The following is a 57,671-nucleotide window of genomic DNA, read 5'->3' as shown; positions in this document are numbered from 1 at the left end:
GAAAATACTATTCCAACAGCAGCTGTAGATTGAGTATTGATTTTACTTACAAAAAAAGTATCTGCCATATTATAAAATGATGTTGTAAGCATACTAATAATGGTAGGAATAGCCATTTTTATAATTAATGGTTCTATATTAGATTGAGTTAAGTATTTATATTTTTTCTCTTGCTTAATTGTTTTATCTGTCATATATAATTTACCAATATTTAAATGTAATATATTTTACTATAAATTAACAAATAGACAATAAATAAAAAAATACGATTATTGCATAGTTATTAATTTAATTATAGAAAATTTTATTTATAAATCCACGATTTTATCTGAATATTTGTAATAAAAAATAGAATTGTATATTTGATAAATAATATGCAACTAAGTAACAATTAAGTTTGACTTTTTTCTATTATATAATATCATATATTAAATGAATAATTATGTAGAAAATTTTATAAAAAAATTAGAAAATAACAATGAGTATACTTTTACTCTCGAAATATCTCCTCAAGCAAAATATGATTTAAGCTATATAGAAGAGAAAATAAATAATTCTAATATACAAAATTATGTAGATGCCTTTGTTGTAACCGATTCTCCATTTGCAAACATAAAAATATCTCCAATATTAGCATCAATACAGCTTCAACAAAAATTAAATAATAACAAACCATTCATTGCAACACAAACAATGCGTGATAAAAACTCTATAGCTTTACAAAATGATTTAATAGGTGCTAATTATTTTGATATAAGAATGATACTTGCTGTTACAGGCGATGCTATAGCTAATGGAAATCAAAAACAAGCTAAAGGTGTATTTGAAGGCAACTCCAATTTATTAATAGACATAATAAAAAATTTAAATAAATCAAAAAGTTTAGGAGAGTTTTCTTTTAAAGAGCCATTAAAACCAATATATCCTTTTTGTGTAATAAATAGTTATGCTAAAAATGATGACAGCTTAAAAGTAAGACTCGCTAAAAAAGCTAATTCTGGAGTTAAGGCAATATTTACTCAGCCAATATACGAAGTTGAAAGATTAGAGTTCTTATTAAACTGTATTGATGAATTGCCATTAAAAGAAAAACCTATATTAGTGCCTGGATTTTTCCCTGTATTAACTTATAAAACTGCCTATTTTATATATTATAAATTATCAGGTTCATACATACCAGAGAAATGGCTAAATAAACTAAAAAAAGCAAGCGACAAATCAGAAGAAGAAGAGAGGAAAACAGCAACAGAGTTATCATCTAAACTTTTTGAAGACATGCTAAAGATACATAAAAAAATTCATATAATGAGCCTAAACAACTACGAGTTTGTGGTGGATTTACTTAAAAATATATAATTTTAATTAGCAAAATAGTAAGACTCTTCGCAAAATGATACTATTGCACAAGTGCCAAGTTCAGGCTCCATCATATAGCTTTCTGTAAGTGTTACATTAAACTCTTCTGGTTTTAATTGATTAAATATTATTTTGTTGCCGTACATATTACTAAGTGCCTTATAACCAAAAGAATATCTGCATCCTACATGCTTTCTTTTGCCGTTGTTTTTTAAGTTAAGTAAATTGTCCATATAGTTTTGAAGTATATCAACATAATTCTCTATGATATTTGTACCCAATGCATTATAAAAATAATACTCTTTATATTCATCACTATCATATAATCCTTTTAAATATTGATGGAATTTTGTTCCAAGACTTACAAGAGTAAAACCAATAGTATCTTCATCTTTGTCAAAAAAATCAACTATAGAATTGTAAGGCTCTTTCTCCATTCGTTCTAAAGGAATTTCTATTTTTTCATTTTTTAATTCGCTTGTATTATAATCAACATCATATATATAAAGTTTGTCATTCTCTGTAACAGTTTTATAAAATCCATAAATCATTACAGGCTCAAGCAAATTATTTTCTATAATATTATTTTTCATCTCCTCATATTTTGGCTCTACTTTTGTTTTAATCATCTCATTATATTTTTCCATATCCTGATTTTTTGCAGAATATCCAAACCCCACTCTAAAAAGCCTAATTTTATTAATCATATCAAAGGCTTCTTTTTCTATTTGTTTATTAAACTCAAAAACTTTTCTTCCGTAGAAAGGAGGTTTATTTATATGATGTTCATGATTTTTGTGATTTATTTCAGGCATTGATAGACTTATATCCTTTAATTATTATTTTCTTTATCTCTGTCGGCTATTATCTCTTTTATCGCTACAATATCATCAAAACCATCTTTACAATAAAATATTTTGCCGCTATCTCCATAAACTTTTTTGCAAGCGTTTTCAACAAAGTCTTTAGTTAAAGCAGCGCCCCCTAAAAGTATAGGTATTTTTAAGCCCTTATCTCTAATATACGCTAAATTATCTTTCATCACTTCTGTAGATTTTACCAAAAGCCCAGACATTCCTATACAATCAGCATTATGCTCATGATACGCCTCTATAAATTTCTCTATAGGCACTTTCGTTCCAAGATTCACAGTTTCAAATCCATTATTTTTTATTATTATTTCAACTAAATTCTTACCCACATCATGCACATCTCCTGCCACTGTACCAAGTATTATTTTAGCAGTTTTTTCTTGTTTCTTTTTCTCTAAAAATTCAGAAAGAAAATCAACACTCTTTTTCATCACCTCAGCAGCCCCCAAAACAAAAGGAAGCTGTATACTTCCCTCCCCAAACTTAACACCAATATCTGCCATAGTAGGAAGAAGTATCTCATCAATTATAGCCTGTGCAAACTTTTTTTCCCCTCCAAACTCTTCACTATTTTCTTTAGCCTCTTTTAGTAAGTTTTGCATATCTTTCCACTCACCGTCAAGCATAGCATCTCTTATAGCCTCTCTCAAAGGCTTTTTGATATCATTCTTTTCTTTTGCAATATCTTCTTTTTTATCAGAAAAATGATTTATATAATTTATTAAAGGTTCTTTAGTATTACTTTTATTGTATATTAAATCCTTTGCCAATTCTACTTCTTTTTCATCTATTTTTGAAAGCGGAAATATTTGTGCTACATTGACTATAGCCATAGTAAGCCCGCAATTAACAGCTTCATACAAAAATACTGAATTCATAACCTTTCTTGCCTCTTCTTTAAGACCAAAAGAAATATTTGATACCCCTAAACTTATAGAACATTCAGGATATTTTTTAGATAATTCTTTAATGGCATTAAGTGTTTGAATACCTGATAAAAAACTTTTTTCATCACCGCTTGCAAGCGTAAATGTAAGAGGGTCAAATATTATATCATGAGGAAGTATTTTATGAACATTAACTGCACGCTCATACATTCTCTCAGCCATTCTCAATTTATCTTCGCAAGTAAAAGCCATTGATTTTTCGTCTATAGTAAGAAGCATAATAGAAGCTCCGTATCTTTTTGCTAAAGAGCATATAGCATCAAATTTCTCTTCTCCTTGCTCCATGTTAGCAGAATTTATTATAGGTTTTCCTCCATATACTTTTAAAGCTGCCTCTATTACATTTGGCTTTATAGCATCAATAACTAAAGGCAAAGAAATCTGTTTAACATAAGCAGAAATAATTTTTGTAATATCTTCTATTTCATCACGTCCAGCCCAAGCAGCATTAACATCTATAGCATGACTTCCAGACTTAACCTGCTTTATACCAACATCAAGCATACCGTCCATATCCCCTGCTATCATAAGTTCTCTAAATATTTTACTTCCGCTTGCATTACTTCTTTCCCCTATCATTAAAGGAGCAGGCTTTTGTTTAATACTAACAGAATTAAATAAGCTTGCTATATAAGGTCGTTGTTTTTCTAATGCTGCTTTTTTAGGTCTTACTCCTTTAACTTTTTTTGCTAATGATTCTATGTGTTTAGGAGTAGTTCCGCAGCAGCCTCCTATAAAAGCAAGACCATTAAAACCAAAAAACTTACTGTTAATATCAGCAAATTCTTCTGGTGTCATACTATAATATGCTTTTCCGTCTCTGTTTTCTGGAAGACCTGCATTGCTGTGTATTGATATTGGCATACAAGATATTTCTGAAAGTTTTTTTATATGCTGCATTGCCATATCTGGACCTGTGCCGCAGTTCATGCCTATAGAAAATATATTCAAATTTGAAAGTATTGTATATGCTGTTTCTATATCTGTACCCAAAAGCATTGTGCCTTCTTTTTCTATTGTTACAGAAACCATTATTGGAACATCTTTATTTAATTTTGTAGCCGTATCATTAACTGCTAATATTGCCGCCTTTAATTGCAAAACATCTTGGGCCGTTTCAAGAAGTATTATGTCAACTCCTCCATCTATTAAGCCTCTTGCAGCTAAAGTATAACCGCTATACATCTCATCAAAACCAATCTGCCCCAAACTTGGAAGCTTTACACCAGGACCTAAACTTCCTGCAATAAAAATATCTCTATCTAAATCGCCTTTAGAATTAGGATTTTTTAAATACTCCGCTCTTGCTTCATTTGCTATCAATGCTGCACTTTTCGCTAATTCATAAGCTTTATCAGAAATATCATATTCGCTTAACACCCAAGGTATAGCCCCAAAACTATTAGTCTTAATTATATTAGCATTGGCATTCAAATAATCTATGTGTATTTCTTTCATTATATGAGGAGCTGTTATATTTAATACCTCATTACAGCCTTCTATACTATTGCCGTTTATAATCCAAGATTCTTTTTTTATTTCTTTCTTTTGAAGTTCTGTACCAGTAGCTCCATCTATTATTAAAAACTGTTCTTTTATTAATTCTCTTAATCTATCTTTAACATTATTAAACATATACGAAAACTCCAATATTATTATTAATAGCATTTTAATATAAAAGCACAAATAAGCAAGTGTATACGTATAAATAATATTTTCTTGTATTATAGAACAAATTATACTTGAACTTTAATATTATTGATATATAATTGTAGACAATATGAGTATAGATGATAAAACTAAAAGCGCCTTAATTAGAAAAGGTAATGAACTTTTTAATGAAAGAAAAATAGAAGAAGCGTATAGATGTTATCTTACAGCTTCATATTTTGGCGGAATAGAAAAAATTGCTGACTATTATAACTTTGAAAGTAAAAATTTTATAAAAGCTATTCAATTATATAAGTTTATACTCAAAGAAGATTCAAATCTTGGCGGAAATATAAGAGCAAAACAAAAATTAGATACTCTCTCGCAATCTGTAGCAAAAGTATTGCAAAAATGGTTAAACGATGATGAAACATTTAATAATGCTAAAACAAATAAATTATCCTTAGATTCTAAAAACACATATCTTCCTAATAATTATAAAAGAAATAGCTTAGAAGACATTTTAAATGCAAAAGAAAAATTAGATAAAGAAAAACTAAATAATAATAAAGAAAAATTATCTAATATACAAAATTATAATAATAAAACTATAAAAAAGGCCGTATTTGAGAAAATAGATAAAAAGTAAAAATAAATAAACTATAAAAAATAGGAGTTAGTTTATGATAAAAAAAGAAGAAGAGAATAATATAAAAAATATAGAAGAAAGCTTAGAGCAATTATCATCTAAATTCTCTAAAAACGATAGTTTAGTAATAATATTAGCAGCAGGGCATGGTAAAAGAATAAGGAGCTCAACATCAAAAATGCTTCATACTATTTGGGGAGTTCCAAGCATAGAGAGAGTAAGACTTGCTGTAAAAAATGGTATAAACAAAAGCAATATTACTATAGTTGTTGGAATAAAAGCTTTGGAAGTAGCTAATGCTGTTGGAAAACAGGCTAATACTAATTTTGCTTATCAAGAAAAACAATTAGGTACTGGACATGCGGTAAAGGTAGGTCTTGAAAAGAGCGATTTAAAAAATATTAAATATTGTTATGTTATATATGCTGATATGGGACTAATAGACTCTAATACTATGAAAGAGTTTCATGATGAGTTTATGAAAGCTAAAACAGACATGATATTAATGACTGCTATGTACGATGGTCCTAAGGGCGGAAACTATTATGGAAGAGTATTAAGAACAAGAGGATTAACTAAAGACCATAAAAAAAGCCAATACAGAGAAGGAAGCAAGGGTCAGGTAATGGGTGTAATAGAATATAAAGATATACTTGCTCTTAAAGATGATGAAGATTTAGTAAAGGCTTATAAAGATGAAAAATTCGAGTACGGAAAAGATGAGCTTTTAGACAATATGCATGAATATGTTGCTGGTATATATGGTTTTAAAATTGAGCCTCTTTTAAATTTGATAAAAGAATTAAAAGCAAATAATGCTCAAAATGAACTTTATCTAACAGACTTAATAGAGATGTTTGTTAATAATAATTTATCAATATCAACATATATGCCAAAAGACAACAGAGTTGTTTTAGGCTTTAATGATAAAACTGTGCTTAAAGAAATGGAATCCATTGCAAGAAATAATGTTTACAATAAATTAAAAAACATTATTACAATATATGACGGAGAAGATTTCTTTATTGATGACAGTGTAGTTGAGCAGATATTAGAAATTGATAAAGATGAAAAGCCTCTTGATATATATGTAGGAAAAGGGGCTTATATTGGTAAGGGTGTAAAAATTAATTATGGCGTTTATATAGACCATGGCGCAAAACTTGAAGGTAATATTGAGCTTGGAGAGCATACTTATATAGGAGATAATGCATTAATATCTTGTTTGGATAATCAAAAAATGACTCTTTCAAATAATGTGCATATATATGCAGGCAATCAAATAAGAGGAAATGTATATATTGGCGAAAACACTATATTAGAGAGAGGTGTTAATGTTACTGGAAGCGATAAACATCCGCTTAGCATAGGTAAAAATGTACTTATTAAAGGAGTAAGTTACATATACGGCTCTGTTGTAGATGATAATGCTTATATAGAACATTGTATATTCTACTACTCTCATATAAAAGCTGTTCTTGATGAAAATGGAAAAATTATTAAGTGCAGATTTATAAGACCAAAAGAGGAAGGTATAGAATCTGTTATAAAATTAAAAGATGAGAATACTAAAAAAACTAAAAAGAAATAAAATCTTTTTAATATTAATAGCTATTATTATTTTCTGTTCGAATATAAACGCTCAATATGAAAAAGATATTAATAAAGATGCTCCGCCATTATCAAAACATTATTATAGAATAAGCAGTTTTGAATCCATTTCAACTTGGTCGGTAGCATCTTTAAATAATACACCTTATATCAGCGAATTATTAATAGACCCAAACAATAATTTGCATATAGCTTATTATGACAATACAATTAACTCTCCTGTTTATGTGTTTGGAAAAGATGGAAATTTCAAAAGAGAAATACTGGATAAAAACAGAGAATTAGGAAGCTTAATAAGCATAGCAAGCAATTCTGATAATATGCATATATCATATTTAAAAAGTAATAGAATATGGTATGCAAATAATAATTCTGGTACATTTAATAATTATGCTATGGATTTAAGAAATAACAGAAAAATTATAGATTTGAAATTAGTAGTTTCTACATTTAATTCCCCTATATTATTTTTCATAGACAGTAAAGGTATATTATCTATATCAAGATTTTATAGAGATAATTTCTTTTCAGATTTAGTATATACAAACAAAATAATAGAACAAATATACCCAGTAGCAGAAAATGACGGATATGCTGTATATATGAAAGAATATTCTACAGGAAATATATTTTATGCTTCAAGAAAAACTAATACCTCTTTTACTTTTTTTGATAATAACCCCATATTAAATAATGTAAATCAATATACTGTAGAGCATGAGTCACATAACAGATTTAATATTATATATAATACTAAAGATAATATAAAAGAAATAAAATATAAGAAGTTCTATGATGGAGTTTTCACAGATGGAATAATAGCAACAGAAGACCAAAATATTATATCATTTGACTCTGCTTTAGATTATGCATCGCAGCCTGTGGTATTATATACAAAAGAAGATGGAAACAAATACATATATATAGATAATCAGATTATAGATTTATCAATTCTTGGTAAAAGTGTTGGGGAAGTTAGAATTAATGCGGCAAGATATCCTGAGTTTTATATAGCATATTACAACACTCTATTTAAAGAGCTTAGGATAAGTAAACTTAATATAAGTGATATTGAAAAATAAAAATAAACCGATAATTAATTTAACATTTGAAGTGTTTATAAAGTTATATAAATAGGAATTTTTATGTCTGAAGAATTAAAAATATCATACTTTGAAAAAAATCCAAGAACTTGCCCTGTATGCAATAAAGAGTTCTATCATGAGATGCTTCTCACTGGAGGCGGAAGGTTAATTGCAGGAAATTTAAGAGATGATTTAAGAAGAACTTATGAAAAAAGCAAGAAATATGGAGCTGTGTACCCTCTTATATATGTTGTAGCTGTTTGTCCGCATTGTTTATATGCTGCTTTTCAAGATGAATTTAGTTTGATTGATAATAAAAAAATTAATGAGGCTCTTGATAGTTATGAACAAAGGTCAAAATATGTACGAGAGTTTTTTGGCATAGATTTAGATTTTAAAAAAAATAGAGATTTAATTTCTGGGGCTGCTAGTTATTTTTTAGCATTAGATGGATATCGTTATCATACAAAAGATTCTGCCCCTACTCTTAAAAAAGCTTTATGTTCTTTAAGACTAAGCTGGACTTTAGAAGATTTGGCTAATATTTATCCGAATGATAATTATGATAAATTAATACCATTCTTTCAATATAAAGCAAGTGAATTTTATACTGAAGCTATAGAATATATGCAAAATGGTAAAGAAAGTTTTGATAAATTAAAAAGTTTTGGTCCTGATATAGATAATAATTTTGGATATGAGGGAATGCTTTATATGGGGGCTTTACTTGGTACAGATGCAGCTAAATTCATTCCAGACCCTAATGTCAAAGCAAGAACATTAGTTCAAGCTAAAAGAAAAATCAGTAAAATCTTCGGTTCTGGTAAAAGCAGCAAATCAAAACCTTCTGCATTGCTTGAAAAATTAAAAGAATTACATACCCGTATAAGCGAAGAATTAACTTATTTAAATGAAAACTATGGAATAAATGCGGATTAATTTACTCAAATGAAGAAACTTAACTCATACTTATTAAAAGAATTTTTATCTATGTTTATAGGCTCTCTAATACTATTTGTCATATTAGTAACTATAGCAGATTTAAGCAGTAAATTATCTTACTACACAGAACACCCAGAAAATATGAAATACTTCATTATATACCATTTAGCAAGGACCCCGCATAATTTATATTATTTATTTCCAATAGCTTTAATGTTTTCATCTACTTATGTTCTTGGTACTTTTGTAAAAAACAAAGAGATGTTAGCTGTACAAAACTCTGGTATAAGTTTATTTAAGTTTTCTTCACCAATATTTATTATAGTAATAGCATTATGCTTAGGACTTATTGGTTTTTGGCAATTTGTAGCTGCTCCTATGAATAAAATATCTTTTGAGGCTAATGATTTGGGACGAGGAAATAAAAAGGGAGAATATACAGGAGCATTAAATATATTTGGAGCTAATAATTATATATATTTTATAGAAAACTTTAATTTTAATGACAATTATCTTACAAATACTATTATTGTAAAATTAAAAGAAGACGGTGCTATAGCTATGAGAATATCATCACCAAGCGTGAGATGGAATGATAAAGAAAGAAAATGGTATGCCGAAACAGGTATATTAGCTGAGTTTAGTGATGAAAAAAACATATCTGTAAGAGAAATAACTAATTACCAGCTTGATGTACTTGAAAGACCTGAACATTTCATGAATAGACCTTTATTAGATTCTATGAGTTTAACTGAAGAGATGCATTGGATTAAATTAAGAAAAGAAGTAAATTTAAATACTAACACTCTTGAAACAGATTTTCATTATAGAATATCATATTGTTTCTCTGGATTTATTATTGTTTTACTTGCTTCATTATTTTCAAAATTTTCTACTCAAAGTGTATTGGTTGTAAGTTTAGTAATGGTTATAATGGTTGCTTTATTATATTATTCTATACTTATGATGTTTCGTTCTTTGGGAGACGGCGGAAATATGAATCCATTTATAGCTGCTTGGATGCCCAATATTATATTTGCTGGACTTTGTTTCTTAGCATTTAAAAAATTCTATTAATTTGCTTATTATAATGTTTTCTCCATAATTAAAGCGTTATATGCATTATTATAGTATTTTTTTCTAATGCCTATACATTTAAAACCATTTTTTATATAAAATTCTTTTGCATCTATGTTATTCTCATGCAAATCTAATTTTATACTATCTGCATTATTTTTTTTAGCATCATCAAATAAATATGATAATAATTTATTGCCATACCCTTTATTATTAGGATATGTTGCTATAAATAAGATATCTATTTCTGGGGAAAGCAAAAAATATATGATAAACCCTACTATTTTTTCATTATCTCTTATTATAACTACTTTATGATTTTTATCTTCTATATATTCTTTTATATAATTTTTAGATAAAGTAATATATTCGCTTTTTGATGATATAAAAAAAATATTTTCAATTACATCATCATCAATATTATCTATAAGCTCTATCATACTAAAAAATGCTTATTATAATTTAGAGTTTATCTCATCAAATAATTCTTTCTTTTTTGTTTTTACATATTCAACTATCTCTTCAACTTTAACTTCAACACTCTCAGAATCTCTTCTTAACTTAAACTCAACAACACCACGCTCAAGAGATTTTTTACCTACTATTATTCTCATAGGCACACCAATCAAATCACAATCATTAAGTTTAACACCAAGTCTCTCTTTTCTATCATCGAACATAGTTTCAATACCAACAGAACTTAAAGCATTATATATCTCTTCTGCTTTTTTGAATGAGTTTTCAGTTTCTTTGTCTATTGCAACAACTATAGCCTCGTAAGGAGCAACACTTATAGGAAATATTATACCCTTATCATCATAATTCTGTTCTATTACAGAAGCTAAAGCCCTATTAACCCCAATACCATAGCAACCCATTATAGGTGTAATTGCTTTATTGTTTTCATCTAATACAGTAAAATTAAATGCCTGAGTATATTTATCTCCAAGCTTAAATATATGTCCAAGCTCTAAACCTTTCTTCTGATACAACTTCTCACCGCATTCTGGACATCTATCGCCCTCTTTTGCAACCCTAAAATCTCCCCATACATCTACATTAAAATCTCTGTTTATATTAACATTTTTTATATGAGTGTCATCTTTGTTTCCGCCTACTATTGCATCAGCTACTGTTTTTATAGACTTATCTGCAAATATTCTTATCTTTTTCTTTAATCCAACAGGAGAAGCAAAACCAACCCTCGCCCCTGTAACTTCTTTTATAATATCCTCAGAAGCAAGTTCTATATCAAGTCCACCCAAAGCATTTGAAAGTTTTGTTTCGTTTATCTCTAAATCACCTCTAATTGCAACCAATATTACTTCATCTTCTTCTGTTTTGTATATTATACTTTTAATGAAATTCTTTGAAGAAGTATTAAAGAACTTTTCTAAATCTTCAATAGTTTTTATATCTGGAGTATATACTTCTTCTAATGCTTTATCAGTATAAGATTTAGCCTCTTCATCTTCCATTACATTAGCCTTTTCAACATTAGCCCTATAATCACACTTTGAGCAGAAAATAATAGTCTCTTCCCCTACTTCACTTAACACCATAAACTCTTCGCTTCCTTCTCCACCCATTGCACCGCTATCTGCTTTTACGCTTACTGTATCAAGCCCCATTCTCTTAAATATTTTTGTATAAGCACCGCTCATATCATTATAAGTTTTATCAAGACATTCTTTAGTAATATGAAATGAATAAGCATCTTTCATTGTAAACTCTTTAGAGCGAATCACCCCAAATCTTGGACGAATCTCATCTCTAAATTTTGTATGTATTTGATATAATGTAACAGGCAAATCTTTATAAGACTGTATTTCATTTTGAGCTGTAATAGTAAATGCCTCTTCATGAGTAGGCCCCATTGCCATATCAACATCATTTCTATCTTTTAATCTAAATAATTCTTTTTTAAATCTCTCCCATCTTCCAGAAGGAGTTAATAATTCTTTTGAAACAAGTATAGGCATTATGCATTCATTAGAACCTATTGCATCCATCTCTTCGCGTATTATGTTGGATATTTTATTTAATACCCTCACTCCCAAAGGCAAATAAGAATAAAGCCCATTAGATATTTTTCTTGCAAGTGCTGCTCTTATCATTAATTTATTAGAAGCTATTATAGCATCACTTGGAGCTTCTTTTAGTGTTGGCATAAATAATTTCGATAAACGCATAATATGTTTTCCTTAAAAAAATTGTATTAATGATATATTGAAAAATTTCTTTTTTATTATTCGCGGGGACTAGCCACCCTGCGAAGCGTGCCCTTAGGGTACGCACCCCCAGTTCTTTTTCCAGCCGCAAAAAGAACCAAAAAGTGCAAATATCTTAGCTTTAAATAAATATAGGTATACATATAAAATAATACCCTATTTTTTAGTAAAAAATTACGCTTTCAGTATATACTAAAAATATAAATTATCAACCATTATTAAAAGACTCTAAAATTATTTTTAATATTTTTTCTCTTAGTATATCTATATTTATATTGTTTTTGGCACTGATAAAAATTGCATCATCATACATAGTAAGTATCTTGTTTTTTTGATTTTCTTCTAAGCTATCAACTTTGTTAAATACCATTATACGTTTTATATTTGAAGCTTCTATCTCTTTTATTGTAGCTTCAACATTAATAAGTTTCTCTTCAATATATTCATCTGTAGAATCAACCAAATGCAAAAGCAAATCAGCCTCTACCACTTCAGACAATGTAGACTTAAAAGAAGCTATTAAAGTATGCGGAAGCCTATCTATAAAACCAACAGTGTCGCTAATAATAACTTCAAGAGGTGCATCATCTGATAAATAAAGCTTTCTTGTATGAGTGTCTAACGTAGCAAAAAGTTTATCTTCTACATAAGTGTCTTCTTTACATAAAAGATTAAACAAAGTGCTTTTTCCAGCATTTGTATAACCTACAATAGCTATTCTAAAAGTAGAGCCTCTTCCTTTTCTTCCAGTGCTTGCAGATTTTTCTACTTTGCTTAATTGAGTTTTTAGTTTATGTATTCTCTCTCTTGCTCTTCTTCTGTCGTACTCGAGTTGCTTTTCTCCAGCTCCGCCTCTCAAACCTATTACACCTCTCACTTGGCTTAAATTGCTTCTCTTACCCTTTAATCTTGGATATTCAAACTCCAAAAATGCTAACTCTACTTGCATCCTTGCAGTAAGTGTTTTGGCACGCATTGCAAATATCTCTAATATAATCTCTGTTCTAGTTAATGCTTTTATATTAGAGCCTTCTTCTATAGCATTAACCTGCGAACCGCTAAGCTCATTGTCAAAAACAAAATATTCTACATTGTCAGCTATAGCACTCTCTTTTAAAGATTCAAGCTTACCCGTGCCTATATAAGTGCCTGCTACTATTTTCTGCTGTATAAAAGAAAACCTATCAGCTACATCATAACCTGCAGTATCGCATAGCATTGATAGTTCTGTTAAAATATTGTCTATATTGATTTTTTTAGTTCTATATTCTTTTGAATCTGCTACAAATATTATATACGCTCTTTTCATAAATACCTTTATTACTTAATAACTAATGAATTATACAGCTCTATAGTTTTATCAGATAAATACTGTTTTTTTGAAAGTACAAAATATATTGACTCTAATACCACTTTCAAAAATGCTTCATCAAAATTAATAAAAATCTCTTCTCTTAATTTATCAGCCGTTTCTAATTTACGAGTAGGTTCAAGATAGTCAGATGCATATATAATTTTTTCAAGCATACTCATGTTAGCATGTCCCACAGTATGACTTTCTATAGCAGATATTATATCATCATCTTTTATATGAAACTCTTCTATTGTTATTATGGCACTTACTTTAGCATGAAGCAAAGCAGAAGTAATATGTTTAGGATATTCTTTATTATCATACTCTAATAAAATTTTTCGCATTTCTTCTTCTTTATATCTCTTACCCAAATCATGGCACAATGCTGCAATAGATGCCTTATTAACATCAATATTATAATGCTTTGCAAGTTTTACAGATAAATCTCTCGTTGAAAGTATATGCTCTTCTCTAAATGGAAGATATTTTTTTATATAATCTAATATAGGCTTTTCATCAAAATTATTCATAATTATAGATATTATGATATATTATTAAAATAATGTCAATTATCTGTATATAGATTTGTTATTAAATACAGGTTTATAGCGTTTTTCTTTATCTAAAAAAGATTCTTTGTATTGGTCATAAAGCACAACACTGCCATCTTCATTAACATGTCCTACAGGGTCATACATATAAAAAGGCATAAAATCTTTTCCGCTAGCCATATTAGTATCAGCTGCCCCCCATTCTAAAGGCACATCAACACCAAAAGTAACCTTCTCTCTTATAGGCATACCATATATATAAACATATTTTGAATAAGTATCAACTGCCACAAGTGAATTATCTAAAGCAATCAATCCAGCACCCTTACCGCTAAATCTGTAAAAATAAAAACGCTTAAGCATATTAGAATATTTATTATTTAATGATTTTGTATAAAGCGGATTGTATCCTCTATACTGATAATACTTCATATTGTATATAGCAAATATTCCAGCCTTACTATTATCACCTTTATAATAATATTCATTTTTAGCAGAATCTAAACTCTCCCACTCTTTATCATCATGCTTGTTTACAAACTTAAAAGAAGGAACATTGTCTGAATTAAAAGTAGCAATCAAAAGCCAATCATTGAATTTAGAAGAACTGAAAGAATCCTCTCTCTCAATATCTCTAAAACCAAATAATGCTGTAGAATATATTAATAATATTATATAAAAAAACAATCTTTTCATAATAATTCCAAAAATAAACACTTTTAAATATTTGTAGATATTATATAAAAAAAAGACAAAAAGTAAATAATGTCTTTTTGAAAAAATATTATAAATATTCATAAAAACGGGAATAAATATAAAAATATCAACTATTAATATACATTTTATACATTTTTTAGAACATTAATTATAATATGTCTTAATAAGTATAGAATTATTGATTATCTTCTTTGCTTTGAGAATCTGATAAAGTGTTATTTGCATCTTCAATGTTTTTAATTTCCAAATCTTTATCATTATTCTCAATATTTGAAATAGTTTTATTGTTGTTAATATTTTCTGTATTTTTATTTTTTAGTATGCGCCCATAAAATAATGCAAATAAAAGATAGTAGATAAAAGACATTAAAACAGAACTTGATGCATAGGGAATTAAAGCAATTTTTGTATTGTATGCTGTGTTAAAAAAGTAATTATAAAAATAAGGCAAAACTAAATATATAATAAAAATCAAAGGAATAATAAGCAAAAGCCATATTTTATTTTTAGCAACTTTATTTGCAAAACTATAAGAAACTATTATAGTCAATATCAATATAGCAGTTAAATATGAGATTGTTTCTTTATCTAATTTGATATTCATATAATCAATTTCTAAAAAGTTTATTATAATTAGTCCAGAAACAGCAATTAAAAACATTCCAAATAAAGAAAAAAATAGAGAGAAAATTATTTTCAATAAGAATAATCTATTAGAAAAATTTTCATTTTTATTTGGCAATAATTCAAAAGCCCATAGCAAAATAGAAAAAGTTAATGTTTGTAATAAAAGCTCTGGAAGTGATATAAGATGATATTCAAGAGGAAGCTGAGTATATATTATTCCTTCTAAAGATGAAGGAGCTGCCGCTGGTGTTGCTATAATTCCAATAAATACTAATATTATCCATAACTTCAAAAAACCCAATTTAGTAGCTATAATATTTCTTATGGGGTATAAAGCAATAGCAATAAATATAGCTCTTATAGGCTGTAAAAAAGGTCCTAATAATGTTAAAGGCGAATCAAAACCTCTCATAAAATTATTAACAACATTATAACTATAAATAGTAGAATAATCGAAAATATTTGAAAATAATAATCCAAAAATAAAATAAGTTAATGTATGTATTAAAGCTACTTTTATATAAAAAATAAAAAAATGTCTGAAAAACAATTTTGTATTAGGCATAATATTTACTTCTCAAGTCTTTCAACTTGATCATTATTATATACTATATTAATTCTTTTAATAGAAGAAGCTTTTCCTGTTTGAGTATCTACCTGCACTATTATACCATTAATCATAGGGTTAGTAGTTTCAACTTCAAACCTATGAGGTATTTTAGTAACAAACCTTGCAATAGCAGCCTCTTTTTTCATGCCAATAACAGAATCATAACTTCCGCACATACCAATATCAGATATATAAGCGGTATGAGAAGAAATTATCTTTTCATCAGCAGTTTGAACATGCGTATGAGTACCAAAAATACAGCTTACTTGTCCTTCAAGATAATAAGAAAAAGCAATTTTTTCAGCAGTAGCTTCAGCATGAAAATCTATAAATATAACATTAGTTTTCTCTTTTAGATGTTTGATAGCAATATTAGCTTTTTTGAAAGGGCAATCCAAAGGTTCTAAAAAAGTTCTGCCCATTAGGTTAAGAACACCTATTTTAAAATCATCAGCATCATATATATAATAACCAAGCCCAGGAGATTCATTAGGATAATTGTATGGACGAAGAAGTCTATTCTCATTGCCAATTAATGCAAATACATCTCTATTATTCCATACATGGTTTCCGGTTGTAAGTACATCTATACCAGAATTAAACAGCTCTGAGGCAGTATCCCTTGTGATACCAACCCCATTAGCCGCATTTTCTCCATTAGCTATAACAAAATCTATATTATGTTCTAATTTAATCTCTTCTAAATGCCTTCTTACAGCATATCTGCCTGTAACTCCAACAATATCGCCAAGACATAATATATTTTTAATAGCCATAAAATAAACCTTTATTATTATCTAGCAACTTCAACTGCTCTAGTCTCTCTAATAACAGTAACTCTAATAATACCCGGATATTTAAGCTCATCTTCTATTCTCTTAGCAATATCTCTTGCAATCTGTTTAGCTTTAACATCATCAACCACATCACTTTTAGTCATAACTCTAAGCTCTCTTCCAGCCTGTATAGCAAAAGATTTCTCAACTCCTTCAATACTATCAGCAATCTTTTCCAAATCATCAAGTCTTTTAATGTAATTTTCAAAAGATTCCATTCTAGCACCCGGACGAGCAGCACTAATAGCATCAGCCGCTTTTACTATAACAGCCTCAACAGTTTGAGTTTCTACATCATTGTGATGAGCCCTTATAGCATTAACAACTTCCTCTCTCTCTCCGCATCTTTTGGCTAAATCAGCTCCGCTCATAGCATGAGAGCCTTCACCTTCAACCTCTATAGCCTTTCCAACATCATGCAAAAATGCACTTCTCTTAGCCATTTCTACATTTGCCCCAATTTCGGCAGCAATCATACCAGCAATATTTGCAACTTCCTTACTATGAAGAAGCATATTTTGCCCGTAGCTCGTTCTATATTGAAGCCTTCCCATATGTCTAACAAGCTCATGATGCATAGTAGTAAGATTTAAATCAGCAATGGCATTCTCTCCTGCTGTCATAATAGAATCTTCTACTTCTCTTCTTGTTTTTTCAACAATCTCTTCTATTCTTGCAGGGTGAATACGTCCATCTAATATAAGTTTTTCTAATGAAACTTTAGCGATATGCTTTCTTACAGGGTCAAAACAAGATATAACAACAGCCTCAGGAGTATCATCTATAATAATATCAACTCCAGTGAGTGTTTCAAGCATTCTGATATTTCTTCCCTCTCTGCCTATAATACGTCCTTTCATCTCTTCACTAGGCAAAGAAACAGAAGTAACAGAAGATTCCTGAGTTACATCGCTAGATATTCTCTGTATAGTTTGAACAATTATCTCTCTAGCCTTTTTCTCACCAGTTTCTATAGCATTCTTTTCTATATTATCTACTATCTTTGAAGCAGCTTTTTTAGCATCTTCTTCTATTTCTATCATTAGAGCTTTTTTAGCCTCTTCTCGAGTAAAGCCTGCTATTTTTTCAAGCTCTTTTTTTTCTTCCTCAAGAAGTGTATCTAATTTTTCTTCTTGCTCTTTAATTTTCTTTAGCTTATTTTCAATATTATGTTCTTTATTTTCTAAATATTGAGTCTTTTTGTCTAAATTTGCCTCTCGTTGTAGTACCCTATTTTCTAATTTTTGAATTTCTGATCTTCTTTCTTTATTTTCATTTTCTAATCTATTACGCTCTTTTTGTAATTCTAAATTAGCTTCTGAAATAATATTTTTTCTTTCACTTTCAGCTTGCTCTTTAGCATCGCGAAGCATATTTTGTCTTATTATCTCCGCTGAATTAAGGTTAATTTTAGCTATTACCCAGCGGGTTATATATCCAAAAACAAACGCAACTACAACAGAGGTGATTATTATAACCACATTCATACCTTCCACCTCATTATTTTTATTACTTTCTTCTATAAAATACTCTTCAAACATTTATAACATAACATAATTTCAGTATAAAGTCAATATTATCTTTTATATTAACTGTTTGGTAGTATAAGTTTTTGTATATTTTTTAGAATAAAAAGCTATAGCAATATCTTAAAAATAAGGAAAAAATAATAAAACGAGCAAAACAAAAAAATAATTAAAATGAAAATATCTATTTTAAAGTTTTGCTTTTATAAATATTTATTTAATATTAATTATTTATAAAAAAATAAACTATAAAAAACAACAGAAAATACTTGACATTTTTTTAATTTATGCTATTATAGCAAACATCAATTTTCGATTGATACGGGTAGGTGGCCGAGCAGTCAATGGCAGCAGACTGTAAATCTGTCGACGTGAGTCTACGGGGGTGCGAATCCCTCCCTGCCCACATTCTTTTACTTTTATCTACTATAAATTAGAAGGATTATTCAATGGCTATAGAATTTAATGATATATACATATCTATAGTTCCTGAAGCTAATCTCTGCAGTTCTGAAGAAATATATAGATTTGTTAATGAATCTGAAGAAGCTGCCTCTATTAGAATGCCTATAGTTATACTCGACTTAAAAAACACTAAAGAAATTAATAGTGCAGGAATAGCAAAAATATTAAAACTTTATAAAAACCTGCAATCTTTAAAAATTAAATTATATATGATGAATCTTAATCCAGATGTAGAACCCATATTAAAAAATCTACTATTAACATATTTAATTACAAAAATAGAAAAAGTAGAAGATTTAGATCTTTAATTAAACTAAAATCATAAATCATTGACATAAAACAAAAAGTGGTATATCATTAAAAACGCTTGGAGGTAGATGAGTCCCGGTGGGCTCCGCGCTCTTCAAAAGCGTTGGACGTTATAGCAACGTTGGCAGGTTCAACTCCTGCCTCTTCCGATAAATAAGCGATTATTAAAAATAGTATGATTAAATTACTAATTAAAGATAGTCTCTTATCTTAAACTATATTTATTCGTTTTTAAGAAAGGAGGCTAAAAATTGAATAATAATTTTAACTTAGTTCAAACCAATACCGTATTGGAACATGATTCTATTAAACCATATCATAAAATTTTATCTCGTCCTATAGTTACAGATATTATTAGAGAAATATTAGAGAAATTAAGAGCTGAATTAAAAAATAATCCAAATGCTCACTACAGCAAAGAGGATATTATAAAATTATGTGAAATAAGATTAAAAGAAAAATCTAACCTCCCTATAAAAAGAGTCATAAATGCAACAGGCACTATCATGCATACCAATTTGGGACGTTCTCCTATAGATGAAGATATATGGCAGGAAGTAAAGGATATAAATATATACAGCAATAACCTTGAATATAATATAAATAAAGAAGGAAGAGGTTTAAGGGGTGAGTTTTTATACACATTATTAGCTAAACTCACAGGTGCTGAAGATGCTTTAGTTGTAAACAATAATGCCGCTTCAGTATTTTTAATATTAAAAACATTTGCTACAGAAAAAGAGGTTATAGTATCAAGAGGAGAACAGGTACAAATAGGCGGTGGGTTTAGAATACCAGATATATTAAAAGAAGCTGGAGCTAAACTCGTTGAAATAGGCACAACAAACATAGTAACAATAAACGATTATAAAGAAGCTATAACTGAAAACACAGCTATGATATTAAAGGTACATACTTCCAATTTTAAAATCAGAGGTTTTGTAAAAAGTCCGTCATTAAAAAAAATTAAAGATGCTATACCAAGTAATATACCATTAGTCTATGATGAGGGAGCTGGAATATTTGATGAGAGCATGTCTGAAGAGGAGCATATAAAATCTGCATTAAAAGCTGGTGTTGATTTAGTATGTTTTTCTGGGGATAAAATGTTTTCAAGTGTTCAGGCTGGCATAATAGTTGGGAAAAAAGAATATATAGCTAAAATATACAAACACCCTCTTATGAGAGCTTTTAGATGCGGTAAAACTGTGCTTTCTATATTAGAGAAAAATGTTATAAAAAGATTAAACACAGAAGGACAATTTAAGGGTTATTGTGAAAGGTTACTTTCTATTAATGAAGAAGCTGTAAAGCAAAAAGCATTTAGGATTATTAATGATTTGAAGGGCTTTGATGTAGTTGAGGAATATGTAGAGACTGGAGGCGGTGCTATGGCTGATACTTTCTACTCTTCTTATGCTATAAGCTTTAAGCCTAAAAACATTAAAGAGATTATAAAATATTTGCATAATTTAGATACTCCTATTATATCAAAGATAAAGAAAGACTATATATTATTATATGTTTTAACAATAGAAGAGAGAGATATTGAGTATGTATATAATGTGTTAAAGCATATAGAAAAAGAATATTTATAATAAAAAAAATATTAGTTTAATAAAATTAATTAGGGCGAATAATTTTTAATTTAAGGAAATGTCAATGAACAAAATTATAGGAACTGCTGGGCATGTTGATCATGGTAAATCAGAATTAATCAAAGCTTTAACAGGTATTGCTATGATGCGTTTACCTGAAGAGAAGAAAAGAGAGATGACTATTGATTTGGGTTTTGGATTTTTTAAGCCTAATGAGGATATTACTATTGGGGTAATAGATGTTCCTGGACATGAAAGATTTATTAGAAATATGGTTGCTGGAATGTGGAGCTTAGATTTAGTTATGCTTGTTGTATGTGCCAATGAAGGCTGGATGAATATGACAGAAGAGCATGCTAAAGTGGCTTTGGCATTGGGAATAAAAAATATTGTATGCGTAATAAATAAGATTGACCTTGTTGATGATAATAAATTAAAAGAATCTGAAGAGAGCATCAAAAAAAATTTATACAGAATATTTCAAAAGGATATAGAAACAATAAAAGTATCTGCTTTAAATGGCACTAATATAGATTTATTAAAAGAGAGAGTTACTGATATATTATTAAATGATGAAACAAAAGAAGAGATAAAAACCCATATTTATGTAGATAGGGTATTTTCTATAAAGGGAGCTGGTCTTACAATTACAGGAAGTATTAAAGGAGGCAACATTAAAAGAGATGACACTCTCATACACTACCCTACTAAAAAAGAAGTATCTATAAGAAATATTCAGTCATATCATCAAGACAGAGAAATTGTATATTCTACTTCGAGGGTTGCTTTAAATTTAAAAAATATAAAAAAAGAAGAGATAAGAAGGGGGCATTTATTATGCTCTAAAGAAGAGAATGTTTTTCTAACAGATGAAATAATATTAGAGTTGCTTGGAAATAGCGATGTTGATTATTTAAGAAAGATAAAAAATGCAGAGTTTGCAATTGGTACAGAATGCTTAGTAGCTCAGATTATACCTTTATACAAAAAACAAGATAATAATGATAAAAGAGATGACAGCAAAGAAATAGACAGAAGATTTATAAGGTTAAAATTTGATGAGCCTATAGCAGTATTTTGGAAGGAGAGAGGAATACTTATTAGCCATGGAGGAAGTGCTATAATTGGAAGCGGGGATATATTTTGGGGAGATAAAACTAATCCATTTATTAGAAAAAATATTATGGATAGGGCTTCAGATTTTTTGGGTAAAATAGAGAGAAAAAAATACACTGACTTAGTAATGAGTGTTAATGGGTATAGTTTAGCTAATGGAAATATGCCTGAATATGCTGTAAAACTTGCTAACTATTTTGTTAAAAAAGATTATTTAAAAGAGTCAACTGAAAGAATAAAAAAACTAATAGAAGTAAAAAAAGACGGGCTTTCTTTTGAAGATATAAAAAATTATCTTAATATAGAAACTTCATTTACAAAACCTTTTATTAATTATTTATTAGAAAATAAAATTATCATGTCATTAGACAACAATATATATAAAAAATATGTTGATACAGTACAGCTTACCAATTCACAAAAAATGCTTATTGATAAATTAAAAAAAGAAGATTTAAATGGCTTAGATGAAAAAATTATCAAAACTATTAACAATGGAATAAAAGATATCAAAACACTAACAGCATTAAAATATGCAACCTACCTTGATGAAGGCTTATATTATCATACAGAAGTTTACAACAGAGTAAAAAGCCTAATAATGAAAAACACTAAAAAAAATGATATTATCACTATAGCATTAGTTAAAGAGAGAACAGGGTTATCAAGAAAATACACCATACCAATACTAAATGCTTTAGAGAGAGAAAAGTTGGTAAAAAGGCAAGGCAATGACAGAATAGTGCTTTAATTAATTAAATGCTGAAAAATATATTTTGTCAATAAGTTTATTTTATTCAACTTTTTCCCGCAGCAAAAAGTTGTAAAAAGTGCATAGAAATAAAAACATATATAAATATGATTTGAGATAAAAAATGCAGTTCTTTGCGAAGCGTATCCGAAGGATATGAGGTTCTTTTATACCAATACCGAAAGGTAGCTACTCGGTAAAATAACTTGGAGTTCTACCCTACAGGCACGCTTCGCAGAGGGCTAGTCCCTGAAAATAATTAAAATAAAAAACAGATTTCAATAAACTTAAAATTTTTACTATATACTACCCTACTGCATAACTACTCTATCTGCAATACTTCTTGCTAATGAACGCGAATCAGCATTTTCAATATCGCTTGCTAATGATATGCCATAAGTAATGCGGCTTATTTTTTTATCAAAATTATTGTTTCTTAAAGTTTTATTTATATATGATGCTGTAGTATCTGCCTCTAATGAAGCACCAAATGCTATAATAACCTCTTCTATTGAGCTATTATCTTTAACTCTATCTATTAACTCTTTTATTCTTATGTCTGAAATACCTATTCCTTTAAGGGGCTCTATTAATCCTCCCAAAACATGATAAATCCCTGTATATTCTTCCGTTTTTTCAATAGCAATCATATCAGTATAAGACTCTACTACGCATAACTTTGTTCTGTCTCTTTTATCACTTGCACATATATTGCAAATATCATTCTCGCTTAAAGAATAACATTCCTTACAAAGCTTTATGTTTTTATGCAGTGACAAAATAGAATTAGATAACTCACTTAAATATTCATCATCACTATCAAATAAATACAAAGCAATACGCATAGCACTTCTTCCCCCTATCCCAGGAAGTCTCGCTATCATCTCTGTAAGTTTATCTAAAGAATCAATGCCGCTCAATTTTTATCCTTATCATCATTATTGTTATTAATAATATCATTCATTCTAGATATAATATCTGGATTTATTGCATCTAATGATATATTGATAATTGGTTTTCCATTTTCATCATATTTTATTGTAGTCATTTTTGTTATATCAGAAAATGCCTTATCCATATCCTTCATATTAAAAGAATTAAAAGGGTTTTTATAATTATCATTTTTATTATCATTAACATTTAGAGTATCAATCCTTGAAATAGCATCATTCATGCTTGATACTATCATCTCTTCTAAAAGTTCCTTTTGATCTTTATTTAAAAGACTCTCATCTACATTAAAATTTGATATATTGTAAGACTTGTTAATTTCAAACGAAATTAAATTACCAGGTGAACTATATTTTATAGAATTGTCACTCATATATAAAAACTCCTAAAAATAGTTTTGTGTTTTATAATATATTGTTTTTTATAATTAATCAATACCGCTTATATTATGTTAATTATATTATGTTCCCTATAATATGTAAAATAAACAAACCATATTAACATTTATTTTTTACTATTTCATAAAAATACATGCTATAAATTACGATAATATAATAGACATTTATTAAAAAATGTATAAAAAATAATATACAAAAATAAAATAATGTAGTAAAATATGTATAAAATGTTTTATTTTTGTAAAAAAAATATATAATAAAATAATTTTTTCGACAAAAATCGCATTATGTATATTTACTTAAATTAAATATGCTATATGCTTTAAATTATAGAGATAAGCTAATAAATGGAGTTTATATATGAGAAAGAAAATAAATTTTATTATAATATTTTTTGTTACAGCATTAAATCTTTATTCCTTTGACGAAGGATTTGTATGGGGACTAAAGGCCAATTTTAATGGTACTGCTACATTACCATCTATTAGTGCATCAGATTTAGATAAAATAGGTGCTGCATATATGAAAGGTTCTGTAGGATACACTATGGACGGAGAAGCTGAGCTTGGTTATTTATTTGGTTCACAAAAATGGTTTGGCGGATTAGATCCTGCTAAGTTCAGCGGTATGAGTTTATATGGTTCTATTGGGGTTGGTAACGGATTTGCTGGACAGGTTGCTGGAAACACAATAGAAGGCGTAACTGTTAATATGTATATTAATGTTAATTATGCTCCTGTGGTTAGTTTCGGAGTTGGTACTAAGGCTTATTTTTTAAACAGCAAATTATCTTTGGGTCTTCAAGTTGGAGGAAAATTAATAGCAGATTTATCTCCATCATATTTAGCTTATGCTGATGATGCTACAGTTTTAACTCCTGAAGTTGGGGAAATAATAGTAACAGATTTTATGATAAAAAATATGAATCCATTAATGCTTAGTTTAAAATTCATGCTTGAATACAATCAGCCAGTTAATGATAGAGTTGAAGTTACTTTAGGAATATATACAAGATTTAATTTATACAGTCCTCAATATATAACAATGCCTGATTCTTTATTAAAATTAATGGAAGCGGTAAGACCTAATTTCACAACTGAAACTAAATTGCCTTCATATTATATTAATTCATTAGACTTCGGTTTAAGTTTAGGTTTAGCATTTAAGGGATAATCAATAGTTAGTTGATACTATTTTTGCGGAGCAATCTTTATGAAAAGAACTTTTATATCATTTTCATTATTAATATTAAGTATTTTGTTTTTAAGTTCTTGTGCGAGGGGCTTTAATCCTATGTACTATTATAATAGAACCAGCAATTCTATTTCAGGTACAAATGATACTATATTGCCTCCAGATTTAGGCGGGGGTGATGAGAATTTATCTCCAGAGGAAGACCCTTTTAATAACGATAATGGCGATAAGCCTTGGAATGACCCTAACTACGGCGGTTTTACTTTAGATCTTGATAATTTAGTTATAAGGGCAGATTTTGACGGTAATAACAGACCTACTTATAGATTAGAGCAAGGCACTTGGACACCAGTTAATTCTGCCAGTAATAGTTATAAAAACGGCGGAGATTTATCGTCTTCAGCTGGAAATTTCTCTATAACAGGAGTAACTTATTATCTATATAAAGGAAAAAATCCAACATTTGACCCTAACAGCTCATATAATCAAAGTGATAGATTAAAAAGATTTTATTTTTATCATTTGATAGGAAGCTCCGCAGGAAAAGTGGTCGATAACTTCTTAATATGTATAGATACTTATTCTAAACTTGTATTTGCTTTTGGCGTTCCTACTAAATGGACAAAAGTTGTAATAGCACAAATGCCTATAGCTTGGAGTGCTGTCGAAGTTGGGTGGGAAGCTGATGCTTATTCTAATAGCCCTATATATTTTAATAATACTGAAGGCATACAATATTTTTATGAATATGATCCTGTTGGTGTCGTTCTTCCAGATAAGACTATAAAAATATTTGATTGGTGTTTAACTTCTATAGGCAACAACAGATATGCACCAAGAGTAAAAGATAATGTTATAAATTTAGAAAGACCAATAGCTTCAGCAACAGAAACAGAAGGAAGATCTCCTTACATGCCTATTAAAGTTGAAGCAGGCAGTAAAGATAATATAACAATAATGGCTAAAAGCTTGAAAAATATAAGTGTAAAAAGCAGAGAATATTGGGCAGGAGCTTTTGGAGGTAGTATTCAAAATAAAGCTTGGTTTACATATACAATAGGAGGAGTAGCTTATAATAATGAAATGGGAAGCGGAGTATTACAAAATATAGAAAACTTAGACCCTAAATCTGAATCTATGACAGGTATGATATATTTAAGTGAAACAAAAGAAATAGCTGTTAATAGTCAAGCTGACTTTACTTCTCAAATAGTTAATGAAGTAAAAAATATAGATAAAGGTGCTACAATAGAGTTAGCTTCTCGTGTTGATAAATACAATAAAGAAACAGGATTTGCTGATACAGCTAAATTTGGACAACGTGGAAGTGGAAATATGGCAACTGTTTCTGCTCCTATTTTGAAATTAAAATACGATATTAATAATCAGCAGTTTGTTGTGGATACTGAAAATTCTATTATGAATAATGACGGACTTTCTACAAGTATAAGCTATTATACACCTAATTTTACTCTTAAGAGAGGAGATACTAAAGATATTACTATAAGATACAAATGGATGAAGGGTAATGATGTTTCAAATGGTGAAGAATTTGAAATTACTTACACTTTAAAATTTGAATCTGTAAATGAATAAATTAATTAAATATTTTTAAAATGCGGTGAAAACAAAAAAGTTTTCACTCGCTTTTTATTTATTAAAAACAAATAAAAACACTGGGGGTGTTTATGAAAAAAATACGAATAATACTGATATTACTGGTAGTTAGTTTATTTTTTAGTTCTTGTGCAAGAAGATTCAGCCCTATGTATTATTATAACAAAAAAGCAAGCTCAAATTCTGAAGCTGATAATCCTACTTCTGATATAGGAGGAGATGAAGATATACCTCCTGACCAAGACCCTTTTATAAATGGAGAGTGGAATGATATTAATTATAGATTTGATGGAAATAAAATATTAGAGTTTTTATTTGGTGCAAGTTTTGACGGAAACAATGTGCCAATATACAAATTCTACAAAAAAGATGCTAAAACTTGGGAATTACAAGATACCCTAACATCAGAATATTATTTTAATGGAAGCGATGATGGCAATAAGGCACAAACTTACAATATAAATCCAGCTAATTTTTATAGATATAATTATAAAAACCCCTTAGTTGAGCCTACTTCAGGCTATAATCAATCTACAAGAATGGAGAGATTTTTATTTTACAGACTTCAAGGAAAAGCAGTTGTTGTTTCTCTTAATAATTATTTAATAGCTATTGATACACACTCTAAACTAGTATTTGCTTATGCTAAAATTACTAAAACTGGAGAAGCCGCTGGACAAAAATACCCTACCGAGTTTAAACCTGTAGAAGAGTATGGAGAAAAAAAGAAATTTTATGAATATGACCCTATTGGTTTTATGAGTTATGATGAAAGTAAAGACTCTTTAACGCTCACATTATATGAAGAATATCAAAAGGAAATGGCTAGAGATGCTAATGCCTATTTTCCTCAAGTGCATGATGCAAGCAGAAATGTAGCAGGATATGATAATGCAAGCAGTGCAGGACGCTCCCCTTATTATATGGTTGCAATAGAAGATATAGACCCTCAAACTATAATGGATCAATTAAAAGGCAAAACTTATGCTGTAAGAGATAGATTGAATTTATATACATATAAGTTTTCTGATGATGGAAAAACCGTAACATTTATTGTTAACAATTTTTATGATGGTCAAATAATTAGCAAAGAGCTTTCATATTCTGAAGTTGCAGGTGCTACATCATTAAAATACGGAGATGTAATTATAACAGGACTTGGTATATATGATAAAATAAAAGATGAAAACAGAGAATATATACTTGATTATAACGATAATGGTCCAGATTTTATATATAGAGTAGCAGGCAAAATATTTAAAAACAATGAAGCAAATCGTACTTATGAGTTTAGCGCTGATGGTATGTCATTTAAATATATTGAAAACGGAAAAACTACTACATACAGCTTTGTAGAACAATCATCTCCTTCAGAATCTAAAGCAGCATATTCTAAGAGCGGAAACGTATTCTGGGGATTAAAATTAAGTGAATATAATAATAAAAAAGATGGAAGAATATCAGGCGGTACAGAATCTGTTAATTTAAATCCTGGCACTGCTATGATAGGAGATTTAAATGACTATGAAGCATTTATAGATGACAGCAGCATGCCTAGCGAATTTGTTTCAACTGTTGCAGGAAAAACTTATTTTTACAGAGACTACACACAGCCTGACAGCGGAAATGGAAATAGTTTGAATGCTTACAAATATATATTTAATAAAGATGCTACACAACTTACTTATGTAGAAATGGTTTATAAGCAAGAAGATGTTTCTACAACATATAAATTAGATAATGTAAGCGGAATACAAGCTACATATACATCTAATGATAAGACTCTTGTTATTAAATTGGGTGTTAATCCTAATATGATATATAATGGAGAAGGCTCTGCATTAGCAGATTCTACAGCCACAGACAAAGGCCCATTCTTCTTGGATATGGTTAGAGGAAATGAATATATAGCTGAAGATAATAGTTATAAATATAGCTTCAGTTCTGATGGTAAGCTTTTAACATTTACTTATGCAAGCGGAGAAAGCACACAATATGATTATACTCAAGTAGGAACAGAATATTTCAAAGCTGCATACAAACAGCAAAATACTTGGTTCCCTAGATATTGGGCTTTAAGAGTAACTTCCCAAGGAAATACATTAGAAATGTCCACCGGCTCTTTAGCTTATCCTACTGATATACTTAGAGATGCAACTTACGGTTGGAAAGCTATACTTGGAGGCGGCATGTTAATAAAAGATAATTTCTTAAATGCTGTGGCAGGTAAAGTATTTGAAATAAGAAATGCTTCTGATAGTACAAAATTAGATAGATACACATTCTCTTCAGGAGGAGCTTCTATAGTTTATGAACAAATAGACTGGTATACAGACCAAGTTATAGAAACTTCAAAGATAGAGTTTTACGGCTATGAGAAAATAGATGATACTAAAGGAAAATATAAGTATAATGATAGTAATAGTCAAATAATAACTGTAGAGTTTAGTGTAGATTCTTTAAGCCCTACAACTTTAAGCAAAGATAATACAGTTACTGGATATTATAATTATCAAGACCCTGGTCCTTATATTTATGATGTAGTTAAAGGTAAAACATATAAACGTTCGAAAGATAGCTACAAATTTGACTCTACTGGAAAAGTGGTAGAATATTATGTAAATGGAAAACTTGATACTACTTATGATTTTTCAAAGGTGAAAGAAGGAAACAATTTATTATCAGCATACAAAGACCGTAAAGATTTATTAGGATTTAAACGTTACTGGGGATTAAAGATAGAAAATAAAGGTGTTAATCTATATGTTTCAACAGGTTCTTTAACTACTGCTGATCATATTATAAATAGCGGAGATTATGGGGAGCCATATATATTAGAACAAAATAATTAATTTTTATAAAAATAAAGCGGAAGGAAGTTAAAAAATTCTTTCCGCTTTTTTAATAAAAAAAATAATAAAAAGTATTGATTTTTACTATTTTTTCCTATATTTAAATAGAGTTAGTGTTTTTTTATGCAATGAGAGGTTATGAAATGAAAAAATTATATATATTATTAATAGCAGCTATGCTGATTCTAATATCTTGTGCGAGGCCTTTTGATTCAAGATATTATTATAATAAAAAAGTTAATTCATCAGAAAGTGATACAGGCGGCTCTGATGTAGATATAGGCGGAGGCGGAGAAAATTTATCTCCAGAAGAGGACCCTTTTAATCCAAATTATAAGGGAGATGGATATTATGGCTGGAATGATGAAAAATATATATTTGACGGAAGCATTATAGACAGTTGGTTTATGAAAGTAAATTTTGGTAAGGGTAATGTTCCTGAATATAGATTCTTTATACCTAATGATGGAAGAAGCTGGATTAAAGGAGACGATTTAAAAAATGAATTTAACTTCGATGCAAGAAATGATGGCAATAAAGTAACCTACCCTCTTAATGTATCAATATCTGATATGGTTGTATACAAATATGTTAATAAAAATCCATTGGTATCATCAACTGGAGAATATAATAAATCTGAAAGACTTCAAAGATTTATTTTTATGAGAATTAATGGTTCAGCTGCTAATGTACCTATGAACAATTATTTAATAGCTATAGATAAATATTCTAAATTTATCTTTGCTTATGCCAAGATAGTAGAAACAGGCTCTACATTGGGTAATAAATATCCTACTAAATTTGATGCAATAGAGAATTATCAAGACAGAAGATTCTTTTATGAATATGACCCTATAGGATTTGTTTCAGAAGATGGAAGCGTTACATTGTTTGATGAATATAAAAGAGAAATGGAATTAGGAGCAACAGATTATGTTCCTTCAATACATAAAGAAAATAATAAACCAAGAGATATAGCAACAAGAACAAAACCAGGACGTTCTCCTTATTTAAATTTAAAAGAAGAAGGTAATAGAATATCTGTTGTTGTTTCATCTAAATCAGTAAAAAATATAAGCATTAAAAGTTATTCTAATCCTATTGGTTTTGGAGGATATAAAATAAAAAATGAAGCATATTTAGTATATGCTACAAGAGCTTCTATTTATGAAGACAGTCAGTCAAAAACATATGAAATGCTTGGAAATTATGGAGAAGGTAAAGAGCTTAGTTTTGGAGCAACAGCTAACAGCATAATCACTATAAAAAATAATGACAGCACTATATCAGAAAAAAGCACAAAATATAGTATAGCAGATATAGAAAAGACTATGTTTAAAATTGATATAGATACAAAATTCATTAAATATAATTGGCTTTTAGGTTTCCCTGATTACGGCGGAACTGTAACTCATATATCTGCCTACGAAAATTCTTTATTAACTTTAGCATATAACCCTAATGATAAAAAGCTAAACGTAGAAAGTCAATCAGAAAAAGTAATATCTTGTACGCCTTCATCTTTCGTATTAGAAAAAGGTAAAGAACAAGAGATAGTTGTTAAATATAAAGATTTTAATGATAATAGAAATGAAGAATGGGAAATAACATATTCTATAAAATTAGAGTAAATTATATACAATTAAAATAATATTTTATTTTAAGCGAGTTGAAAGCAAAAAGTTTTCACTCGCTTTTTTATATAATTTAATATATAATATAATAATTAATTTTTTTATAAAATAGGTTATTAAAAATATGATAAAGGCTGTGTTTTTTGATATAGATGGTACATTAGTGAGTTTTAAAAGCCGCAAAATTTCTGATTTATCTAAAAGAGCTATTAAAGAACTTAAAAAAAATGGAATTAAAATATTTATAGCAAGCGGCAGGACTTTATTTCAAATAGATGATTTGGGTGATTTTGATGGGTATATAACAGTAAACGGATGTAGTTGCTTTATTAATAAAAATAACAAGCTTAGAGAAATATATAGAGTTTCTTTAGATAAAGATGATTTGTTCGCTTTAATTGATTATCTTGATAGAGATAATTTTTTATGCACTGTTATAACTAGTAAAAGCATATTTCTTAATTACATAGATGATGATGTAAAGAAAATGTATAATGATAATAAATTTCCTATTCCAGAAGCTGTAGATTTTAGAAATTATATTAGTAAAAATTATGAAGAAGTTTTACAATTAAACATTTTTGTAGATGAAAATAAAGAGAAGTATTTAATTAGCAACGTATTAAAAAATTCTAAATCAAGCAGGTGGAATCCTAATTTTGCAGATGTTAATTCTAAATATGGAGGCAAAGAAGTAGGAGTTAATAAAATTATAGAATATTATGGTATAGATTTGTCTGAAATTATTGCTTTTGGAGATGGGGGGAATGATATTGGCATGATAAAGCATGCTGGTATAGGAGTTGCTATGGGGAATGCTAATGAGAGTCTTAAGAAGATAGCTAATTATATTACAGATGATGTTGATAATGAAGGGGTATATAATGCCCTAAAACATTTTAATATAATATAACATTTATTTAAGGATACATATATGATAAAAGCAGCATTTTTTGATATAGACGGAACTTTGGTAAGTTTTAATACTCATAAAGTTTCAGATTCTTCAAAAGAAGCTATAAGACTTTTAAAAGAAAAAGGAATTAAAGTTTTTATAGCTACAGGAAGAATAAAAAAACATATAAACAATATAGATGATTTAGTTTTTGATGGTTATATTACGGCTAATGGTTTTGATTGTTATATAGGAGATAAATCTATATATAGGCATTCTATAGCAAGAGAAGAAATATATTCTCTAATAGATTATTTAAAAAACAAAGAATTATTTCCATGCTCTATTATGATGAATAGCGGTATATTTATTAATTATGTTACGAAAGAAGTTGAAGAGGTTTCAAAATCTATAAATCTTCCAATACCGGCAGTAGATAATTATTATGAGTTTTTAGAAAAGAATATAGATGATATTTTGCAGATAAATTTATTTGTAGATGAAAATAAAGAAAAAGAGTTAATGAGCAAAATATTTAAAAATTGCGAATCAAGCAGATGGCATCCAGCTTTTACAGATGTTAATACCAAAGGCGGAGGAAAACATATAGGAATTGATAAGATTATAGAGTATTATGGTATTAAATTAGAAGATACTATTGCTTTTGGTGATGGAGGTAATGATATAACTATGATTGAGCATGCTGCTATAGGAGTTGCTATGGGCAATGCCAATGAAGGTGTAAAAAAAATAGCAGATTATATTACAGATGATGTTGATAATGATGGAATATTTAATGCTCTAAAACATTTTAATATAATATAAAAATTAAGATATGGATTTATTTTTATTATTATTTATCCGATAATATAAGTAATGATTTGACTATATGTTATAAATTTCTTATAATATATATATGAGTTTAATGGAGTTTCGCTTATGAATAAGAAAATATTTTTATTTGCAATTTTGATGGTATTAATAATATTCGTTGGGTGTAAAAAATTTGATACAACAGCAACAACAATAGAAAATCCCAATACTTATACAAGTATAGACCCTATTTTAGGTCAAAATTATAAACTACAAGTAGTAACTACAGCAAACCAAATAACTATAGGAATAATAGATACTGGCGGTGCAATAACAATGAACCCAGAAACTATAGATAAATTATATCAAGAAACAGGAAGCAGTAATTATAGTTTTCAAACTGGTGTAATGTCTGGTAATTTTAGTGTACTATCTGCAAATCAAATAAAAATAAGTTTTGTAAGAAATACACCTCCATACCTTAGTGTAAGAGATGTAATTTGTACTGCTCCATAATACTTTAAGGATTATTAAATAAATGGAGGGAATAAAATATATTAAAATAGCAATTTCTATTTCTTTTATATTGCTAGTAATTTCTTTTTTTATGAGTTGTCAGAGCCCTCTATTTCAAACTCCATATAATGCCGAAAATGACCTTCTTACCAATTCGAAATATTATGGTCTATACATTAGCAAAAATGATGTAAGTATAAACGCAGCAAATGAAAAATTAAATGTTTTAATAACAAATGATAATGGCATAAGTATTTATATGTGGATAGGAGGCAGTTCATTTCCATCTGAAGATAAAGATAGGTTTGATATAAGTAACTCTGCTATTGATGGAGAATTTCCGCATTATGCTTTTAATAATAATGAAGTAGTTGGAAAGTTTAGCATAATAAACCAAAATGTAATAAACATATCTTTTGCTACACTTTTTCAGCCATATTTAAATATTCAAAATGTAGCATGCAATAAATATGTTACTACTGCTAAAAATTAAAGTATATATGTCGATAATTAAATAGATATATGAGTTTGGAGTTTTTTATGAAAAAAACTATATTATTGATAAATTTACTTATAATATTTTTGATGTCTTGTAAAGCGAATACAGGTCCAATAGTAGTAGAAGGTACACCAACAGATGCTTTAAAAAGTGTTGGTCCTGTGTTAGGTGAAATATACCTTTGGATAAAAATAACACCAGGAGAAGCAGAGAGTAGTGTTTCAATTAGATTTGGGAATTCTACCAGTGAAAGCAGCGCTACTGGCGGAGAAACAATCACTTATGATGCAAATATACAAGACACATCTCCTACAGATGGAAAAAATAATACTACTTATGCTTTTCAAACAGGAACAATTACAGGAAGTTTAGAGATATTGGATTCAAAAAGGGCGCAAATTAGCTTCACACAAAATGTGGCTCCATATATAAAAGTGATGGAAGCCGTATGTGAAATACCTGTTAAATAAAAGATATATTGTATTGACTAAATTAAATAAATTTATTATACTTATTTATGAATAGGAGATAGCACTATCATGAAAAAAGTAATAAGTTTTATAACTATTTGTTTATCAATAATAATATTTTTCATATCTTGTAAGGCAAATACAGGTCCTATAGAACAATCAGAAAAAACCCAATTAATTACTACAGCTAATGGACTAAAAAGCTCAGGTCCTGTATTAGGTCAAGCATACCTTTGGGTCTTTTTGGAAACAGATGGCTCTACTAGTTCAATATCTTTAAAATTTGGAGAAGAAGCTGCAGCTCCTGGCGTAGATGTTATAGGTGAAGAAGTTAAATTCAATGGAAATATAGAACATATATATCCAACAGCTAATCAAGATGCTAACTCTTATGCATTTCAAAGCGGTACTGTAGCAGGTGTTGTAGAAATATTGAGCGAAACTCAAGTTAATGTATCTTTCTCAAGAAATATATCACCATATCTAAAAATAAATGATGTAGTATGTACTGCACAATAAAAATTATAACTTTTATATAATATTTCTCAATAAATATAAAGAAAGGTTTATACTCGATGGAAAATGTTGCAATTATAGGTGCCGGCGGTTGGGGACTTGCTTTAGCTAATATTTTTTCTGAAAAACATCATATTAAAGTATGGGTACATAGTGAAGAGAGCTATAATAATCTTAATAAATTCCATAAAAATGATAATTATTTAAATAATATAGAATTAAATAAAGAAATAGAATTCAGCATGGAACTCGATGAAGTTATCAATGATGCTAAAATAGTTATTATTGTAACTCCATCTTTTGCATTCTATAATACCTGTGAAAATATAGAACCATATATAAGCAATGATCAAATAATAATATCTGCAACAAAAGGATTAGATAGAAATAGCGGCAAAACTATGAGTGAAGTTGCGAGGAGCATAATATCTGGAGATGTAAATATTCTCACACTTTCTGGACCTTCGCATGCAGAAGAAGTTGCTAAGGGAGTACCTACTGCTGTTGTAATTGGCGGCGAAAAAGGTGTTTCAGAATATGTAAGAGATACTTTAACTGTACCTCCCAAATTTAGAATATATAATTCCACAGATCAAAAAGGTGTAGAGATAGGAGGAGCTTTAAAAAATATTATAGCTATAGCAGGCGGTATTGTTGATGGACTTCATTTAGGCGATAACACTAAAGCGGCACTCATTACAAGAGGACTCCATGAAATAGTAAGATTTGCTTTAAGTAAAGGCGCAAGAATAGATACTATGTATGGTCTCGCTGGAATAGGAGATTTGATAGTAACTTGCTCTAGCGGATTAAGCAGAAATAATAGGCTTGGCAGGGAACTTGCAAATGGAAAAAAATATCAAGATGTTATAGCTAACTCTCATGGTCAAGTAGCAGAAGGTGTATATGCCACAACAGCAGCTTATGAATACGCTAAAAATAATAATATATATATGCCGATAACAGAAGCCATTTATAACATACTTTTTAATAATGCAAACATACAAGACACTATAAAAGAGCTTATGAGTAAAGATGCTAAAAGTGAAGGCTTTTATTAATAAAAAACTATTAGTTATTTAATTCATTAGCCTCTGGTATTTCATTATTTTTCAACTTACTAATAAAGCTTCTTAGTTCATTTTTAGAAGTATTTTTAGTATTTATTTTTCCTCTTTCTATAATTCTCTTAGTACCAAGTCCTACTATAGTTTGAATATCAAGTATAAAGCTAACTGTTCCATCACCCAAAATAGTGGCTCCAGCTATACCTTCAGATTTTGTTACGGCATCTTTAAGAGTTTTAATAACAATATCCTGCTCACCCATAAGGTTATTTACAAGCAATGCCACTTTTTTATCTTCAGAAGATATAATAACAGCGTAATATGATTTTATATCAGTATATCTTGAAGGAAGTTTAAATAACTCTTTTATGCTAAGTATATTAACAACCTCATCTCTTACCTTAATAACTTCAGTACCCTCTAATTCTTGTATTTCTGCAGGGTCTATTTTTATAGTTTCTAATATACTGTTAATAGGAACAGCATAATATTCTTTTTCTGCATCAACTATTAAAGCCTGAATAATAGCAACTGTTAGAGGTATTCTTAGAGAGAAAGTAGAACCCTTACCATATTCCGTATCAATACCTACAGTACCATTAATCTTCTCTAAGCTTTTTTTAACAACATCCATACCTACCCCTCTTCCAGAAACATTTGTAATTTTGGAAGCGGTAGAAAAACCTGGTGCAAATATATATTCAAGCATTTGCTGTTCTGTTAATTTAGCATCAGCAGATACAAGTCCTTTTTTAACAGCGCTCTCAAATATCTTATGAGGCTGCATCCCTTTACCATCATCTGATATTTTTATAATAATGAGGTTACCTTCATGAGAAGCTTGCAAAATTACACTACCCACTCTAGGTTTTCCTGCATTTACCCTATCTTCAGGCATTTCTATACCATGGTCTACAGCATTTCTTATAATATGCACCAATGGATCAACTAAAGTCTCTATTACAGATTTGTCAAGCTCAGTATCTTCTCCATACATTTCTAACTTGATTTCTTTACCTAAATCTCTTGATAAATCACGTATTAAACGAGGAAATCTATTAAATGTTTGTGCTATAGGAACCATTCTTATTTTCATTACAGTTTCTTGCAATTCATTTGTTACCCTTGTAAGAAGCTGGTAGGAACTCCTATATCTATCTAAAGTATATTTGAAATCATCTTCTATCTTTGATATCTCACTTAATTTATTATTAAAACTATTAATATAATTGGCTCTTAAATCTTTAATTTCTTTTTTTTGCGCATAATCTTCAAACTTTCTAAGAATCTGCACTATAGTATCTCTATAATATTTTTTTATATCGTTTATTGAATTAGAGATTAATTTACTGTATGAAGATAAATCATCATCATACTGTATATATGAACTTTTATTTGTAACCAATTCCCCTACCTGATTCATCATAGCATCTATTCTATCGCTTTCTACTCTCAAATAAGAACTTTGCCTATCAACTTTTTTATCTTTGTTAATATTTTTTTCATCTTTTGCTAAAGAAACTTCTTTTGATTTTTTACTTGCTGCTATTTTCTCATAATCTTCTAATACAAATTCTTCTATTTTTATTTCATCAGTTGTTTCTGGAAAAGTTATATCATTAATTATATCTTCATCCTCTTCCGGAGTAGCTAATAGATATATTACATCTTGATAAAACTCATCTCCTTCCAAATCCTGCAATGGAGGTACACTTGTAACAATATCACCTTTATCTTTAAGAGCAACAAATACCTGAACCCCTCCAACAGTTCTCATTGGGCTTTCAGCATTAAATTTAACATGTACCAATTTTATTTTTAAGCCATCATCTTTATGTTCTCTTATAGCACTTAATATACTATTATCTAAATTTAAATTATCATATTTATTCGATGATTTATTATCTGCTGGTTTATCAGCATTTGAATCTTCTATACTACTTTGTGTTTCTGAGCCTAATTTTGAATTTCGAAAATCATCTAACTTTTTTATCTCACCTTCTATATTTATAGAGCATACTGATTCATTGCTAGCACAATTAATAAGCTCTTTTAAAATATCTATTCCTTTTAATAAAATATCTATAGTTGCATCATCAACATTAATTTTTTTATCTCTTATTAAATCAAGTAAATCTTCAAACCTATGGGCATACTTCTGTGTATCAACAAGCTCCACTGCCCCAGCACTTCCTTTCAAAGTATGCACTGCTCTAAATATTTCTTGTACAGCATCAACATTATCTCTATCTTTATCAAGAATAAGAATATTCTCTTCCAATCTATCTAACATTTCAAAAGCTTCTTCAAAGAAATCTTTAAGCAAACTTTTTATATAATCGTCCATTTAAAATCCTTATATTCTAAAAAAATATTATTACCCATTATTTATTATCGGATAATATTAATTATATCTATAAATTTTACTTGACAATGTAGTTCTTTATTATATGATAAAATAAATTAAAAGTCTATATCATAAAGAGAGGAACAATAATGGAATTATGTATAATAGGTACAGGTTATGTTGGACTTATAACTGGTGCTTGTTTAGCTGAAATGGGAAATTATGTTACATGTGTAGATAACGATAAAGAAAAACTAAAAAAATTACAAAATGGAATTACTCCATTATATGAACCTGGATTAGAAGAGCTTATAGTATCAAATGTATCTGAGGGCAGATTAGAGTTTACAGATGATTTAGATTATGCTGTAAAAAAATCCATTGCTTGTTTTATAGCAGTAGGCACTCCTTCTGGAGATGATGGAAGCTGTGATTTAAGTTTTGTACTTTCTGTGGCTAATGATATAGGCAAGGCTATGAATGGATATAAAGTAATTGTTGATAAATCTACTGTGCCTGTAGGAACTCATAAATTAGTAGAGGACGCTATTAAAAAGCATTATAATGGAGAGTTTGATGTAGTTTCTAATCCTGAGTTTTTAAAACAAGGGGCTGCTGTTGATGATTTTCTAAAGCCTGACAGAGTTGTTATTGGCTCTAATTCTGAAAAAGCAATAGACATTATGAGAGATATTTATAATCCATTTACAAGGACGGGGAATCCTATTATTATTATGGATGTGCGTTCTGCTGAGATGACTAAATATGCTGCCAATGCTTTTCTTGCTACAAAGATTTCTTTTGCTAATGAGATTGCTAATATATGTGAAAAAGTTGGGGCTAATGCTGATTTGGTGAGAATTGGTATGTCCAGCGACAGAAGAATAGGAAATCAATTTTTATTCCACGGGCTTGGATATGGCGGAAGCTGTTTCCCTAAAGATGTGCAGGCTTTAATAAAAACTGCTTCAGATTATGGAATTAATTCTGATTTACTTAAGGCTACTCATCAAGTAAATATTAATCAAAGAAAAATTTTCGTTGAAAAGATATTAAAATATTATAATAATGAGATAAACGGAAAAACTTTTGCTTTATGGGGACTAGCATTCAAACCTAGAACTAATGATATGAGAGAGGCTCCTGCCATCACAATCATTAATATGCTTCTTGAAAGGGGTGCTCAAATAAGAGCTTATGACCCTAAAGCTTTTGATAGTGCTAAGGCTATATTTGGAGATAAGATATATTATGCTGAAAACTCTTATGATGCTTTAGAAAATGCTGATGCTTTAGTGCTTGTTACAGAGTGGAATGAGTTTAGAAGACCTAGTTTTGACAAAATAAAAGAATTATTAAAAGAACCTGTTATATTTGACGGCAGAAATCAATACGACAAACAAAGAATGACTGAAAGAGGAATAAAATATATATCTTTAGGAAATGCTTAAAAAATAATGATATATTTTACTTCAGATACTCATTTTTTCGGCAGCATGCATGCTAATAGAAAGTTATTATTTAGTAACTACAACGACATGCATAAAATAATAGTTGATAATTGGAACTCTGTTGTAAATAATAATGATGACATATATATAATTGGCGATTTCTCTAATGAAAAAGGATATATAAAAACAACAGAGCTTCTAAAAAACTTAAATGGAAACAAGTATCTAATAAAAGGCAGTAATGATAAATTTTTAGAAAATAAAAAATTCGATTATTCTCTTTTTAATTTTGTAAAAGATTATCATATACTTAATTTTGAAAACACAAAAATAATATTATTCCACTACCCTATATTAGAATGGGAAGGCTATCATCAAAACTCAATTTTAATTCATGGTCATTGGCATCAAGACAAAAAATACAATACCAGAGCATTTAATGTAGCTTCAGATATTCATAACTTCAAACCAGTATCCATAAAACAAATATTGAATAATATAAATTAAATGTTATTATATAATTATGAATATATACAAACAATTACTTTTAAATAGACTTCATAAAAGCATACAGGATAAAAATAAAATAGAAAATGAAACCATAAGACTTTTAACTTATGATGTAACAATAGAGCCTAAAATTGTGGAACTTGAAGAGAAAAGCAGTGTATTATGTTCTGTTTATTTTTATATAAAAGCTCCAATAATAGGGGAAGATTTTTATGAATACTGTTCTGTTATAGCTAATGATAAATATAAGGCTATAGAATTGGTTGCTGATGATTTTGTTTACTGTGCTTTTAATGGAATGATTGACTTTTTAAATGGTGTTTCTCATCATGAGATAGATACTTATATACTTGGAAATAAAAAAAGATTTAGCGTATGCGAAAGCCCTATAATAGGTCTTGGAAGCAGTATTGAAAAAGAAAAATTTTATAATGAATATGTAAAAAATGATGACAGCAATAATTATTCTTCTTTTTTGTGGTATGCTATAAGCAGAGAGATTCCTTTTATGCTTGCAAATACTAGAGTAAATATTATTAAAGTATATGGTGCTAAAATGCCTGATGGTGAAATTGTTACAGAATGCTATATAAATAATAATCATAGCGAAAGTATTGAAAATGCTATAATTGAATATATTGATAAATGGGACAACAAAGAAGAGTTTTTTTCTATAAAGCAATTCTTTTTTATTCTTCAATATGATTATAGTTATAAAAAATATCCATACACGAGAGAAGAGATTGAATATTTTGTAATAGAATATGTATTGGAATTTGAAAAAAGTCATCAAAATTATGAAATGTTTATAAACAACATTAAAAACATAATAACAGATAAAAATATAAGAGAAGAGATTATTAACTTCGTCCCAGAAATATGCACAGAAAATGCTTTTAAAGATGTTAGGTTTGACGAGAGAGTAAAAGTTAATATAGGCTCTAACAATTACACAATATTAAAAAGCCAATTTACAAGCTACAAATATATAGAAGATGCATTAATAGATGGGTTTTCTAATAAAATATTTAAAGAAGAAACATTCAATAATTTAATACATATAAGCAATTCATACAACATTATATACGAAGCTATGCAAAATAATATTAAAACTAAAGACATAATAGTTTCAACAACATTTAATTTTACAGAAGATTATCAGTATATTTAAAATATATTATTTATATTATCTTTTATAGATGCATTTACAGAGTTAATAGAATCAAAACAATTTTGAAGCCTATAAAATATATAAGAATCAGTTTTTATTGGTTCTTTTAAATCTTTGCTATTAAAATCATCAATTTCATTTTTAAATAGTTTTGCTATATTCTCTAAAATAAATGATATATTTTCTATAAACATAAGCATATTATTTTTATCTTCTTTCCTGTTGTATTTTTTTAATAAATATATTAACTGCTCAGCTTCTACTATAAACTTTCTATTTGCCTCTATAAGTGAATCTGTAATTGGAGTACCTTTATATTTAGTTTGATTTTTTTCATGTATTATAATATTGTTTTTTATCATATATGCTTTTAATAATATTTCATACAAATAGCTTGAAGTATCTTCACTATTAATAACTCTTTTCATTTGATTAATTATCATAGTATCTATTTCTATAAGCTCACTAATTTTATCAACCATACCCTTATGGCTTTCGGTCTTCATTATAAAGTTGTCAAAAAGCCATACTATAAACAAAGCAATCATAATAAATCCTACTCTCGATGAAGTAGAAAGTAATTTCGTCATATACGGAAAAGAAGATATTAACGCAGACATTGTTCCGTATATTTTTTTAAATAAAGTATTTATAGAAGCTAAAGACAATACAAAGCATAACCCTATAAAAGGTATAATCATATAATAAGGCATATATCTAAATACCGCACCAAATATTAAAACTCCTATAATATTTCCTATAAGATTAATTTTTAAATTAGCCTTAACATCTTCATAAAAAGGATACATCATTATATAAGAAAGTATAGGAAGCCAATAACCTCTTATAGCTATTTTATCAGGCAAAAAATATCTAATCGTAAAACTTATACACATTATAATGCCCATCTTTAAAGCAAATCTAAAATGACATTTATTAATATTAAACTCTTTTCTTATTATTCTAAATTTTAAATAAAACTCTTTTTCTATCTCTAAATCATCAGCCCTATTCTCAAACATATTATGCAGTATATTATCAAGCTTTCTTAATACATAAAGCCACTCATAATTTTTATTTTCATCGCTAATAGTATGATTATCATTAAAAGTTTTTATTTGTTTTGTTATAGAATTAAACTCTTCTTCTTTTTTGGTAATATCATTTTTTAAAAACTCTCTAATATTTTCTAAAAGCTTATGTAAATTAGAAAAATAATTAAAATCACTATCTATTAAATTATTAATGTTCTTATACTCTTTTTCTATTAATTGATTGATTTCTTCCAAAAATAATACAAACTCAAAATCATTAATATTCTTATTGCTCATAATAGAGTTTCTTTTTAATGAATCTGTATATATAGAAGATGTATATAGCTTAATAGTAGAAAACAAATCGTCTATCTTTTTTAAATCACACTTTTTGCTGCATAGTAAGAGTAATTTTTTGTTTATAATGCCAATACATTTTGAGGCCAAAGCATTATTATTATTTTTAGTAAGTATTTTGTTTAATGATAAGAATATAAATATAATGATTAGAGCAAAACCAATAGATTCCATTCTAAGATGTATATTTTCTATTGGTATATTATAAGCTTGAAATATCACATAAGCAAAACCATATATAAAATATCCCCTCGGAACAAAATCATCAGATAATAAAAACACTATTAAAAAAGGTACTACAAAATTAAGTATTATTATTAAAAAAATATTTTGTTCTGCAATGGTAGCTATAAACCCAAGCAAAAGTATTCTAAAAGCTACGAGAGGATAATTTGATGCTGTGAAACTTTGACGCATTAATCCACATATAAATATACTCACAACACCAATAGTAGAGTTCTCTCTTCCATAAAGTTTTGCTGTTATAACAAGAATAAAAAGCCCTACCAAAACACTTGGAGTAAAGTCTGCTACCCTTTTTAAAAATGATATAAATATTTCTTTTTGCTTTATATAAAAATCTTTTGACAATAGATTTGAATTTATTACTTTATTCATACTAATTACTATAAACAAAAATAAAAAAATAGTCAATAAATAATATATTTTTGATTAAGATTATATTTTTTTAATAATAGTAAAATAATATAAAAATATGTTTATTATACTACACTTTATAAAAAGCTATTATAAAAAATATAATATATTTACAATATTAATTAGAGTTTACATAATTTTTTTGTATTGTTTTTTTAAAACTATCCGAGAATTATAATAGTATTATGTAAACAATATATAAACAATAGGGGTAGTTTTTTAATGGTAAAAGCAATTATATTAGGATTTATTCAAGCGGTTACTGAATTTTTGCCAGTATCTAGTTCTGGACATTTAAGAATAGCAGAATATTTTCTTCAGTTTAATACAGAAAATATATTATCTTTTGAAATAGCACTTCATTTTGGTACTTTTTTAGCTACTTGTTTGGTATTTCGTAAGGATATTATTAATGCAATAGTTGGTTTTTTTTCTGGATTAAAAGATGTTAAATATTCAAGCAAAAATAATGAGGGTTTCAGAGTTGGGCTTATGGTAATTATTGCTTCAATACCTGTTGCTATAGTTGGATTATTTTTAGAGAAATATTTAAGTAATATAGATACTCAAAGGGTTGGACTTAATCTCATTATAACTGGTTCTATACTGCTTCTTACAAAAAAGGCAGACAGAGGAATTAATAAAGATGCCCTTACAACTACCTATTATAATGCTTTATTGATTGGTTTTGCTCAGGCTATAGCTGTTTTTCCAGGAATATCAAGGTCGGGTATGACTATAAGTACGGCTTTATTTTTGGGGCTTAATAGGGATTTTGCGGGAAGATTTTCTTTTTTAATATCTTTACCTGCTATATTTGGTGCTTTGCTTCTTTCTTTAAAAGATTTAACAGACTTTAATATTACTTATGTGATAGTAGGACTTGCTACTTCTTTTATATTTGGAGTTATTGCATTAAAGTTTTTGATGTCTTTTCTTAAAAAAGGAAAGCTTTATTACTTTAGTTTTTACTGCATAATAGTTGGTTTAGCTGTGTATATATATTTTATTAATGCTTAAAGATAGCTGGAGTTTTTATAATGTTTACTAAAAGAAAATTAAACATACAAAAAAGAGCTGAGAGTAAAAATGTTTATCAATCTTATAACGATAAAAATAGAAACCCTGTATATGATATTATTGGTTTTTTATGCATACTTTTTGCAGGTATATTAATTTTATCATATTTGAGTGCTAACATAGGAGAGATGAATACTACACTCACAACAAATAATTTACTTGGTAAGTTTGGTGCTTATATTGCTGAGTATTCATTTTCTGCTTTTGGAGTTTCTTGTTTTGTAATACCTGCATTTTTTGTATATGCGGGAGTAAATATTATATTAAAAAATTCTGTTAAAAATATTTTGATGTTTGCTCTTCTTTTATCATTTGTGATGATGTTGTCCAGCATACTTTTTGATATATTACTTGGAGAGAGAGCATTTTATTATAAAGGCGGAATAATGGGAGAAATTATAGGAGGTACACTTGCTTCATTATTTGGAAATATTGGCTCTGTTATAATAACTTCTGCCATGCTGCTTATCACTATAATAGTATTTGCTAAAATTTCATTGCTTGATTTAGTTAATTATTGCAAAGATATGGTAAAAAAAATAGATTTAAAAGATGTTGAGAGAAAAATATCTGACACGATAAAGACTAAAAAAGAAGAGATGAAAAAATATAAAATGATGGAAGATGAAATAAAGAAAGATGGAGATGAAAAAAATTATAAAAAAGAAAATAATAATAAAAGTTCCTCTATAGACTATTTACCTATATTTAGCAAAAAAGAAGTATCTGATTTTGAGTTTAATAATACTCCATTTATAGAAAAAATATCTTTTAATCATTATGATTTATTTGATAAAAAATATAATAATAAATATGATAATAAAAATGAAAACATAATGGAAGACTTTTTCAATAAGAGAAATGATTTTGATGATGCTAAAAACAAAGAATTAGATTATATGGTTGAGAGTTTAAATAATTTGAAAAGAGATAATTATGGAAGAATTAATGTTAATACAATAGAATACCAAGAAGAGGATATGGGCAATTCTTTATTTGAGGCTGCATTTGGAAATAACATAAAAACAGATATAAAAAAAAAAGAAGACAGTTTCAATCAATATAATGAATTAAAACAATATGATGATGAATATAATAAAAATGTTCATGAGGCTATAGAAAATATTGATTGGGATTTTAGCATTAATAGAGCCAAAAAATCAGATTTTAAAAAGGCTGCTTATGAGGATAGTGTTAATTATTATGATACAACAGAAAATTTTTTGAAAGCTCAAAATAGCATCAATAATGATTATGATGAGAGTATTATACTTGAAAACATATATAAAAATAGAGAGAAAAAATTTAGAGAGTTAAATAATAATAATGATGAGCAAATAGAAAATAACAAAATAGAATATATTGAAGACTTAGATAAATTATATAAGGAATATAAAGCAAAAACTCTAAAAAAAGAAAACACTATAAATCAGCCTAATAATGATTTTAATGACATATCTGTTTCATACAAAAATACTGATAATAATAAAGAAAATATATTAGATAAACTAAGAAGAGTTGCTAATGAAAATAAGCAATTAAAAGAAATGTATGACAGAGAGCATGGCAAAATAAAAAGAGGCACTAACAACAATGAACAATTAAATTACTCAGAACAAACAACTAATAAAAGCAGCCACTTTGAGTTTCCTATGGGCTATGCTTCAAAGAGAGCTTATAGAAGAGAAGACCATATACCGAACTACAATAACAATAATATTATTGATGATGATAGTATATTAAATTGTTTTGATTTGGACGAAGAAGAGCTTTACAATGTTGATAAGTCTTATAATGATATAGAAGACGTAAAAATAAAAGATAATTTAAGAGAGCAGCATAATTTTTCAAATGATTCTAAATATTATGATAATACAAGCAATAATAATGAAGAAGAATATGATGTTGAAAAAGAACTTCAGAAATATGCTGAAAAATTAAACTCTATAGAAGACATAAAAAATGATAATGAAACTAATAGCGGTTTTATAAATATAGAATCAGAAAAAAAAGTAAACACATTAAAAGAGCCTCAAAAACCAATATTATATAAAAATCACAAAAATGATTTTGACTTAATACAATCAAACTTTGACAGTAAGTATGTAGATAAGCATTATAAAGCTCCGCCATTCGATTTACTTAATAGGTCAATTCCTGTAAATGATAATGCAATGCTTGAATCTATAAAACAAACAGCAATACAATTAGAAAACACATTGCTTGATTTTAATATAGAAGCTAAAGTTACAGGAGTATCAAGAGGACCTGTTATTACAAGATATGAACTTGAATTAGCGGCAGGTACTAGAGTTTCAAAAATATCAAACTTAACAGACAATATTGCTTTAGCGCTTGCTTCAGAGAGTGTGAGAATAATAGCACCAATTCCAGGTCGCTCTGTTATAGGTATAGAGATACCAAACAAGGTGAGAAATGCTGTGTTTTTAAGAGATGTATTAGAAAGCAGCGATTTTAGACAATCAAAGCTTGATATACCGTTTGTATTAGGAAAAGGCATATATGGAAACAATGTTGTATCAGATATGTCTGAAGCTCCTCACTTGCTTGTTGCTGGTACTACTGGTTCTGGTAAAAGTGTTTGTTTATCTACAATAATACTTTCGCTTTTATACAAGTTTAGACCTGATGAATTAAAATTTATATTTGTAGATAAAAAGAGAGTTGAGCTTTCTATATATAACGGCATACCGCATTTAATGTCTCCTGTTGTTTCTGATGAGAAGAAGGCTACTATAGTATTGAGATATATTGTAGACATAATGGAGAAAAGATACGAAAGAATGGAGAGATTCTTCGTTAGAAATGTTAAAACTTACAATGAAAAAGTAAAACAGCTTCTTAAAGAGGGAGAGACAGAGTTTAATGGAGAGCCTTTGGAGTTATTTCCATATATAGTTTTGGTGATAGATGAGCTTCACAATTTGATGGTTGTTGCTTCAAAAGAGGTTGAGGATTTAATATCACGTTTGGCTGGTATGAGTAGAGCTGTTGGCATACATTTAATAATTGCTACACAAAGACCTTCGGCTGATGTTGTTACTGGAGTTATAAAGGCTAATTTGCCTACAAGAATTGCATTCCAAGTGCCTAACAAAACAAACTCACGTATTATAATAGATATGTCTGGTGCTGAGCAATTACTCGGTAAGGGAGATGCTTTATTCTGTGCTTCTGGAAGTCAGATGCCTGAGAGGGTTCAGGGTGCTTTTGTTTCTGACAATGAAGTTAAGAAGGTAGTTGACTATTTATCTGGGGAGATGTCTCCTATGTTTGATGAGAGCTTGATTGCGGCATTAGAGGGAAGCGATGATGACAAAAACACTGATGAAGAGGATATATTAGACGAAGAGCTTTGGGAAGATGCTGTTGAACTTGTAGCAAGAACAGGTAAGGCGAGCGCATCATTTCTACAACGCAGATTAAAAATAGGCTATAACCGTGCTGCAAGAATAGTAGAGATTATGGAACGTCAAGGTATTGTGGGGCCTGAAAATGGCTCTAAACCAAGAGAAGTGTTAATTACATTAGATGATAGATAATAAGATTTTAAGGCTCGTTTACTATTGGTAGGCGGGCTTTTTATATACAAAGTTTATATAAAAAACTTATTTTGAATTGCTTTCTACTATTTTAGTTATATATTCATCGTCTTGCAATCTATTGTTTATATTATCTTCTTTATTATCTTTGTCATTGCAAGAAACAACAAAACTAAATAATATTAGAGTTAGTAATAATAATATTTTTTTATACATAAATACTCCAAATATTACTAAACATTATTAATCTATATTTTTCATACTTTTATATTATCGGTATATATGTTATACAAAATTAATGTATTATTATAAATATGTGCAACAAAATATATTTTATATAATTATATAATTTAAATTATTTTTTATTTATGATAACGAAATATGGAATCAGTATAGAAAAAAATATTGCTGAACAAAAAAGAAAATCTTCTACTCCGATATTGTAGCTGTATTTTATAAAACTCTTGTCATGTCTAAATGGTGTAGGCTTAGAATCTCCATCTGGCCCTTTACATTCTTCCTGAGAGAAAATAACTATAATAGATAATATTGCTATAAATAAAAGTTTTTTCATAACATAAACTAAAGTAATATATATTTAAAAGTTGTTATAAAGCAAAATATGCATCTACAATATTAATTTTACATCTATAACATTAAAAAAATATTCTATACTAAAATAAATTACTTGCAATTATTTTACAATAAATATATGATTGAAGTAAACATAAAAAAGGGGGGTTATAATGCTCAAAAAAATATTCATTTCAACATTGGTTCTTGTATTTTCTGTAACAACTATATTTGCACAAGAAACTGCACAAACAACAACTGACACTACTGCTCAAGATTCTAATAACACAACAGGTGAAAAACCAAGAGAACAATTAGATCAAAATTTCGTAGATGCTTTAGTTAATCAAGATGAAGAGCTTTTAATTAATGCTATAGAAACTGGTTCACCATCAGTTAAAGCATTATGTTTTGAAGCTTTAAGTAAAAAAGGCGTTACTAGTGATTCAGCTATAAGAACAATCAATAGATATGTTGGTTATGGTTTAGGAACTTCTACTAGCTCTAATGCTGATTCTACTGTAAGATATCAGGCATTACAAGCTGCAAAAATTGCTAAATCTGAAACTAGTGTAGATTACATATCTCAAATGCTTTTTGCTGAACAAGAAACTTTTAATATCATAGCTGCTGTACAAGCTTTAGGTGATATAGGAAGTGAAAAAGCTGTTCCTGCTTTACTTTTCCAATTAAGATTAGGAAGAACTCAGGGCATAGTTTATGAAGTAGCTGTTGCTTTAGGTAAAATAGGAAGCCCTATGGCTTTAGGTGATTTAATAGACCTTTCTCAAGATGATCAGTACTTCTTAGCTATTAGACAAGCTGCTATAGATGCTATTAAAAATATTAAACCTGCTGCTAATAATAATACTCAACAAAATAATCAAACTACTGAAACTACTCAGCAATAATAATATATTTTATAGTATATATCAAAAAGCCCTCTATTATATAAATAGATGGGCTTTTTTAATTTATAAGTTTATATAATAATATATAGTTTTTAATAGATATTAGGGGTTTATATGAATATATTAAGAAATTATAAATTTTCGTTTATTTTAATTTTAGGAATGTTAGCAGGCTCTATAATTGGGGCAATATTTGGTGAAAAGGCTGCTATACTTCAACCTATTGCTGATATATTTTTGAATTTGCTTTACTGCTGTGTTGTACCTATGATATTTGTTTCTCTTGTATATTCTATATCAAATATGGAAAATACAAATAAGCTCGGAAAAGTATTAGGCATAATGATAGTGATATTTTTATTAGCTGAAATTATAGCGGCTATATATATGCTTATAATAACTATAATATTTAATCCTGCAGAGGGAGCTAATATTGCTATGAATGAAACTATAACTAACATGACTAGTAATTCAAATATATTGGCAATGTTTACGGTTAATGATTTTCCGCTTTTATGGTCTAGACAAAATTTAATGGCTTTAATAGTATTTGCAATGCTAATAGGAATCGCTACGGTTAAGGTAGGAGAAGTTGGAAAACCTGTAGTAAAATTTTTTGGTTCTTTAACTTCAATAATATCAAAAGTAGTTTCGTATGTAATGTATATAGCCCCTATTGGTCTTGGAGCTTTCTTTGCAACATTAGTAGGACAAAACGGAGCAGCACTTTCAGGACCATTATCCAGAGCTTTAATAATATATTTTATAGCGGCTATAGTATTTTATTTTGTATCTAATACAGTATTTGCTTATCTTGCTGCTGGAATAAAGGGAATAAAATTATTTTGGAAATATATAATACCGCCTTCTTTAGTTTCCTTAGGAACATGTTCTTCTGCCGCTACAATACCAACAAATTTAATAGCAGGAAAAAATATTGGAATACCTGATGATATTAACGATTTAACTATACCTATGGGATGTAATTTGCATAAATCTGGTGCTACTCTAATAACCATATTAAAAATTACATTTATGTGCAGTATGTTTAATATAAACATATTAGAACCTCAAAACATAATAACAGCCATATTAGTATCAGTTTTAGCATCATCTGTAATGGGGGCCATACCTGCAGGAGGATATGTTGGAGAGATTTTTATAATATCTGCTTTTAATTTTCCACCAGAATCTATACCTATTATGGTTTTAATTGGTACAATCACTGATGCCCCTGCTACTACGATAAATGCCACAAATGATGTGGGGGCTGGTATGTTGCTAGCAAGAATTTTTAAAGGTAAAAATTGGATAAAAGATAATTAATTACTATATTAAATATTAATTTTATAAATGCTTAATAATATATATTATTAAGCATTTTTTATTAGATAAAATTGATTTTAATAATCATTAATTGCTGTAACACATATTTTCATTGTTGATATAATAGAATAATTGCATATACTTTATTGTATAATAATTAGTTTTAAGGATTTTTTATGACTATAGAAGAATTTAATAGTAAATATTTAGTAAACAGAGAAGGTACAAATTCCCAGAAATGGGAAACCAAAAAAGATAGAAGATTTAAAGTAGACGGTTTAATTCCAATGTGGGTAGCAGACATGGAATTCAGGGCTCCGGATGAGGTTATAGAAGCTTTAAAAAAAAGAATTTCTCATGGAGTATTTGGATACACAGTTTTATGGGATAGCTATTTTGAAGCATTTTTTAATTGGCAAAAAAGCAAATATAATATAGATTTAGAAGAAGAATGGATAAACTTTTCAACAGGCGTAGTAACTGCATTATACTGGTTAGTTAATGCTTTTACTAATAAGGGAGATAGTGTTGTAATACTCACTCCGGTTTATTATCCGTTTCACAATGCTGTTAAAGACAATGAAAGAAATTTAATAAAATGTGAATTAAAAAACGATAATGGCGTATTTTCTATTGATTTTGAAAAGTTAGAAAGTGATATAGTAAAAAACAATGTAAAACTTATGATATTCTGTAATCCTCATAACCCTGCTGGAAGAGTGTGGACTGATGAAGAAATAGATAAAACTTTTGATATATGTAAAAAACACAATGTGTATATTATATCTGATGAGATTCACCAAGACATAAATTTAGGTGTAAGGCCATTTATTTCTGCACTTTCTATTAAAAATAAAGATAAATACTTAGATAGATTAATAGTTTTATCTTCAGCTTCAAAAACATTTAACTTAGCATGTCTTTTAAACTCTCATATTATAATACCAGATGAAAAGATGAGAGAAAAATATAATAAATATGTGAACACTGTTAATAGAACAGAATTAAGTTTATTAGGAATGGTTGCTACAGAAGCAGCATATAAATATGGTTCAGATTGGCTTGACGGACTTTTAAAAACTTTAAAACGCAATTATGAATATATAAGAGATGAATTAAAAACAAAAGTACCTGAAATAATAACAAGCCCTTTAGAAGGAACTTATTTGCCTTTTATAGATTTAAGAAATGTAGTTAATCCAGACAGAGTAAAAGAGTTTATACAAGATGATTGCAAAATAGCTATAGACTTTGGAGAATGGTTCTCTGATAATTGTAAGGGCTTTATAAGAGTTAATATTGCAACAGATTTCAAATATATAGAGGAGTTTGTAAATAAAGTAACTTCACAATTAAAAAACAAAAACTATAAATAATTTTAAAAAAAGGAGATTTTTATGAAAAGTTCTTTTTGGAAAAATTATAAGTTTCCAATACTATTAGTTTCAGGCGTAGTTATAGGAAGTATATTGGGAATAATTCTCAAAGAGAAGGCCACAGTTTTAAAGCCGTTTGGGGATATATTTATTAATATACTATTTACTGTAGTTGTGCCTTTGATATTTTTATCTATTACAAACTCTATTATTCAAATGGATAATATGAAAAGATTAGGTAAAATAGTAGCTTCAATGTTTATAGTATTTATCATTACAGGACTTATTGCAGCAACTATAATGATAATTACTGTTAGAGTATTTAATCCGGCTGAAGGTTTTACTATGCCAATCACTCAAGTCGAAGAGCCTAATCCGCCTAAAGTTTCAGAACAATTAGTAAAAATGGTTACAGTTACAGATTTTAAAGACTTACTTTCTATAAGCAATATGCTACCACTTATAGTATTTTCTTTATTCTTTGGTTTTTCCATAAAATTAGTAGGAGAGAAAGCTAAGCCTTTAATCCCTGTTATTGAAGCGGCCACACTTGCTTTAATGAAATTAGTTAGCATTATAATGTATTATGCGCCTATTGGTTTAGGTGCTTATTTTGCAAATTTGGTTGGTAAGTTTGGACCAGAGTTAATAGGTACTTATGCGAGAGCTTGTGCTGTTTATTATCCTGCTGCTTTCTTATATTTCTTTATTTTCTTCCCTATTTATGGTTATATTGCTGCTGGAAAATATGGTGTAAAATCAATGAAGCATTTAATTACTCCTATGATAACTTCTTTATCAACTCAGAGTTCTATAGCTACCCTTCCTATCAACTTGGAAGCATCTGAAAAAATTGGCGTTAGCGAAGATGTTAGAAATATAGTTTTACCTATAGGTGCAACTGCCCATATGGACGGTACTTGTTTAAGCGGAATATTAAAAATAGCTTTTCTTTATGGTGTATTTGGAATGAACTTTACTGGAATTGATGTTTGGATTGGTTCTATAATATTTGTTGTACTTGCTGGAATGGCTAATGGTGCTATACCTGGCGGAGGACTTATAAGTGAGATGCTTATTGTTTCTATATATGGTTTTCCGCCTGAGGCTTTCCCATTAATAGCTACTATTGGTATATTGGTTGATCCGCCTGCTACTATGGTTAATTCTGTTGGTGATAATGTTGCTGGAATGTTGGTTTCAAGAATAGTAGAAGGAAAAGAATGGTTTAAGCAAAAAATCACTCAAGCCTAATTATTATACAAAAAAGCATGCTATTATTTTTGGCATGCTTTTTTTTGTAAAGTTCTTATAATTATTTTAATATATATATTTCTACATATTGATTAAAAGTATTTATATTTAGAATATAATAAAAATATAATTTCATTCTTTACAAACTTTTCATTTTTTTATATAATAAGCCAATCATATAATAGGCTAATAAAATGAAATTTAATTATACTCATACGCTATATGCAAGTTATAATGGATATATAACACAGGCTATAATTAATATTTTTCCTCCTCTTATTTTTATAGTATTTCAAAAAAATTTTAATATATCGCTCACACAAATAGGTTTATTATCTTCTTTTAATTTTGCTATTCAAATGATTATTGATTTTTTAGCTATTAAATTCATAGATAAAATAGGTTATAGAATACCAATAGTTTTAGCTCATATATTTTCTGCTTTTGGTTTAATAATGCTTGGAATACTTCCTTTTATTATTAATCCCTATATTGCTATACTAATATGCTTTTTTATTAATGCTATAAGCGGAGGTTTAATAGAAGTTTTAGTAAGTCCAATAGTAGAGGCGCTTCCAGAAAAACAAAAAACTAAAGCTATGAATATACTTCATTCTTTTTATTGTTGGGGTTCTATGGCGGTTGTAATATTTTCTACTATATACTTTAATGTATTTGGTATAGATAATTGGAAATATTTATCTATCATCTGGGCTATAGTTCCTTTAGTGAATATATTTTTGTTTGCTAATGTACCAATAAATATATTAACTACCCATAAAGAAAATAAAAATGCTGATAACACGGTATCTATAAGAAAATTATTATCTGTAAAAATAGTGTTAGTTTTTGTTTTGCTTATGATATGTGCAGGTGCCAGCGAGCAAACTATTGCACAGTGGGTATCATTATTTGCTGAGCTTGGACTTAACGTTAATAAAAGTTTTGGGGATATATTTGGGGCGAGTATGTTTGCTTTTTGTATGGGAATAGTTAGGCTTATTTATGGGCTTAAATCTGAGAAGATTGATATAATAAAAGCTCTTACTATATCTTCAACATTTTGCTTTATTGGTTATATTATAATAGTGTTTAGCCCTTATGCTTTAATATCTTTAGTAGGTTGTGCTTTAGTTGGGCTTTCTGCAGCTATAATGTGGCCTTCTGTGTTTAGCTTAGCATCAAAAACTTATAATAAGGGGGGGACTGCTATGTTTGCTTTGCTTGCTTTGGCTGGAGATGTTGGCTGCTCTATTGGGCCAGGTATTGTAGGTTTTGTTTCTAATAATAAAAAAATAATAAATATATTTAATAATATACTTTTAGATAATAATATCACACAAATAGGATTAAAGGCTGGTATATTTTTTGCTGTAATATTCCCTTTAATTATGTTTATAGCTTTAATGTTTTTTAGAAAGAAATCAATCTTTTAAAACTTCATCTATTAATATAAATAAATCCTTCTTATTTTCACATTTCATAAACTCTATTTTTTTATCCATTCTAAAGCCTGTGAGATATTTCATAATAAATTTACGCATAAAATGTATGCCGCTCACTTCCCCATAAAGTTCGCAGCAGCCGTTTATATGCTCTATTAAAACAGATTTTAAATTTCTACTATCATCATCATTATACTGAGAGTTATCATCAAATATAGTATTTAATTCTCTAAACACCCAAGGATTACCAATAGCTGCCCTTCCAACCATAATGCCATCAACCTTAGAGATTTCAAAAGCTTTTTTAGCATCTTCTTTTGTTTTTATATCTCCATTTCCAATCAATATATAATCTTCTCCTAATGCTTCTTTTACCTTAGCAATAGCCTCCCAATCTGCAACTCCTCTATATAAGTCGCTTGCATATCTGCCGTGAAGAGTGAGAAATACGGAACCATTCTCTTTTAACGCCAAAGCTCTCTCTATCTCACCGCCCTCGCCTCTCTGGAAGCCTAATCTTATCTTTACACTAACAGGCAAAGGAGAAACGCTTTTTACAGTATTGAGTATAGAAACCATTTTGTCTGTATCAGATAAAAGTCCAGCCCCTCCATTATTTCGCACAACCTTTTTTGTAGGGCAGCCCATATTAATATCTATAAACGAAAAACCTGATAAATCTGTAAGCTCTATTGCCTTTTTAAAATCATCTTCTTTATTTCCAAATATTTGCAAAGATATAGGATATTCATCTTCCTTATGTTCCATATATCTATAAGTCTTTTTAATCATTCTCGCCAAAGCAGCAGCACTCACTAGCTCCGTAACAAGTAAACCAGCACCAAACCTTCTTGAAAGTCTTCTAAATACATAATCTGTATAACCAGCCATTGGTGCTAAAAAAAACCTCGAAGGAATCTCTATATTTTCTATTGTTATTTTTCTATTCATAAATTAAAACCTTTATTTCAAGTTAGAGAATTATATACAATTAATAAAAAAGTTCAATAAAAAATAAAAAATTATAATATAGAATTGAATAATTAAGAATGGATATTATATTTCTTGCATACAGATAAAAAAATTAATTAGCTTATATAAGAAAACTATGTTATATACAAACAAAAAACACCAATCTTTCATATTTTATGATTTCTTTAATGGTATATTTTTCTCTTCAAAATATAATGCTATAACATTTTTTATTTCTTTTAAAGCTTCTTCCTCTGTTGCTCCGAAAGCACTTATATTATCTAATTCTTCTGATAAAGCTATATAACCTTCATCTTCTTCACTATAAAAAATTTTGATGCTGTATTTCATAATTACTCCTCCAATCTGTATTTTTTCACAAGAAATAAAAATTGTTTAACTTGATAAGGTTTCACCTCTCCATTAACATTTTGTATATTAATTAATTCACCGACACCTACTTTGGCTTCCTCTTTGCCTTTTACACACAAAACCAAAAGACTCTACAATATTACAAAAATAAGAGTACTTAATATTTTTGTTATTGTTTGTAAGTTTAGTTATAACTTCTTTTTTATTCATATTTAATCATAAAATTATTCAATATAAAATCAAGTATTCGCCATACGGAATTTCCGCAACAATCTATATCTACTACATTAAAGAACAATAAACCATTTGTAAAAACATAATCTATATGTTAAAATTAATTAAAAAATAAGGACTTAAAAATGCCTGTTATATCAAGATTTTATGGTATCATTATTAAAATGTATTTTCAACAGAAAGAGCATAATCCACCCCATTTTCACGCTATATATGGTGAGTATGTGGGTGTTATTGATATAAATGAATTAAAAATGATAGAAGGTGATTTACCTAATAAAGCATATTCTCTTGTATTGGAATGGGCTAAAGATAATCAAGACGAACTTTTAAATATGTGGAAGACTCAAAACTTTAAACAATTAGAACCTTTGGAGTAATTATGACTTTCCATAAAATTAAAAATGTTAAAGCTTTGGATAATCTTATTTTAGAGATAATATTTGAAAATGAAGAGATTAAATATTATGATATAAAAAAACTAATCTCTGAACATAAAGAGTTTGAAATTTTGAAAGATAGGAATTTATTTAATCTTGTAAAAGTGGATGTTGGAGGATATGGTATTTCTTGGAATGACGATTTAGATATATCATGCAACACTTTGTATCACGACTACTCGTCTAGCCCCATTAATAAGCCACAGCCTCACGCATAGCCCACCTCACCCCAACGCTAACACTCACCCCAACGCTAACACTCACTCCAACGCCTCAACCGAACTAAAAAAACGAGT

50 protein-coding genes, 2 tRNA genes and 1 pseudogene (1 of these 53 running past the window's edge) are annotated in these 57,671 nt (G+C 28.4%); 34 read left to right on the top strand and 19 right to left on the bottom strand.

Features of this window, described 5'->3' with window-relative positions:
* Positions 1–194: the 5' end (the start) of an MATE family efflux transporter gene (locus tag R4I97_RS10430; protein WP_335784987.1), read on the bottom strand. Its footprint begins 1,186 nt before the window's first position; 194 of the gene's 1,380 nt are visible here — the first part of the coding sequence; it begins with the start codon at positions 192–194; the stop codon falls past the left edge of the window.
* Positions 195–432: 238 nt separating this feature from the next.
* On the opposite strand from R4I97_RS10430, the gene R4I97_RS10425 reads away from it, so the two are divergent.
* Positions 433–1,356 (top strand): methylenetetrahydrofolate reductase, encoded by a 924-nt coding sequence (locus R4I97_RS10425; RefSeq protein ID WP_335784986.1) that lies wholly within the window; start codon positions 433–435, stop codon positions 1,354–1,356.
* A gap of 2 nt (positions 1,357–1,358) precedes the next feature.
* Here R4I97_RS10425 and R4I97_RS10420 read toward each other — a convergent pair whose 3' ends face one another.
* Positions 1,359–2,171 carry a vitamin B12 dependent-methionine synthase activation domain-containing protein gene (locus R4I97_RS10420; protein WP_335784985.1) on the bottom strand — a complete coding sequence of 271 codons (813 nt, stop codon included), beginning with the start codon at positions 2,169–2,171 and terminating at the stop codon, positions 1,359–1,361.
* Positions 2,172–2,188: 17 nt separating this feature from the next.
* Positions 2,189–4,810, bottom strand: coding sequence for a homocysteine S-methyltransferase family protein (locus R4I97_RS10415; protein WP_335784984.1), 2,622 nt, complete (start codon positions 4,808–4,810; stop codon positions 2,189–2,191).
* Positions 4,811–4,955: 145 nt separating this feature from the next.
* Between R4I97_RS10415 and R4I97_RS10410 the strand changes: the two are divergent.
* The 5 genes and pseudogenes from R4I97_RS10410 to R4I97_RS10390 all read left to right on the top strand — a co-directional run bounded on the left by R4I97_RS10410 (position 4,956) and on the right by R4I97_RS10390 (position 10,189).
* Positions 4,956–5,484: pseudogene (locus R4I97_RS10410) on the top strand (hypothetical protein).
* 24 nt (positions 5,485–5,508) lie between these two features.
* Positions 5,509–7,065 carry an NTP transferase domain-containing protein gene (locus R4I97_RS10405; RefSeq protein ID WP_335784982.1) on the top strand — a complete coding sequence of 519 codons (1,557 nt, stop codon included), beginning with the start codon at positions 5,509–5,511 and terminating at the stop codon, positions 7,063–7,065.
* On the top strand, positions 7,034–8,167 hold the full coding sequence (locus R4I97_RS10400) for a hypothetical protein (RefSeq protein WP_335784981.1): 1,134 nt from the start codon (positions 7,034–7,036) through the stop codon (positions 8,165–8,167). The genes R4I97_RS10405 and R4I97_RS10400 overlap by 32 nt, the downstream gene beginning before the upstream one ends.
* A 63-nt stretch (positions 8,168–8,230) precedes the next feature.
* Complete coding sequence (locus tag R4I97_RS10395) at positions 8,231–9,109, top strand: DUF2225 domain-containing protein (RefSeq protein WP_335784980.1); 879 nt, start codon at positions 8,231–8,233, stop codon at positions 9,107–9,109.
* Positions 9,110–9,118: 9 nt separating this feature from the next.
* Positions 9,119–10,189 (top strand): LptF/LptG family permease, encoded by a 1,071-nt coding sequence (locus R4I97_RS10390; RefSeq protein WP_335784979.1) that lies wholly within the window; start codon positions 9,119–9,121, stop codon positions 10,187–10,189.
* 8 nt (positions 10,190–10,197) lie between these two features.
* Here the strand turns inward: R4I97_RS10390 and R4I97_RS10385 are convergent, their stop codons facing one another.
* The 8 genes from R4I97_RS10385 to rny form a co-directional block, all read right to left on the bottom strand.
* A complete protein-coding gene (locus R4I97_RS10385; protein ID WP_335784978.1) occupies positions 10,198–10,629 on the bottom strand; it encodes a GNAT family N-acetyltransferase in 432 nt (143 codons plus the stop codon).
* A gap of 15 nt (positions 10,630–10,644) precedes the next feature.
* Positions 10,645–12,381, bottom strand: a complete 1,737-nt coding sequence (locus tag R4I97_RS10380; RefSeq protein ID WP_335784977.1) for a proline--tRNA ligase — start codon at positions 12,379–12,381, stop codon at positions 10,645–10,647.
* Positions 12,382–12,628: 247 nt separating this feature from the next.
* Complete coding sequence (gene hflX / locus R4I97_RS10375) at positions 12,629–13,729, bottom strand: GTPase HflX (protein ID WP_335784976.1); 1,101 nt, start codon at positions 13,727–13,729, stop codon at positions 12,629–12,631.
* 11 nt (positions 13,730–13,740) lie between these two features.
* Positions 13,741–14,304 carry a bis(5'-nucleosyl)-tetraphosphatase (symmetrical) YqeK gene (yqeK, locus tag R4I97_RS10370; protein ID WP_335784975.1) on the bottom strand — a complete coding sequence of 188 codons (564 nt, stop codon included), beginning with the start codon at positions 14,302–14,304 and terminating at the stop codon, positions 13,741–13,743.
* Between the two features lie 39 nt (positions 14,305–14,343).
* Entirely contained in the window at positions 14,344–15,021 is a 678-nt protein-coding gene (locus tag R4I97_RS10365) for a hypothetical protein (RefSeq protein ID WP_335784974.1), read from the bottom strand.
* Between the two features lie 196 nt (positions 15,022–15,217).
* Entirely contained in the window at positions 15,218–16,234 is a 1,017-nt protein-coding gene (locus R4I97_RS10360; protein ID WP_335784973.1) for a hypothetical protein, read from the bottom strand.
* A gap of 5 nt (positions 16,235–16,239) precedes the next feature.
* On the bottom strand, positions 16,240–17,055 hold the full coding sequence (locus tag R4I97_RS10355; protein ID WP_335784972.1) for a TIGR00282 family metallophosphoesterase: 816 nt from the start codon (positions 17,053–17,055) through the stop codon (positions 16,240–16,242).
* Positions 17,056–17,072: 17 nt separating this feature from the next.
* Positions 17,073–18,602, bottom strand: coding sequence for a ribonuclease Y (rny, locus tag R4I97_RS10350; protein WP_335785182.1), 1,530 nt, complete (start codon positions 18,600–18,602; stop codon positions 17,073–17,075).
* A 362-nt stretch (positions 18,603–18,964) separates the two neighbouring features.
* On the opposite strand from rny, the gene R4I97_RS10345 reads away from it, so the two are divergent.
* The 5 genes from R4I97_RS10345 (at position 18,965) to selB (ending at position 22,880) form a co-directional block, all read left to right on the top strand.
* Positions 18,965–19,047: transfer RNA gene (locus R4I97_RS10345), tRNA-Tyr, on the top strand.
* A gap of 43 nt (positions 19,048–19,090) precedes the next feature.
* Positions 19,091–19,414 carry an STAS domain-containing protein gene (locus tag R4I97_RS10340; RefSeq protein WP_335784971.1) on the top strand — a complete coding sequence of 108 codons (324 nt, stop codon included), beginning with the start codon at positions 19,091–19,093 and terminating at the stop codon, positions 19,412–19,414.
* A gap of 61 nt (positions 19,415–19,475) precedes the next feature.
* Positions 19,476–19,565, top strand: a tRNA-Sec gene (locus tag R4I97_RS10335).
* A gap of 101 nt (positions 19,566–19,666) precedes the next feature.
* Positions 19,667–21,013: an L-seryl-tRNA(Sec) selenium transferase gene (gene selA, locus R4I97_RS10330; RefSeq protein WP_335784970.1), complete on the top strand. Its 1,347-nt coding sequence runs from the start codon at positions 19,667–19,669 to the stop codon at positions 21,011–21,013.
* 64 nt (positions 21,014–21,077) lie between these two features.
* Positions 21,078–22,880 carry a selenocysteine-specific translation elongation factor gene (gene selB / locus R4I97_RS10325; protein ID WP_335784969.1) on the top strand — a complete coding sequence of 601 codons (1,803 nt, stop codon included), beginning with the start codon at positions 21,078–21,080 and terminating at the stop codon, positions 22,878–22,880.
* 311 nt (positions 22,881–23,191) lie between these two features.
* On the opposite strand, the gene recR is transcribed toward selB, so the two are convergent.
* Both recR and R4I97_RS10315 read right to left on the bottom strand, forming a co-directional pair.
* Positions 23,192–23,800 (bottom strand): recombination mediator RecR, encoded by a 609-nt coding sequence (recR, locus tag R4I97_RS10320; protein WP_335784968.1) that lies wholly within the window; start codon positions 23,798–23,800, stop codon positions 23,192–23,194.
* The gene (locus tag R4I97_RS10315) at positions 23,797–24,204 is read right to left on the bottom strand and encodes a YbaB/EbfC family nucleoid-associated protein (protein WP_335784967.1); all 408 of its coding nucleotides are present in this window, start codon (positions 24,202–24,204) and stop codon (positions 23,797–23,799) included. The genes recR and R4I97_RS10315 overlap by 4 nt, the downstream gene beginning before the upstream one ends.
* Positions 24,205–24,589: 385 nt before the next feature.
* On the opposite strand from R4I97_RS10315, the gene R4I97_RS10310 reads away from it, so the two are divergent.
* The 11 genes from R4I97_RS10310 (at position 24,590) to R4I97_RS10260 (ending at position 36,296) form a co-directional block, all read left to right on the top strand.
* Positions 24,590–25,402 carry a hypothetical protein gene (locus R4I97_RS10310; RefSeq protein WP_335784966.1) on the top strand — a complete coding sequence of 271 codons (813 nt, stop codon included), beginning with the start codon at positions 24,590–24,592 and terminating at the stop codon, positions 25,400–25,402.
* A 39-nt stretch (positions 25,403–25,441) separates the two neighbouring features.
* Positions 25,442–27,019 (top strand): hypothetical protein, encoded by a 1,578-nt coding sequence (locus R4I97_RS10305; RefSeq protein WP_335784965.1) that lies wholly within the window; start codon positions 25,442–25,444, stop codon positions 27,017–27,019.
* Between the two features lie 92 nt (positions 27,020–27,111).
* Positions 27,112–29,892, top strand: coding sequence for a hypothetical protein (locus R4I97_RS10300; protein WP_335784964.1), 2,781 nt, complete (start codon positions 27,112–27,114; stop codon positions 29,890–29,892).
* Between the two features lie 143 nt (positions 29,893–30,035).
* Positions 30,036–31,523 (top strand): hypothetical protein, encoded by a 1,488-nt coding sequence (locus R4I97_RS10295; RefSeq protein ID WP_335784963.1) that lies wholly within the window; start codon positions 30,036–30,038, stop codon positions 31,521–31,523.
* Between the two features lie 127 nt (positions 31,524–31,650).
* Positions 31,651–32,439, top strand: coding sequence for a Cof-type HAD-IIB family hydrolase (locus R4I97_RS10290; RefSeq protein ID WP_335784962.1), 789 nt, complete (start codon positions 31,651–31,653; stop codon positions 32,437–32,439).
* A 21-nt stretch (positions 32,440–32,460) separates the two neighbouring features.
* Positions 32,461–33,246: a Cof-type HAD-IIB family hydrolase gene (locus R4I97_RS10285; RefSeq protein WP_335784961.1), complete on the top strand. Its 786-nt coding sequence runs from the start codon at positions 32,461–32,463 to the stop codon at positions 33,244–33,246.
* A 114-nt stretch (positions 33,247–33,360) separates the two neighbouring features.
* Complete coding sequence (locus R4I97_RS10280) at positions 33,361–33,750, top strand: hypothetical protein (protein WP_335784960.1); 390 nt, start codon at positions 33,361–33,363, stop codon at positions 33,748–33,750.
* A gap of 91 nt (positions 33,751–33,841) precedes the next feature.
* Positions 33,842–34,243, top strand: coding sequence for a hypothetical protein (locus R4I97_RS10275; protein WP_335784959.1), 402 nt, complete (start codon positions 33,842–33,844; stop codon positions 34,241–34,243).
* A gap of 47 nt (positions 34,244–34,290) precedes the next feature.
* Positions 34,291–34,719 carry a hypothetical protein gene (locus R4I97_RS10270; RefSeq protein ID WP_335784958.1) on the top strand — a complete coding sequence of 143 codons (429 nt, stop codon included), beginning with the start codon at positions 34,291–34,293 and terminating at the stop codon, positions 34,717–34,719.
* A 69-nt stretch (positions 34,720–34,788) separates the two neighbouring features.
* Complete coding sequence (locus R4I97_RS10265) at positions 34,789–35,238, top strand: hypothetical protein (RefSeq protein ID WP_335784957.1); 450 nt, start codon at positions 34,789–34,791, stop codon at positions 35,236–35,238.
* 56 nt (positions 35,239–35,294) lie between these two features.
* Positions 35,295–36,296, top strand: a complete 1,002-nt coding sequence (locus R4I97_RS10260) for an NAD(P)H-dependent glycerol-3-phosphate dehydrogenase (RefSeq protein ID WP_335784956.1) — start codon at positions 35,295–35,297, stop codon at positions 36,294–36,296.
* 10 nt (positions 36,297–36,306) lie between these two features.
* Here the strand turns inward: R4I97_RS10260 and R4I97_RS10255 are convergent, their stop codons facing one another.
* A complete protein-coding gene (locus R4I97_RS10255) occupies positions 36,307–38,649 on the bottom strand; it encodes a chemotaxis protein CheA (RefSeq protein WP_335784955.1) in 2,343 nt (780 codons plus the stop codon).
* A gap of 149 nt (positions 38,650–38,798) precedes the next feature.
* Here R4I97_RS10255 and R4I97_RS10250 point away from each other — a divergent pair, with 149 nt between their 5' ends.
* From R4I97_RS10250 to R4I97_RS10240, 3 genes are read left to right on the top strand one after another with little or no spacing between them, the layout of a single operon-like run.
* Positions 38,799–40,100: a UDP-glucose/GDP-mannose dehydrogenase family protein gene (locus tag R4I97_RS10250; protein ID WP_335784954.1), complete on the top strand. Its 1,302-nt coding sequence runs from the start codon at positions 38,799–38,801 to the stop codon at positions 40,098–40,100.
* 6 nt (positions 40,101–40,106) lie between these two features.
* The gene (locus R4I97_RS10245) at positions 40,107–40,607 is read left to right on the top strand and encodes a phosphoesterase (protein ID WP_335784953.1); all 501 of its coding nucleotides are present in this window, start codon (positions 40,107–40,109) and stop codon (positions 40,605–40,607) included.
* Between the two features lie 16 nt (positions 40,608–40,623).
* Positions 40,624–41,781: a DUF6348 family protein gene (locus R4I97_RS10240; protein WP_335784952.1), complete on the top strand. Its 1,158-nt coding sequence runs from the start codon at positions 40,624–40,626 to the stop codon at positions 41,779–41,781.
* Here R4I97_RS10240 and R4I97_RS10235 read toward each other — a convergent pair.
* Entirely contained in the window at positions 41,778–43,790 is a 2,013-nt protein-coding gene (locus R4I97_RS10235; protein ID WP_335784951.1) for an FUSC family protein, read from the bottom strand. The genes R4I97_RS10240 and R4I97_RS10235 overlap by 4 nt on opposite strands.
* A 261-nt stretch (positions 43,791–44,051) precedes the next feature.
* Here R4I97_RS10235 and R4I97_RS10230 point away from each other — a divergent pair, with 261 nt between their 5' ends.
* Both R4I97_RS10230 and R4I97_RS10225 read left to right on the top strand, forming a co-directional pair.
* Positions 44,052–44,849 carry an undecaprenyl-diphosphate phosphatase gene (locus tag R4I97_RS10230; protein WP_335784950.1) on the top strand — a complete coding sequence of 266 codons (798 nt, stop codon included), beginning with the start codon at positions 44,052–44,054 and terminating at the stop codon, positions 44,847–44,849.
* Positions 44,850–44,869: 20 nt separating this feature from the next.
* A complete protein-coding gene (locus R4I97_RS10225; protein ID WP_335784949.1) occupies positions 44,870–48,472 on the top strand; it encodes a DNA translocase FtsK 4TM domain-containing protein in 3,603 nt (1,200 codons plus the stop codon).
* A gap of 66 nt (positions 48,473–48,538) precedes the next feature.
* Here the strand turns inward: R4I97_RS10225 and R4I97_RS10220 are convergent, their stop codons facing one another.
* Together R4I97_RS10220 and R4I97_RS10215 are read right to left on the bottom strand one after the other, a co-directional pair.
* Complete coding sequence (locus R4I97_RS10220) at positions 48,539–48,688, bottom strand: hypothetical protein (RefSeq protein ID WP_335784948.1); 150 nt, start codon at positions 48,686–48,688, stop codon at positions 48,539–48,541.
* 139 nt (positions 48,689–48,827) lie between these two features.
* Positions 48,828–49,046: a hypothetical protein gene (locus R4I97_RS10215; protein WP_335784947.1), complete on the bottom strand. Its 219-nt coding sequence runs from the start codon at positions 49,044–49,046 to the stop codon at positions 48,828–48,830.
* A gap of 172 nt (positions 49,047–49,218) precedes the next feature.
* Here R4I97_RS10215 and R4I97_RS10210 point away from each other — a divergent pair, with 172 nt between their 5' ends.
* The 5 genes from R4I97_RS10210 (at position 49,219) to R4I97_RS10190 (ending at position 55,348) form a co-directional block, all read left to right on the top strand.
* Entirely contained in the window at positions 49,219–49,956 is a 738-nt protein-coding gene (locus R4I97_RS10210) for a HEAT repeat domain-containing protein (protein WP_335784946.1), read from the top strand.
* Between the two features lie 114 nt (positions 49,957–50,070).
* Positions 50,071–51,282 (top strand): dicarboxylate/amino acid:cation symporter, encoded by a 1,212-nt coding sequence (locus R4I97_RS10205; RefSeq protein WP_335784945.1) that lies wholly within the window; start codon positions 50,071–50,073, stop codon positions 51,280–51,282.
* A gap of 176 nt (positions 51,283–51,458) precedes the next feature.
* On the top strand, positions 51,459–52,658 hold the full coding sequence (locus R4I97_RS10200) for a MalY/PatB family protein (RefSeq protein ID WP_335784944.1): 1,200 nt from the start codon (positions 51,459–51,461) through the stop codon (positions 52,656–52,658).
* A gap of 21 nt (positions 52,659–52,679) precedes the next feature.
* Positions 52,680–53,912, top strand: a complete 1,233-nt coding sequence (locus tag R4I97_RS10195; protein ID WP_335784943.1) for a dicarboxylate/amino acid:cation symporter — start codon at positions 52,680–52,682, stop codon at positions 53,910–53,912.
* A gap of 194 nt (positions 53,913–54,106) precedes the next feature.
* Positions 54,107–55,348 (top strand): MFS transporter, encoded by a 1,242-nt coding sequence (locus tag R4I97_RS10190; protein ID WP_335784942.1) that lies wholly within the window; start codon positions 54,107–54,109, stop codon positions 55,346–55,348.
* Here R4I97_RS10190 and R4I97_RS10185 read toward each other — a convergent pair.
* Together R4I97_RS10185 and R4I97_RS10180 are read right to left on the bottom strand one after the other, a co-directional pair.
* The gene (locus R4I97_RS10185; RefSeq protein ID WP_335784941.1) at positions 55,337–56,308 is read right to left on the bottom strand and encodes a tRNA-dihydrouridine synthase family protein; all 972 of its coding nucleotides are present in this window, start codon (positions 56,306–56,308) and stop codon (positions 55,337–55,339) included. The genes R4I97_RS10190 and R4I97_RS10185 overlap by 12 nt on opposite strands.
* Positions 56,309–56,503: 195 nt before the next feature.
* Positions 56,504–56,680, bottom strand: coding sequence for a type II toxin-antitoxin system HicB family antitoxin (locus R4I97_RS10180; protein WP_335763493.1), 177 nt, complete (start codon positions 56,678–56,680; stop codon positions 56,504–56,506).
* 380 nt (positions 56,681–57,060) lie between these two features.
* On the opposite strand from R4I97_RS10180, the gene R4I97_RS10175 reads away from it, so the two are divergent.
* Complete coding sequence (locus R4I97_RS10175; protein WP_335784940.1) at positions 57,061–57,315, top strand: DUF4160 domain-containing protein; 255 nt, start codon at positions 57,061–57,063, stop codon at positions 57,313–57,315.
* A gap of 2 nt (positions 57,316–57,317) precedes the next feature.
* Positions 57,318–57,593, top strand: a complete 276-nt coding sequence (locus tag R4I97_RS10170) for a DUF2442 domain-containing protein (RefSeq protein WP_335784939.1) — start codon at positions 57,318–57,320, stop codon at positions 57,591–57,593.
* Positions 57,594–57,671 lie beyond the last annotated feature (78 nt).

This window comes from Brachyspira pilosicoli (assembly GCF_036997485.1).
GTDB lineage: Bacteria > Spirochaetota > Brachyspiria > Brachyspirales > Brachyspiraceae > Brachyspira > Brachyspira pilosicoli_C.
The sequence above is the reverse complement of the archived record's forward strand: the minus strand, read 5'-3'. Positions and strand labels throughout refer to the sequence as shown.

Coding starts and splice junctions, on each gene's coding strand:
- R4I97_RS10425 (WP_335784986.1), top strand. CDS start 433: ATGAATAATTATGTAGAAAATTTTATAAAAAAATTAGAAAATAACAAT.
- R4I97_RS10420 (WP_335784985.1), bottom strand. CDS start 2,171: ATGCCTGAAATAAATCACAAAAATCATGAACATCATATAAATAAACCT.
- R4I97_RS10415 (WP_335784984.1), bottom strand. CDS start 4,810: ATGTTTAATAATGTTAAAGATAGATTAAGAGAATTAATAAAAGAACAG.
- R4I97_RS10405 (WP_335784982.1), top strand. CDS start 5,509: ATGATAAAAAAAGAAGAAGAGAATAATATAAAAAATATAGAAGAAAGC.
- R4I97_RS10400 (WP_335784981.1), top strand. CDS start 7,034: ATGAGAATACTAAAAAAACTAAAAAGAAATAAAATCTTTTTAATATTA.
- R4I97_RS10395 (WP_335784980.1), top strand. CDS start 8,231: ATGTCTGAAGAATTAAAAATATCATACTTTGAAAAAAATCCAAGAACT.
- R4I97_RS10390 (WP_335784979.1), top strand. CDS start 9,119: ATGAAGAAACTTAACTCATACTTATTAAAAGAATTTTTATCTATGTTT.
- R4I97_RS10385 (WP_335784978.1), bottom strand. CDS start 10,629: ATGATAGAGCTTATAGATAATATTGATGATGATGTAATTGAAAATATT.
- R4I97_RS10380 (WP_335784977.1), bottom strand. CDS start 12,381: ATGCGTTTATCGAAATTATTTATGCCAACACTAAAAGAAGCTCCAAGT.
- hflX (WP_335784976.1), bottom strand. CDS start 13,729: ATGAAAAGAGCGTATATAATATTTGTAGCAGATTCAAAAGAATATAGA.
- yqeK (WP_335784975.1), bottom strand. CDS start 14,304: ATGAATAATTTTGATGAAAAGCCTATATTAGATTATATAAAAAAATAT.
- R4I97_RS10365 (WP_335784974.1), bottom strand. CDS start 15,021: ATGAAAAGATTGTTTTTTTATATAATATTATTAATATATTCTACAGCA.
- R4I97_RS10360 (WP_335784973.1), bottom strand. CDS start 16,234: ATGCCTAATACAAAATTGTTTTTCAGACATTTTTTTATTTTTTATATA.
- R4I97_RS10355 (WP_335784972.1), bottom strand. CDS start 17,055: ATGGCTATTAAAAATATATTATGTCTTGGCGATATTGTTGGAGTTACA.
- rny (WP_335785182.1), bottom strand. CDS start 18,602: ATGAATGTGGTTATAATAATCACCTCTGTTGTAGTTGCGTTTGTTTTT.
- R4I97_RS10340 (WP_335784971.1), top strand. CDS start 19,091: ATGGCTATAGAATTTAATGATATATACATATCTATAGTTCCTGAAGCT.
- selB (WP_335784969.1), top strand. CDS start 21,078: ATGAACAAAATTATAGGAACTGCTGGGCATGTTGATCATGGTAAATCA.
- R4I97_RS10315 (WP_335784967.1), bottom strand. CDS start 24,204: ATGAGTGACAATTCTATAAAATATAGTTCACCTGGTAATTTAATTTCG.
- R4I97_RS10310 (WP_335784966.1), top strand. CDS start 24,590: ATGAGAAAGAAAATAAATTTTATTATAATATTTTTTGTTACAGCATTA.
- R4I97_RS10305 (WP_335784965.1), top strand. CDS start 25,442: ATGAAAAGAACTTTTATATCATTTTCATTATTAATATTAAGTATTTTG.
- R4I97_RS10300 (WP_335784964.1), top strand. CDS start 27,112: ATGAAAAAAATACGAATAATACTGATATTACTGGTAGTTAGTTTATTT.
- R4I97_RS10295 (WP_335784963.1), top strand. CDS start 30,036: ATGAAAAAATTATATATATTATTAATAGCAGCTATGCTGATTCTAATA.
- R4I97_RS10290 (WP_335784962.1), top strand. CDS start 31,651: ATGATAAAGGCTGTGTTTTTTGATATAGATGGTACATTAGTGAGTTTT.
- R4I97_RS10285 (WP_335784961.1), top strand. CDS start 32,461: ATGATAAAAGCAGCATTTTTTGATATAGACGGAACTTTGGTAAGTTTT.
- R4I97_RS10280 (WP_335784960.1), top strand. CDS start 33,361: ATGAATAAGAAAATATTTTTATTTGCAATTTTGATGGTATTAATAATA.
- R4I97_RS10275 (WP_335784959.1), top strand. CDS start 33,842: ATGAGTTGTCAGAGCCCTCTATTTCAAACTCCATATAATGCCGAAAAT.
- R4I97_RS10270 (WP_335784958.1), top strand. CDS start 34,291: ATGAAAAAAACTATATTATTGATAAATTTACTTATAATATTTTTGATG.
- R4I97_RS10265 (WP_335784957.1), top strand. CDS start 34,789: ATGAAAAAAGTAATAAGTTTTATAACTATTTGTTTATCAATAATAATA.
- R4I97_RS10260 (WP_335784956.1), top strand. CDS start 35,295: ATGGAAAATGTTGCAATTATAGGTGCCGGCGGTTGGGGACTTGCTTTA.
- R4I97_RS10255 (WP_335784955.1), bottom strand. CDS start 38,649: ATGGACGATTATATAAAAAGTTTGCTTAAAGATTTCTTTGAAGAAGCT.
- R4I97_RS10250 (WP_335784954.1), top strand. CDS start 38,799: ATGGAATTATGTATAATAGGTACAGGTTATGTTGGACTTATAACTGGT.
- R4I97_RS10245 (WP_335784953.1), top strand. CDS start 40,107: ATGATATATTTTACTTCAGATACTCATTTTTTCGGCAGCATGCATGCT.
- R4I97_RS10240 (WP_335784952.1), top strand. CDS start 40,624: ATGAATATATACAAACAATTACTTTTAAATAGACTTCATAAAAGCATA.
- R4I97_RS10235 (WP_335784951.1), bottom strand. CDS start 43,790: ATGAATAAAGTAATAAATTCAAATCTATTGTCAAAAGATTTTTATATA.
- R4I97_RS10230 (WP_335784950.1), top strand. CDS start 44,052: ATGGTAAAAGCAATTATATTAGGATTTATTCAAGCGGTTACTGAATTT.
- R4I97_RS10225 (WP_335784949.1), top strand. CDS start 44,870: ATGTTTACTAAAAGAAAATTAAACATACAAAAAAGAGCTGAGAGTAAA.
- R4I97_RS10220 (WP_335784948.1), bottom strand. CDS start 48,688: ATGTATAAAAAAATATTATTATTACTAACTCTAATATTATTTAGTTTT.
- R4I97_RS10215 (WP_335784947.1), bottom strand. CDS start 49,046: ATGAAAAAACTTTTATTTATAGCAATATTATCTATTATAGTTATTTTC.
- R4I97_RS10210 (WP_335784946.1), top strand. CDS start 49,219: ATGCTCAAAAAAATATTCATTTCAACATTGGTTCTTGTATTTTCTGTA.
- R4I97_RS10205 (WP_335784945.1), top strand. CDS start 50,071: ATGAATATATTAAGAAATTATAAATTTTCGTTTATTTTAATTTTAGGA.
- R4I97_RS10200 (WP_335784944.1), top strand. CDS start 51,459: ATGACTATAGAAGAATTTAATAGTAAATATTTAGTAAACAGAGAAGGT.
- R4I97_RS10195 (WP_335784943.1), top strand. CDS start 52,680: ATGAAAAGTTCTTTTTGGAAAAATTATAAGTTTCCAATACTATTAGTT.
- R4I97_RS10190 (WP_335784942.1), top strand. CDS start 54,107: ATGAAATTTAATTATACTCATACGCTATATGCAAGTTATAATGGATAT.
- R4I97_RS10185 (WP_335784941.1), bottom strand. CDS start 56,308: ATGAATAGAAAAATAACAATAGAAAATATAGAGATTCCTTCGAGGTTT.
- R4I97_RS10180 (WP_335763493.1), bottom strand. CDS start 56,680: ATGAAATACAGCATCAAAATTTTTTATAGTGAAGAAGATGAAGGTTAT.
- R4I97_RS10175 (WP_335784940.1), top strand. CDS start 57,061: ATGCCTGTTATATCAAGATTTTATGGTATCATTATTAAAATGTATTTT.
- R4I97_RS10170 (WP_335784939.1), top strand. CDS start 57,318: ATGACTTTCCATAAAATTAAAAATGTTAAAGCTTTGGATAATCTTATT.